This window comes from Streptococcus sp. AM28-20 (assembly GCF_003603595.1).
Lineage (GTDB): Bacteria > Bacillota > Bacilli > Lactobacillales > Streptococcaceae > Streptococcus > Streptococcus ilei.
The window spans coordinates 287219-344889 of the sequence record NZ_QTNK01000002.1 but is presented as its reverse complement, the minus strand read 5'-3'; the positions used below and the strand labels follow the sequence as shown (position 1 = coordinate 344889).

Below are 57671 nucleotides of genomic sequence, written 5' to 3'. Positions count from 1 at the left end.
GATTACCAAGGATTGCTTCCTACGACGTGAGATAAATTGGGCAGTTCACGATCTACCTCATCACCCGCAAGATAGTGGTTGGCAATTTTTTACAGGTTATGAGTCTCATGAAGACTTGGACGATCCGTCTAAGATTGCCATCATTAGCCTTGAAGCGGCCCTGGATATCGAACCCTTGTTGGAGACGGTCTTAGACAAGGATGGAGAAGCTTATGTCTACCAAGCGGAGAAGAACGCATTCGTAGAAGACTGTTAGACTAGCCTGTGGAGAAAAACAAGAGGGATATAGCCCTAAACTGATTAGAAAAGAGAAGATATGAGAATTGCAGATTATAGTGTGACCAAGGCAGTGCTGGAGCGTCACGGCTTTACCTTTAAAAAATCCTTCGGCCAAAACTTCTTGACCGATACCAACATCCTTCAAAAGATTGTGGACACCGCTGAGATTGATAAACAGGTCAATGTGATTGAAGTCGGTCCCGGAATCGGTGCTTTGACAGAGTTTTTGGCGGAAAATGCCGCAGAAGTGATGGCCTTTGAGATTGATGACCGCTTGGTTCCTATCTTAGCGGATACCTTGCGGGATTTTGACAATGTGACCGTTGTCAATCAAGACATCCTCAAGGTGGATCTCAACCAGTATATCGCTGAGTTTAAAAATCCAGAGCTTCCGATCAAGGTAGTGGCCAACCTTCCTTACTACATCACGACTCCGATCCTCATGCACTTGATCGAATCCAAAATCCCTTTCCAAGAATTTGTGGTTATGATGCAAAAAGAGGTAGCAGACCGCATCTCAGCTCAACCGAATACCAAGGCTTATGGATCTTTGTCCATTGCGGTCCAATACTATATGACGGCTAAGGTAGCCTTTATCGTGCCACGCACCGTCTTTGTGCCAGCACCAAACGTCGACTCTGCCATCCTCAAGATGGTCCGTCGCGAAAAAGCGGCAGTGGCAGTCAAGGATGAAGATTTCTTCTTCTCCGTCAGCAAAGCTAGCTTTGTCCACCGTCGCAAAACTCTTTGGAACAACTTGACTAGTCGCTTTGGCAAGACCGAAGACGTGAAGGCAAAATTGGAAGCCGGAATCGAAGCAGCCAGTTTGAAGCCATCTGTACGAGGAGAAGCTCTTAGTTTAGAAGACTTTGCCCGTCTAGCTGACGGTCTTCTAGAAGCAGGGATAAAATAATGGAAAAGACATGGGCTTCAAAGCTCATGTCTTTTTGAGTAATAAAAGGAAAGGACGGGATTTGAACCCGCGCGTGAAGAAGATCCACTTGCCGGATTTCGAGTCCGGTGCCGTACCAGACTGGGCCACCTTTCCAAGATGCGGAGAAAGGGATTTGAACCCTCACGCCCGAAGGGGCACATGCGCCTGAAGCATGCGTGTCTGCCGTTCCACCACCTCCGCATAGTTCTATTATACTCTTTTTGACAGAAATGCCAAGAAAAAATAGCATACTTTCTATCGAATGTATAGAGCTAACAGAAAAGAGAGTGGGACGACGAAATAGAATTCTAACGAATGACCGATTTCTGTCCCACTCTCTTCTTTCTTTTACTTATTCATAACTCACTTGAGGATAAAGTTCTTCTTGTTCTGCAGAGGTATCTTTGAGAAGAAAGATAGCCCATAAGAGAGCAAGAAGAAAGACGACTAAGCCAGGGATCCCGCCTTCAGGTCCAAACTCACCACCTGTGATAAAGGTCCGGTTTGAAGTCGTGAAGTACATAAGAGAGGATTCACTATCAAAGCCACTAACATGGAAGCCGTAGACATTGCCCATGATGAAGTTCCAGGCAAAGTGGAAACCACAAGGACCCCAGATATTTCCTCTCTTCAAGGCATAGACGGCTGTGAAGAGTCCGAAAACAAAGAGGTGGACCGTAGACAGCCAAGAAGCACCATTGTTATTCAAGTGGAAGTAAGAGAACATAGTGGAAGAAATGAGGATGGCAAGGTAGGCATTTTTGTGATAAGAAATAATTGGAATGAGCCAGCCACGAATATAGATTTCTTCGGCTGCCGTTTGGAAAATATAGCCAATTAGAACCAAGATCCAAGATACGAGGAAAGGAAGACTAAATTGAATACGATCGAAACGGACATCACCAGTGATAAAGAAGACGATTAAGACCGTGGTAATCATAATGGCGCCGACCAAGACACCCTTAGCGAATTCGGACAGGCCGTTTCCTTTGGTAAAGCCCATGGTCCGAATCGGTCGTTTTTCAATGAGTTTCACCCAGAGGAAGAAGGCAATGATGGTGTAGAGGAAGGACAAAAGGTCTAGAATATTCCACCAGTCAGGAATCCAACTTTGTTTGTTCAAAAAGAAGTTTGTGGAAGCTGTACTAATTGGAGACATGTATTGGGTGATGTAATAGAGAATAAAGGGAGCTAAAAACCAAGGGGTTAAAAACTTCCCTTTTTTTACATTGGAAACGAGAGGGTTACTCTTGGAAAGAAATGAAAAACTCATAAAGGACCTCCTTATAACTGGCAGGGATTAGTAAGAAAGTCAGAAATACCGCCACAAAAATAGGCTCCTTTCATTACTAATCAGGTAGCTTCGTCAATAAATGTATCAGTCTCCGTCACTTCCTTTCTGTCAAATAGTCTGCACTTCCCACAAGAGACATATATATATTATGTCCTTTCCCTCTATTATAAACCTATCTGAAAACGTTTACAACCCCTTATGTGCATCTTGCTCAAAAAAACTGAATGGACTTCTTTTTTCATACCTAAGTAAGCAAGCGCTATCGTATATTTTTTGATATAATGGTAGTATTAACTTTAAAGGAGTGCTAGTTGCAAGGAACGATTGTTAAAGCCTTGGCCGGTTTTTATTATGTGGAGTGTGAAGGGAAAATTTACCAAACACGCGCCCGAGGAAATTTCCGGAAAAAGGGACAAACTCCCTATGTTGGAGATAGGGTAGAATTTTCAGCTGAAGAAAATTCGGAAGGCTATATTTTAAAAATATTCCCTCGAAAGAATAGCTTAGTCCGTCCACCGATTGTTAATATTGATCAGGCTGTCGTTATCATGTCTGCCAAAGAGCCTGATTTTAATGTTAATTTATTGGATCGCTTTTTGGTCCTCTTGGAGCAAAAAGTCATTCATCCAATCGTCTATATTTCAAAAATGGACTTACTAGAAGATCCGGCTGTCATGCTTCCTTTTCAAGAAGTCTATCGCCAAATGGGGTATGACTTTGTCACTGATAAGGAAGAGCTCTTGCCTCTCTTGAAGGATCAGGTGACGGTCTTTATGGGCCAAACAGGTGTGGGGAAATCAACCCTCTTGAATACCTTGGCTCCAGAGTTGGAACTAGAGACAGGAGAGATCTCCGACAGTCTTGGACGAGGCCGCCATACGACGCGAGCCGTCAGCTTTTATGATCTCAATGGTGGCAAGATTGCGGATACCCCTGGCTTCTCCTCTTTAGATTATGAAGTCGACAATGCAGAAGATCTGAATCATGCTTTTCCAGACATCGCCAAGGTAAGCCAGGATTGCAAGTTCCGTACTTGTACCCATACACATGAACCATCTTGTGCCGTCAAACCTGCTGTCGAGGAAGGGATCATTGCTTCCTTCCGCTTTGAGAATTACTTACAGTTCTTGAGTGAGATCGAAAATAGACGAGAAACCTATAAAAAAGTATCGAAAAAATTACCCAAATAAGGAGACCTGAATAATATGAAAACAAACAAATTAGCCCCATCTATTTTGAGTGCGGATTATGCAAATTTTGAAAGTGAATTGAAGAAATTGGAAGCATCTGGTGCGGAGTACGCTCACATCGATGTGATGGACGGCCACTTTGTACCGAATATCAGCTTTGGTGCGGGTGTAGTTGCTAGTATGCGTCCTCACAGTAAGCTAGTTTTTGACTGTCACTTGATGGTGACCAATCCTGAGCAACATATCGAAGAGTTTGCGCGTGCCGGGGCAGATATCATTAGCATTCACGTAGAAACGACTCCACACATCCATGGGGCCCTTCAAAAAATTCGTTTGGCAGGGGTAAAACCAAGTGTGGTCATCAATCCAGGAACCCCTGTTGAAAGTATCCAACACATTTTGAACTTGGTGGATCAAGTACTTGTCATGACTGTCAATCCAGGATTTGGTGGGCAAGCCTTCCTGCCAGAAACCATGGATAAGATTCGTCAATTGGTTCAATTGCGTGAAGAGAAAGGCTTGGATTTCGATATTGAAGTGGATGGGGGAATTGACGACAAGACGATTCACGCTGCGAAAGAAGCAGGGGCAAACGTCTTTGTAGCAGGTTCCTATGTATTTAATGGAGATGTGAATGAACGAGTTCAAACCCTTCGAGCAGCCATCCAAGACTAAGGTTGCGATTGTAGCTGGAGGCCAAGTGGAAACCATTCCGTTAGACTTGGATGTTTATGTCGGAGTGGATGCAGGTTGCCTTTTCCTATTAGAGCAAGGGCTGGAACTATCTTTAGCAGTTGGAGATTTTGACTCTGTTGAGCCAGAAGAATTCCAGAGGATTCAATCTGCGGCTCACGAATTACGGACTTCGGTAGCAGAAAAAAATGATACTGACCTGGAATTGGCGATTAAGGAAGTAGTAGAACGTTGGCCTCAAGCGGAAATTCTAATCTTTGGAGCCTTTGGTGGTCGCATGGATCACCACTTGGCCAGCGTTTTTTTGCCCAGCGATCCAGAGATTGCACCCTTTATGTCGCAACTTTACTTGATGGACCAACAAAATTATCTCTGCTATCGTCCAGCAGGCCGCCATACCATTCTGCCTATAGCAGGCTATACCTATGTAGCTTTTATGCCAGTTGAGGGAGCTTCCATCCAAATTGAAGGAGCTAAGTATCCCTTAAATCAGACCAATTATTTTAAAAAGGCTATTTATGGTTCCAACGAGTTTAGCAATCAGCCGATCACCTTAAGCGTTGATAGAGGCTATGCTGTTATCATTTATAGCAAGGATGGGAAATAAGATGGAATTAATCCTTTTTGTATTAGGAGTGGGAAATCTTGTCTTGCTCTTCTTGCTCTACCAGCAACGGACAGCTGATAACAAACAGGTCCGTGACTTACTGGAGGACCAAGAAGATCATCTTTCGGATCAGCTGGATTACCGATTTGAGAGAGAGCGACAAGCTCAGCGAATCACTGGCCAGCAGATAGAGATGGCGATCAGTGACCGTCTTATGGAATTACGGACAGAAATGCATCAGCAAACGACTGCTTTACGAGCAGAACTTGCTGAGAATTTTACTAAAAACCGAGACAAAACGGACGAGCGGATGCAACAGATTCAAGCCTCCAATGATTTGCGGTTGGAGCAGATGCGTCAAACGGTCGAAGAAAAGTTGGAAAAAACCTTGCATAGTCGTCTCCAAACCTCTTTTGAGACTGTCTCCAAACAATTGGAGTCGGTTAATAAAGGCCTTGGGGAAATGCAGACGGTCGCTAGAGATGTGGGGAGTCTCAATAAGGTCCTCTCTAACACCAAAACCCGTGGGATTATGGGAGAACTTCAACTGGGCCAGATCATCGAAGATATCCTAACTCCTGCCCAATACGAGAGAGAGTTTGTAACAGTTCCCCATTCCAACGAACGCGTCGAGTATGCAATCAAGATGCCTGGTCAGGTAAGAGGGGAATACGTTTATCTGCCAATCGACTCTAAGTTTCCTCTGGAGGGGTATTACCGACTGGAAGAAGCTTATGAAAGTGGAGAGAAAGAGGAGATTGAACGGTGTCGCAAGCTCCTTCAGGCTAGTATTAAACAATTTGCCAAGGACATTCATCAAAAATACCTATATCCGCCTGCCACTACTAATTTTGGGATTCTCTTTTTACCGACGGAAGGCCTCTATTCAGAAGTGGTCCGCGACCCAGCCTTCTTTGATCGTCTCCGAAGAGAGGAACAGATCGTCGTCGCGGGGCCAAGTACTCTTTCAGCCTTGTTAAATTCCTTATCGGTTGGATTTAAGACTCTGAATATTCAACGCAGTGCAGATGATATTAGCAAGGTCCTTGCTTCAGTCAAGACAGAGTTCCAAAAATTTGGAGGCGTTTTAGAAAAGACCCAACGGCAGTTGAAACATGCTTCTGGAAACATCGATGAACTCTTAAACCGAAGAACAAATGCTATCGAGCGTACTCTTCGAAGTATAGAAACGTCAGAAAATCTAGATATGGCAAGCCTATTGAATTTAGAAGATGGAGAAGATGATGGTCAAAATTAATCAAATGAAAAAAGACGAATTGTTTGAAGGCTTCTACCTCATTAAGTCAGCAGATGTTCGTCAGACACGGGCTGGAAAGAACTATCTTGCCTTTGTCTTTCAAGATGAGACAGGCACGATTGAAGGAAAATTGTGGGATGCTCAGCCGCATAATGTGGAGCAGTTCCAAGCTGGTCGCGTAGTTCATATGAGCGGACGCCGGGAGGTCTACAACAATACGCCCCAGGTCAATCAATTGACCTTGCGTTTGCCTCAAAGCGGGGAACCGTCTAATCCAGCAGACTTTAAAGAAAAACCTCCGGTGAATCCAGTTGATTTGAAAGATTACCTGTCGGGGATGATTTTCAAGATAGAAAATCCAGTTTGGCAACGTGTGGTGAGGGCGCTCTACAACAAGTACGACAAGGAGTTTTACTCGTATCCTGCGGCCAAAACCAACCACCATGCTTTTGAAACTGGCTTGGCCTATCATACAGCAACCATGGTTCGATTGGCCGAGAGCATCTCTCAAGTTTACCCTCAATTAAATCAAAGTCTCCTCTATGCAGGGATCATGCTCCATGATCTTGCCAAGGTACTGGAGCTTTCAGGTCCTGAAAATACGGAATATACGGTCAGGGGGAATCTCATCGGACACATTGCTCTGATTGATGAAGAAATTACCAAGGTCTTACAAGAGCTGAAGATTGATGATCAAAAAGAAGATGTGATTGTGTTACGACATGTCATTTTAAGTCACCATGGTCTATTAGAGTATGGTAGTCCAGTTCGTCCGAAAATTATGGAAGCAGAGATCATTCATATGATTGATAATCTAGATGCTGAAATGATGATGATGACTTCAGCCTTGGCTTTAGTGGGTCCTGGTGAAATGACCAATAAAATTTTTGCCTTGGATAACCGCTCCTTCTATAAGCCAAATTTAAAAGATTCCTAATAAACTAGAGCAAAAAAGCCTTCTCTTAGTTTGTTAGTAAAAAAACGAGAAACGAATGTTGTAAGACTAACAATGTTCGTTTTTTGGTATAATATGGTATAATACAATAAAAAACTATGTGGAGAGATAATGAAGCTAAGAAGAAGTGAGCGGATGGTTGTGATCTCGAACTACTTGATTAATCATCCCTACGAATTGACAAGTTTAAATACATTTGCGGAGAAATATGAATCTGCCAAATCCTCTATTTCTGAGGACATTGTTATTATTAAACGGGCCTTTGAAGAAATGGAAATTGGACACATTGAAACTCTCACTGGGGCAGGTGGAGGGGTCATCTTTACACCATCGATTTCGGATGCAGATTCAAGAGAAATTGTCCAAAACTTGTGCAATCAATTGTCAGAAAGCAATCGGATTTTACCAGGTGGTTATATCTACCTTTCAGACTTGTTGAGCAATCCAAAAATCCTAAATAATATTGGGCGCATTATTGCCAAGGCTTTTCGAGATCAAAAAATCGATGCTGTTATGACGGTGGCAACCAAGGGAGTTCCATTAGCAAACGCGGTAGCCAATGTCTTAAATGTTCCCTTTGTCATTGTGCGACGAGATCTAAAAATTACAGAAGGATCAACGGTCAGTGTGAACTATGTATCAGGTTCCAGTGGCGATCGGATTGAGAAAATGTTTTTGTCCAAACGCAGTTTGAAAGCAGGCAGCCGTGTCTTGATTGTCGATGACTTCCTTAAAGGGGGGGGAACTATCAGTGGGATGGTTAGCCTCTTAGCTGAGTTTGAATCAGAGTTAGCAGGAGTCGCTATTTTTGCGGACAATGCTTCGGCTAGAAGTAAAGATTTATTTGATCACAAGTCACTTCTACGTGTAACCAACATTGATGTAGCAGAAAATAAAATTGATGTAGAAATCGGAAATATTTTCGATAAGGATTAAGTCTGGAGAGGGAGATAGGAAAATGAAAACAATTTTAGACCGTTTTGATCGTAGCCCCCTATGGCTTCGATTGGCAACGATATTCATCTTGACAGGAGTTCTTGTCGGTGGGCTTTATACGGTTCGAAAAAATTCTGCAGACCAAGTTACAGTGGTGAAACAAGAAGCCAAAAAGACAGGTTCTCTTCCTATTAAAAAGAAAGACCCTAAAAAAGCAAAAGAAGAAGAGGAAGCGAAAATCGCTGAAGATGCAGAAAAGGCAGTCGCTCATTTTGAAACGACTGCAACCCAAGAAACCTTAACAGCTGCCCGAGAAGCCGTGGAAAAAGTGAAGGACGAAACAAAGAAACAGGCCTTCCAAGCTCGAATTCAGTACATTGTAGACTACTATGGAATGCAAACCAACCAGAATACTCAATCAACTGATACGAATCAAGCTAGTCAAACAGGGCAACCTCAACAAGTGGTTCCGGCAGAAGTTCCTCAATATCAGTCCAATGAAGTTCCTCAAGTTTCGAATGCTACAATTCCAGCTGTAACGCAACAATATGAACAATAATTTAGCACGGTTTTAAGAAGAAGCAATCGTGCAAAAAAGAGAAAAAAATCTTGACAGTGAAAGTACCGCTATGTTACAATAATAGACGGTACTTTTTACTTTTGGTCTCTCAAGAGTGTACAGGGACGTGCTGACAAATGTTGCAAAAGTACACACAGATGATAGCTGTCACCAAGTGTATCATCACCAAAAATAAAAAAACACAGGAGAATGTAGATGCCTACAATTAACCAATTGGTTCGCAAACCGCGTAAATCAAAAGTAGAAAAATCTAAATCACCAGCTTTGAACGTTGGTTACAACAGTCATAAAAAAGTTCAAACAAACGTTTCTTCACCACAAAAACGTGGTGTAGCAACTCGTGTTGGAACTATGACACCTAAAAAACCTAACTCTGCCCTTCGTAAATTTGCTCGTGTACGTTTGAGCAACTTGATCGAAGTTACTGCCTACATCCCAGGTATCGGACACAACTTGCAAGAGCACAGCGTGGTGCTTCTTCGTGGTGGACGTGTAAAAGACCTTCCAGGGGTACGTTACCATATCGTCCGTGGTGCACTTGATACTGCAGGTGTTAACGATCGTAAACAAGGCCGTTCTAAATACGGTACTAAACGTCCGAAAAAAGCATAAGGAAAGGGGATAAAGAGAAATGAGTCGTAAAAATAGAGCTCCAAAACGTGACGTATTGCCAGATCCGCTTTACAATTCACAACTAGTTACTCGTCTTATCAACCGCGTTATGCTTGATGGTAAACGTGGTACAGCAGCTTCAATCGTTTACGGTGCTTTTGAGCAAATCAAAGAAGCTACTGGAAATGACGCACTTGAAGTATTTGAAACAGCTATGGAAAACATCATGCCTGTACTTGAAGTACGTGCACGTCGTGTTGGTGGATCAAACTACCAAGTCCCAGTTGAAGTTCGTCCAGAACGTCGTACAACACTTGGACTTCGTTGGTTGGTAACAATCGCTCGTCAACGTGGTGAGCACACAATGGTTGACCGCCTTGCTAAAGAAATCTTGGATGCTGCAAACAACACTGGTGCAGCTGTTAAGAAACGTGAAGACACTCACCGTATGGCTGAAGCTAACCGTGCCTTCGCACACTTCCGCTGGTAAGATTAAGATACTAAGGGCGTTAAAAAAGCGACTGAAAATTAGGAAGCTTGACGAAGAATCAAAGATTCTAGGAAAGCTTATCTATTTTCCGAGCTTTTAGCCCGGGTTCAATTGAGCTCGGTCCGCTCTTTAGTTCAATTCAACTTATTTGTAAGTTGAAACCAACACATACATGAGAACACTGAGAACGGGTAGGTCCTGCCTATCCGTTTTTGTTAAATCATGTTATAATAGTATAGAAATAAAAAATATAGGAGAAACAAACCTCATGGCACGCGAATTTTCACTTGAAAAAACTCGTAATATCGGTATCATGGCTCACGTCGATGCTGGTAAGACAACTACAACTGAGCGTATCCTTTACTACACTGGTAAGATTCACAAAATTGGTGAAACTCACGAAGGTGCGTCACAAATGGACTGGATGGAGCAAGAGCAAGAACGTGGTATCACTATCACTTCTGCGGCTACAACAGCTCAATGGAAAGACACTCGTGTAAACATCATCGACACACCAGGACACGTGGACTTCACGATCGAAGTTCAACGTTCACTCCGCGTTTTGGACGGTGCTGTAACCGTTCTTGACTCACAATCAGGTGTTGAGCCTCAAACAGAAACTGTTTGGCGCCAAGCAACTGAATACAGAGTTCCTCGTATCGTATTTGCGAACAAGATGGATAAAATCGGTGCTGACTTCCTTTACTCAGTAAGCACTCTCCACGATCGTCTTCAAGCAAATGCTCACCCAATCCAATTGCCAATCGGTTCAGAAGATGACTTCCGTGGAATCATCGACTTGATCAAGATGAAAGCTGAAATCTACACCAACGACCTTGGTACAGATATTCTTGAAGAAGATATCCCAGCTGAATACCTTGAACAAGCTCAAGAATACCGCGAAAAATTGGTCGAAGCAGTTGCTGAAACTGACGAAGACTTGATGATGAAATACCTTGAAGGTGAAGAAATCACTAACGAAGAATTGAAAGCTGGTATCCGTAAAGCGACTATCAATGTTGAATTCTTCCCAGTATTGTGTGGTTCAGCCTTCAAGAACAAAGGGGTTCAATTGATGTTGGATGCGGTCCTTGACTACCTTCCAAGCCCACTTGATATCCCAGCGATCAAAGGTATCGACCCAGATACAGACGAACAAGTAGAACGTCCAGCATCTGACGAAGAGCCATTTGCAGCGCTTGCCTTCAAGATCATGACTGACCCATTCGTAGGTCGTTTGACGTTCTTCCGTGTTTACTCAGGTGTCTTGAACTCTGGTTCATACGTATTGAACACTACTAAAGGTAAACGTGAACGTATCGGACGTATCCTTCAAATGCATGCCAACACTCGTATGGAAATCGAAACAGTTTACTCTGGAGATATCGCAGCTGCTGTTGGTTTGAAAGATACAACAACTGGTGACTCATTGACAGATGAAAAAGCAAAAGTTATCCTTGAGTCAATCGAAGTTCCAGAACCAGTTATCCAATTGATGGTTGAGCCTAAATCTAAAGCAGACCAAGACAAGATGGGTATTGCCCTTCAAAAATTGGCTGAAGAAGATCCAACATTCCGCGTTGAAACAAACCCTGAAACTGGTGAAACAGTTATCTCTGGTATGGGTGAGTTGCACTTGGATGTCCTTGTTGACCGTATGAAACGTGAATTCAAGGTTGAAGCAAACGTTGGTGCTCCTCAAGTATCTTACCGTGAAACATTCCGCGCTTCTACACAAGCACGTGGATTCTTCAAACGTCAATCTGGTGGTAAAGGTCAGTTTGGTGATGTTTGGATCGAATTTACTCCAAACGAAGAAGGAAAAGGATTCGAGTTCGAAAATGCAATCGTCGGTGGTGTGGTTCCACGTGAATTCATCCCTGCAGTAGAAAAAGGACTTCAAGAATCTATGGCGAACGGTGTTCTTGCTGGCTACCCAATGGTTGACGTGAAAGCGAAGCTTTACGATGGTTCATACCACGATGTCGACTCATCTGAAACTGCCTTCAAGATCGCTGCATCTCTTGCTCTTAAAGAAGCAGCTAAATCAGCACAACCAGCTATCCTTGAACCAATGATGCTTGTAACCATCACAGTTCCTGAAGAAAACCTTGGGGATGTTATGGGTCACGTAACTGCTCGTCGTGGACGTGTAGACGGTATGGAAGCACACGGTGCAAGCCAAATCGTTCGTGCTTATGTACCACTTGCTGAAATGTTCGGTTACGCTACTGTCCTTCGTTCTGCAACTCAAGGACGTGGTACCTTCATGATGGTATTTGACCACTACGAAGATGTACCGAAATCAGTACAAGAAGAAATCATTAAAAAAGCTAAAGGTGAAGCATAATTTTGCCGTCTAGCTAAAAGCTTTCCTCTTAGGAGGAAGGCTTTTTTGATTCGAAAGAGTTCAACCCCTCTTCCTCATAAGAGATAGTGAAAATGAATATGAAAGTTTGTGTAATATTTCTAATCCTACTGAAATCAGTTGCATTTTAGGGGAAGAAAGTATATAATAATATTGTTGAAAGATGATTTGTAACCTATCAAGTTACTCTTTTCACATAAAAATTTTTTGATTTTCATAAGGAGGAAATCACGAATGGTAGTTAAAGTTGGTATTAACGGTTTCGGTCGTATCGGTCGTCTTGCTTTCCGTCGTATCCAAAACGTAGAAGGTGTTGAAGTTACTCGCATCAACGACCTTACAGATCCAGTTATGCTTGCACACTTGTTGAAATATGACACAACTCAAGGTCGTTTCGACGGTACTGTGGAAGTTAAAGAAGGTGGATTCGAAGTTAACGGTAAATTCGTTAAAGTTTCTGCTGAACGTGATCCAGAACAAATCGACTGGGCTAACGACGGTGTAGAAATCGTTCTTGAAGCAACTGGTTTCTTTGCTAAGAAAGAAGCTGCTGAAAAACACTTGCACCCAGGTGGAGCTAAGAAAGTTGTTATCACTGCTCCTGGTGGAAACGACGTTAAAACAGTTGTATTTAACACTAACCACGACATTCTTGATGGTACTGAAACAGTTATCTCAGGTGCTTCATGTACTACAAACTGCTTGGCTCCAATGGCTAAAGCTCTTCAAGATAACTTTGGTGTTGTAGAAGGATTGATGACTACTATCCACGCTTACACTGGTGACCAAATGATCCTTGACGGACCACACCGTGGTGGTGACCTTCGTCGTGCTCGCGCTGGTGCAGCTAACATCGTTCCTAACTCAACTGGTGCTGCTAAAGCTATCGGTCTTGTAATCCCAGAATTGAACGGTAAATTGGACGGATCTGCACAACGCGTTCCAACTCCAACTGGATCAGTTACTGAATTGGTTGCAGTTCTTGAAAAGAACGTTACTGTTGATGAAGTGAACGCAGCTATGAAAGCAGCAGCTAACGAATCATACGGTTACACAGAAGATCCAATCGTATCTTCAGATATCGTAGGTATGGCTTACGGTTCATTGTTTGACGCAACTCAAACTAAAGTTCTTGACGTTGATGGTAAACAATTGGTTAAAGTTGTTTCATGGTATGACAACGAAATGTCTTACACTGCACAACTTGTACGTACTCTTGAATACTTCGCAAAAATTGCTAAATAATTCATGTGTATGATGAGAGGAGGGTGACCTCCTCTTTTTTTGTACTTTTTTTAGTTCCTCCTCACCTTATTATAGGATTTGCTAAAATGGATTGACAGACCTCTCTTTAAAGGGGTAAACTAAATCTGAGTGAAGATTTCCAATTAAACAAAAATGTAAGCGATTGCACATGAGCGAAGGAGAAGTGTTTTAGGAGATTGGAAATTAGTAAAATAAGATGGAGGTCATGATGAAAGGTCATCAATTTGAAAAACAACAACGTTTTAGTATCCGAAAATTCAGTGTAGGAGTTTGTTCTGCACTGATTGGATTGGCATTTTTAGGAACGGGGGCTGTCTCAGCGGATGAGACGCATGCTGCGAATGAACAACCCTTAGAAGCCACTTCAGCAACTGCAGAAGATGTAAATCATTTAATCAGAGAAGCTGGTGTCTACACTGCAGATGCTGTCTTGCCAACTACAGAATCAGCGAAACCAGTTGAGGAAGCCACTTCAGCAACTCCCGAAGTTAGCCCGACGACCACAGATAGTCCAGCGGTTTCAGCGACAGAACAGCCAAAAGCAAGCACAGAAAAAGTAGAAGATTTACCAACTAATGAAGAAAAACAATTAAGACCGAAAGAGGTCAAATTTGATACATGGGACGATTTGTTGAAATGGGAACCTGGTAAACGAGTAGATGATGATTTGAACCGAGCAAGTGTCCCCCTCGCTAGCCGTTTTCAAGGGAAGCAAATCAACGAGCAAGCAAACCCTGATGCAAAGATTCAGGCTCTGTCTAACATGAACTCAAAGGCTAAGGATCATGCTTCCGTCGGTGGGGAAGAGTTTAAGGCCTATGCTTTTGACTATTGGCAGTATTTGGATTCCATGGTCTTCTGGGAAGGTCTGGTACCATCAGCGGATGTGATTGATGCTGCTCACCGAAATGGGGTGCCCATCTATGGAACACTCTTTTATAACTGGTCTAGTAGCATCAAGGATCAAGAGCATTTTGCAGAAACCTTGAAAGAAGATAGTGAAGGCTCTAAAACCTTCCCGATCGCACGGAAATTAGTTGATCTAGCTAAGTATTATGGTTTCGATGGCTACTTTATTAACCAAGAAACGACAGGGAACCTAGTAGAACCTTTAGGACCAAAATTAAGAGATTTTCTTCTTTACACCAAGGAGTATGCGAAGAGTATTAACTACCCTATCAAGTACTCTTGGTATGATGCCATGACCTATGAATATGGTCGTTACCATGAAAATGCACTGGGTGAATACAACTACAATTTCATGCAACCTGAAAATGGGGAAAATCCAGTTGATACCTTCTTTGCCAACTTTAACTGGGGCAAATCAGAAGTTGATTATTCTATCAGCACAGCCAAATGGATTCAGCGCAATCCGTATGATGTTTTAGCAGGACTCGAACTTCAAAAAGGGGGCTCTTATAAGACCAATGTGGACTGGAATGCGATTTTAGATGAACATGGCAAGTTGCGTCTATCCCTGGGGCTTTATGCACCTGACACCATTACGGGTCTAGGAAAGACAGGAGAGGGGTATCATACCCATGAAGATCTATTCTGGACAGGTTTCCAAGGTGATCCAACCAAAGGAAAACCAGCAGATCAATCTTGGTACGGGATGTCCAATCTAGTCGTGGATAAAACTCCGATCACAAATGCTGATTTTAATACTTCATTCAATACTGGTCACGGAAAATATTGGTTTGTAGATGGAAAAATTTCCAAAGATGGCGAGTGGAATTACCGATCCGTCTCTGGCTACCTTCCAACATGGCGTTGGTGGGTAGAACATAGTGAAGACAGCACGCCATTGAAAGGGCGCTATGACTTTGATCAAGCCTATAATGGAGGAAACTCTCTAACCTTTGAAGGCGATTTGAAAGCTAATAGCAGTCAAAATGTCATGCTCTATTCGACCAAGATCCCTGTGACAGAAACAACAAAATTAAGTGTCTCTCACAAGGGTGGGGTTGGTGCGGCTGCTTGGGTAGCTGTTGCTACAAAAGAAGATTACTCGGAATACGTATGGAAGGAATTGACGCCAAACGCAGATTGGTCCACTCAAACCTTCGATTTGGGAGACCTAGCTGGCAAGACCATTTATGCCGTTAAGATGTTCTTTGACCATGATACAGATGTCAAAGACTACAAGTTCAATCTCGGTCAATTGTCTATTACGTCGAACCAAGAAAAACCAGCTGCTCCTTCTGAAGTAACCGTGAAAGGCAAACGCCTGCAAAATGCGCAAGAAGCAGAAGCAGTCCTAAACTTTAAAGGAGTTGCGGATACAGATTATTATGAAGTCTATGAGAAAGATGGCGATAACTGGCGTCTCTTAACAGGGTCTTCTGCGACAACTGTCTATCTTCCAAAAATTAGTCGTTCAGCAAGTGCTGAAGGGACCACTCAAGAACTCAAGGTTGTTGCTGTTGGGAAGAACGGTCAACGTTCAGATGCGGGAACTGTAGCCTTTGATTGGGGTATGACAGTGTCGGATACCAGCCTACCAAAAGCATTGGCGCCAAACGTAGTGATTGGGGCGAAAGTCATCGGTTCAAGTTTCCCAGATGCAGATGGTAGTGAAGGTATCGAGGGGATGTTGAATGGTACCATTACGAGTCTTTCAGATAAATGGTCGTCGGCTCAATTGAGTGGAACTGTCGATATTCGCTTGACACAACCAAGGACCATTGTTCGTTGGGTTATGGACCATGCAGGTGCGGGTGGTGAATCTGTCGATGATGGCAAGATGAATACCCGTGACTTCGATCTTTACTACAAGGACGAAGCCGGCGAGTGGAAATTGGCCAAGGAAGTCCGTGGTAACAAAGCCCATGTGTCAGATATTACACTCGATCAACCGATTAAGGCCCAAGATTGGCGTCTCCATGTCATTACAGCCGATAATGGGACTCCATGGCAAGCTATTCGAATCTATAACTGGAAAATGTATGAAAGTTTAGATACCGAAACAGTCAATATCCCGATGAAGGATGCTGCAGCGCAAAACCTAGGCAATCATTTTGTCCAGGTTGGCTTTAAGGATGTACCTGCGAATACAACGATTTCACTTTATGCCGATAAAGAAGCGACTAGCCCAATTGCGACTATGACAGCCGATCAAGCTGGAAATCTGATCTTTAAACCGCTCGCTTTTGAATCGACTCCGTCTCTTCTTTACTATCGTGCACAAGCACCAGGAAAAGAGATCAGTAATGTTCTAGCGATTGAAGTTCCAAAAAATGATAAAGAAATTAGTGGAGTTCAATTAGAAGAGGGCTTAGCTAAGAAGGTCTACAGAAAAGGAGATGCTCTCTCCTTGAAAGGAGCGACTCTTCGCGTTCATTATCAAGATGGACAAGCAGATCAACTGGTCAACCTCACCAACTCAGGTGTAGAGATTCATGGATTTGACAGTAACAAGCTTGGAGAACAACACCTAGAAGTTTCTTATCTTGGTCAGAAATTGGATAAGACTCTCACTGTTTTTGTGGTCAGTGCAGAGGAAGCAGGTGAAAAAGCCGTTGCTGGTCTAGAATTGACTGACAAACCAAAAGTCGAATATATTGTCGGAGAAGCATTTGAAAAAGAAGGCGGACGCTTTACAGTCGTCTTTGAAGATGAAACGACTGAAACGCACGCCTTGACCGATGAAGGTGTTGAAGTAACTGGCTTTGATGCGAGCAAGGAAGGTCGTCAAACTATCACCGTCCATTACAAGGGAGCTAGCACAAGCTTTGATGTCCTCGTGAATCCAAAACCAGCTCTCAATGATGAATACCTCAAGCAAAAATTGGCTGAAGCTGAAGCTGCAAAAGCCAAAGTAGACTTTACTTTTGCCACTCCTGAAGTCAAAGAAGCCTTGTTGGCTGGAATAGCTGCTTCTGAAAAAGTCTTGAAAGAGCATGATACCAGCACACAAAATCAAGTCAATGAGCAGTTGAACCAATTGACCGCTCTCTTGAAAGCCTTGGATGGACAAGCCAATCTAACAAAAGAAAAAGAAACTCTCTCTGCTCTGACAGAGGAAGCGACCACTCTATTAGCAAGCAAGCCAAATCATCCTTCTGGTGATGCTTTGAAGGCACTGGTTGAGAAAAATAAAGAACTCCTAGCCTCTTCAGAACTCACTCCTGAAGCGCTCGCAACCGCAAAAACAGGTCTAGAAACCTTGATTGCGCTCTTGAAAGAAGATAAGCCGGCTGTCTTTGTAGACCCTGCAACTGGAGTTGAAGTTCAGTTCTCTAATTTGGAACCTACTGTTGTTAAGGGGTTGAAAGTCGCGAAAGTTGAAGCAAATCAGGCAGAAAAAGAAGAGCTGAAGGGACGAGAAGCGGCTATCTTTGATATCGAAGGAGTCGATGCAAGTGGTCAAGATGTGGATACCCATCATCCATCACTTGTGAAAATACCTGTGGATAAGGATAAAGAAGTGGAGCAAGTCCTCTTCTTCCCAGAAGGTCAAGCACCTCAATCTTTAGCCTTTGAGCGTGTAGGAGATGTAGTCATCTTCACAGCTCCACACTTTACTCACTATGCGATTGTCTACAAAACTCAAAAGATAGAGGCACCGGATCAGCCAATCCAGCCAGATCAACCTGTGACACCGGACCAACCGATCCAGCCAGAGAAACCTGCGACACCAGATCAACCGATTCAGCCGGAGAATCCAACAAAACCAGACCAACCGGATAACAATCAAACATCACCAGAACAATTGAATCCGACGAAACCAACTGATCCATTGAATCAAAAGGAAAATGGACCAGATCTTCTGGATCAACGAGTTCAACAAGTTTTGAGTCGTTACTTAACACCGTCTAAAGAAGATTCTTCTCAACAAGATCCAACCAGCAAAGAAACTGACAAGGAATTGCCAACAACTGCAAGTTTAGAGGCTTCTTTTGCAGCAGAAGCTGTACTCTTAGCGGCACTTGGAGGCTTCCTCTTGGCCGGTAAGAAGAAAGAAGAGTAAGGTTTTCTAGAGGCTTAAAAAAGTTAAAATCAATCATAAACCTCCTTTGTGAAAAACAAGGGAGGTTTCATGATGTAGATTCTGAATCAGGAGTATCAATCCAGATAGGCTATTATGAAGTAGAAATCCACTATTTTTCTACCTCTTTTACATCTTTTGTGATATAATTATCATGTATAAAAAATAGAAGGAGTCATATCCAATGGCAAAATTGACTGTTAAAGACGTTGACTTGAAAGGGAAAAAAGTTCTCGTTCGTGTTGACTTCAACGTTCCTGTAAAGGATGGCGTGATCACAAATGACAACCGTATCACTGCCGCTCTTCCAACAATCAAGTACATTCTTGAGCAAGGCGGACGTGCAATCCTCTTCTCTCACCTTGGACGTGTAAAAGAAGAAGCTGATAAAGAAGGTAAATCACTTGCTCCTGTAGCGGCTGACTTGGCTGCTAAATTGGGTCAAGACGTTGCTTTCCTACCAGGTGTTACTCGTGGTGTTGAATTGGAAGCTGCGATTAACGCTCTTGAAGACGGACAAGTTCTTTTGGTTGAAAACACTCGTTTTGAAGATGTTGATGGCAAGAAAGAATCTAAAAACGATCCTGAACTTGGTAAATACTGGGCATCACTTGGAGATGGTATCTTCGTAAACGATGCATTCGGTACAGCTCACCGTGCGCACGCATCTAACGTTGGTATCTCAGCAAACGTTGAAAAAGCTGTTGCTGGATTCCTTCTTGAAAACGAAATTACCTACATCCAAGAAGCAGTTGAAGCTCCAGAACGTCCATTCGTGGCTATCCTTGGTGGTTCAAAAGTTTCAGACAAGATCGGTGTTATCGAAAACTTGCTTGAAAAAGCTGATAAAGTTCTTATCGGTGGTGGGATGACTTACACATTCTACAAAGCTCAAGGTATCGAAATCGGTAACTCACTTGTAGAAGAAGACAAATTGGATGTCGCTAAAGCTCTTCTTGAAAAAGCAAACGGCAAATTGATCTTGCCAGTTGACTCAAAAGAAGCGAACGCATTTGCTGACTACACTGAAGTGAAAGACACTGAAGGTGAAGCAGTTGACCCAGGCTTCCTTGGTTTGGATATCGGTCCTAAATCTATCGCTAAATTTGACGAAGCTTTGACTGGTGCGAAAACAGTTGTATGGAACGGACCTATGGGTGTATTTGAAAACCCTGACTTCCAAGCTGGTACAATCGGTGTCATGGACGCTATCGTTAAACAACCAGGCGTTAAATCAATCATCGGTGGTGGTGACTCAGCTGCCGCAGCGATCAACCTTGGTCGTGCAGACAAGTTCTCATGGATCTCTACTGGTGGTGGAGCTTCAATGGAACTCCTTGAAGGTAAAGTTCTTCCAGGACTTGCAGCTTTGACTGAAAAATAAGACGGTTCCTCATACACCATAGAAGAAGCACTGAAAGGTGCTTTTTCTATTGGACGAGAGTAGAAGGGAACCAGATATTCCTCATTTCCCTGCTTGAACCTTTCTGGAAATATGTTAGAATAAAAGAGATAGAAAGATAGGGGACAATGGATTACTTTAAACGACATAAATTTGACCGTTCCAAATTTCGATTGGGAATGCGGACCTTCAAAACAGGGATAGCCGTTTTTCTGGTTCTATTGATTTTTGGTATCTTTGGTTGGAGAGGACTGCAAATTGGGGCTCTGACAGCTGTTTTTAGCTTGAGAGAAGATTTTGATAAGAGTGTTTACTTCGGAGCTTCGCGTGTGATGGGCAACAGCATCGGTGGTTTTTATGCTCTGCTATTCTTTATGATCAAGATCCTCTTCCACGATGCCTATTGGGTCACCCTGATTTTTGTACCGATTGCGACCATGTTAACCATTATGACCAATGTCGCCATGAACAATAAAGCCGGAATTATCGGAGGCGTATCAGCTATGCTGATTATTACTCTCTCGATTCCTACAGGTGAAACTTTCCTATATGTTTTTGCCCGCATTTTTGAAACCTTTATCGGTGTCTTTGTAGCGATTTTAGTTAATTCAGATGTGGATCGCATTCGAGACTTTATAAAAGAAAAAAGAAAACCCATGTGAGATTATATGACATTTTAATCTTGACATCGGTTTTTTTTGCGTTATAATAGAAGGGAAAGGAGGTCGGATATGAAAGAAAAGGAATTAAGACGAACGTTAGCGGTCTTTCCGATTGGTAGTGTTATGAAATTGACAGATTTAACAGCTCGTCAGATTCGCTATTACGAAGATCAGCAACTCATTACTCCGGATCGTACAGAGGGCAATCGTCGGATGTTTTCTCTCAACGATATGGATCGCCTGTTGGAGATTAAGGATTACTTATCTGAAGGCCTTAATATTGCAGGAATCAAAAAACGGATTGCTGAGAAAGAAGCTAAACGCCAAGCTGCCAAGGTAGTTAGCGAGAAGGAAGTTCGCAAGGCCCTTCATCGCGATATTCTTCAGCAAAGTCGCTTTCATACGACCTCATCGCCATATGGTCAGTTACGCTGATCATTCTTTTTACTTATTGCTTTATTCATAAGGAGACACACATGTCAATTACTGTTGAAGATATTCGTCGCGAAGTCAAAGAAAAAAATGTAACCTTTATTCGGTTGATGTTCTCGGATATCTTAGGAACCATGAAAAACGTTGAAATTCCAGCGACAGATGAACAGTTGGAAAAAGTTTTATCAAACAAGGCTATGTTTGATGGATCTTCTATCGAAGGGTTTGTTCGGATTAATGAGTCTGATATGTATCTCTATCCTGACTTGGACTCTTGGACTGTTTTCCCTTGGGGAGATGAGAACGGTAGTGTCGCAGGCTTGATTTGTGATGTCTATACAACAGAAGGGGAACCATTTGCAGGAGATCCACGTGGAAACCTCAAACGTGCTCTTCGTCACATGGAAGAAGTTGGCTTCAAATCGTTCAACCTTGGACCAGAGCCAGAGTTCTTCCTCTTTAAACTGGATGAAAATGGAGACCCAACTCTTGAAGTGAATGACAAGGGTGGCTATTTTGATTTGGCACCTACAGACCTTGCGGATAACACTCGTCGTGAGATCGTCAATGTCTTAACCCAAATGGGATTTGAGGTAGAAGCCAGTCACCACGAAGTGGCTGTAGGTCAGCATGAAATTGACTTTAAGTACGATGAAGTTCTTCGCGCCTGTGACAAGATTCAAATCTTTAAACTCGTTGTAAAAACCATTGCTCGTAAACATGGTTTGTATGCAACCTTTATGGCTAAACCAAAATTTGGTATCGCTGGTTCTGGTATGCATTGCAATATGTCCTTGTTTGATGCCGAAGGGAACAACGCCTTCTTTGATCCAAATGATCCAAAAGGAATGCAGTTGTCAGAAACAGCTTATCATTTCCTTGGTGGTTTGATCAAGCACGCTTACAACTACACAGCCATCATGAACCCGACTGTCAACTCCTACAAACGTTTGGTACCAGGTTTTGAAGCTCCTGTATACATCGCTTGGGCTGGACGCAACCGCTCCCCATTGGTGCGTGTACCTGCTTCACGCGGTATGGGAACTCGTTTGGAATTGCGTTCCGTAGATCCGATGGCTAACCCATACATCGCTATGGCTGTTCTTTTAGAAGTTGGTTTGCATGGGATTGAGAACAAGATTGAAGCGCCAGCACCAATCGAAGAGAATATCTATATCATGACAGCTGAAGAGCGTAAAGAAGCTGGAATTACGGATCTTCCATCTACTCTTCACAATGCTTTGAAAGCCTTGACGGAAGATGAAGTAGTTAAGAATGCTCTCGGTGAACACATCTACACGAGCTTCTTAGAAGCCAAACGCATCGAGTGGGCAAGCTATGCAACCTTCGTTTCACAATGGGAAATTGATAACTACTTGGACTTGTACTAATCAAATCCATACAAAAAATGAGCTAGGTTTGATTACCTAGCTCATTTTTCATAGATAGAAAATGAGAGTGGGACAGAAGTCGGTCATTCGTTAGAATTCGATTTCATCGTCCCACCTCCGCACAGTTGAGTAGGGCTGTAAAAGCTGATGAAATCAGCGTAGTAGAGCCCACTCAACCACTGCGTCTTGCTCGACAATCCAAAGACAATTGAGAGGCTAGGACTTTTGTCCCAGCCTCATTCTTTTTACTTAATTTTCTTCATCTGGTGTCAAAATCATCGGGATGATGATGGGTTCACGTTCCGTACTTTCGTAAAGGAAAGGACGGAGGGCATTGACAATAGCACCGTGTACGGTTTGAATGTTGGCATCTTTGTTCTTCAAGGCGATTCGGATAGCATTGAAGAGGATACGTTGACTTTCACGGATCAGGTCACCAGACTCTCTCATATAGATGAAACCACGACTGAGAATATCTGGTCCAGCTAAAATCATTTTTGACTTGAAGTCAACTGTCGCAACAGCTAGGACAACACCGTCTTCTGATAAATCTTTGCGGTCACGAAGGACAGCAGCTCCGATTTCTCCGATGCGATTTCCGTCGACATAGATATCTTGAGCATTGAAACTTCCTGCGATACGAGCCGAGTTGGCTGTTAAGGCAAGGACATCACCGTTGCTCATGATGAAGATGTTATCCTTTTCTACTCCTGTATCACGCGCAAGTCCAGCATGAATCTTCTGCATGCGGTACTCACCGTGAACAGGCATGAAGTATTTCGGTTTGATCAAGCGCAACATGAGCTTTTGTTCTTGTTGACCACCGTGTCCAGAGGTATGGATATTGTTAATCTTACCGTGGATGACATCGACTCCTGCTTCAGAGATGATGTTGATCAGGCGGTTGACGCTCGTTGTGTTGCCAGGAATTGGACTAGATGAGAAGATAACGGTATCACCCGGTTGCAATTGCACTTGGCGGTGGGTTCCATTAGCGATACGAGACAGTGCTGCCATCGGCTCCCCTTGGCTCCCTGTACACATAATGAGGATTTCGTTTGCCGGGTAGTCTTTGATTTCACTTGGTTCAATAATTGTTCCAGGTGGTACCTTGATATAGCCCAGCTCAATTCCGTTGACAATGGCTTTTTCCATCGAGCGTCCAAAGACAACAATCTTACGGCCAGTTTTAACAGCGGCATCTGCAGCCTGTTGGAGACGGAAGATGTTTGAGGCAAAGGAAGCAAAGATGATGCGTCCATGAATGCCTTCAATTATCTTCATAATGGATTGGCCAACGACTTTTTCAGAGTTGGTAAAGGTTGGGACTTCCGCGTTGGTTGAGTCAGAAAGCAGACAGAGGACACCTTCCTCTCCAAGTGCGGCCATCCGGTGAAGATCGGCCGGCTCACCAACTGGAGTAAAGTCAAATTTAAAGTCTCCTGTGCAGACAATTTTTCCTTGAGGCGTGTGGAGAACGATCCCCAAAGGTTCTGGAATAGAGTGGGTCGTACGGAAGAAGGTCGCTTTAATATGCTTAAAGGTCAACTCCGTATTTTGGTTGATTTCATAGAGTTTAGCACCACGAAGGAGGCCATGCTCTTCCAATTTTCCACGAATAAGGGCTAGGGCCAAAGGTCCAGCATAGATAGGCACATTGGCTTGCTTCAAGAGGAAGGGAATTCCTCCGATATGGTCTTCGTGTCCGTGAGTAATCAAGACCCCTTTGACACGGTCGATATTTTCAACGATATAGGAATAGTCAGGAATAACGTAATCAATCCCTAACAAATCATCTTCAGGGAACTTGATCCCAGCATCTACAATGATGATTTCGTCTTGGTATTCAATCCCATAGGTATTTTTACCAATTTCCCCGAGACCTCCAATGGCGAAAACACCAACTTCTTCAGGTTTTAAGGTATATGCCATGGATTAGAACTCCGTAATTTCAAATGCGCCAGACTCTTTTTCATATTCTAGATGTTGGTCTGACAAGAGGGTGATAAATTCGATGTTGTAAGGTGTATTTTCCTCAACAAGGCGACGAGCTTCAATGCGTCCTTCTAACTCATTCTTAGCATCAATATCGAGATAGAGGGCATGAGTCGTTTCACGACGAGGGTTGCGTTCTTTTGTTTCTTGGTAGAAAACTTTGTAAATCATTTCGTTTCGGTTCCTTTCATTTGTTCGGACTGTAGCAGAAAAGAAACAGCTAGTAACTAGCTGAGACACCTATTCTTGCTTTATATTGTCCTGATTCGATATAATTATTATTCATTATACCATAAATAGCCTCTAAGGAAAAGATGCAAGCAGGGTCTGAAATCAGAAGGAAGCGCTTTTTTAGAAGGAATAGAGAGCAGGTGATTTGACAGTCTGGGGGTGCTTCCTCTACCGTTTGGCGTCTATTTGTAGTATAATATGAGACAGACAACGAGGAGAAAATATGAAAGTATTAGCATTCGACACCTCCAGCAAGGCCCTATCTGTTGCCCTTTTGGAGGATGAAAACCGATTAGCGGAGTTGACGCTTACGATCAAGAAAAACCATAGCATTACCTTGATGCCCACTATTGAATTTTTGATGGCGAGCATTGATTGGAAGCCAACTGATTTGGATCGTATTGTAGTAGCAGAGGGACCAGGATCCTATACTGGTTTGCGGATCGCGGTAGCAACGGCTAAAACTCTAGCTCAAACACTAAAGATTGATTTGGTAGGAGTATCTAGTTTACTAGCCTTGGTACCAGAAGAGATAGAAGGTCTGGCCATTCCAGTAATGGATGCCCGTCGCAACCATGTCTATGCGGGCTTTTACCAAGAGGATCAGCTGGTCTATCCGGAGGCTCACCTCTCTTTTGAAGCGGTATTAGAAAGAGCAAAGGGAGCTGAAAAGGTGACCTTCCTTGGGGAAGTGAAAGCCTTTCGTGATCAGATACAAGAAGCCTTGCCACATGCTCAGATGCTAGAAACCCTACCGGATGCGGTACGGATCGGTCGACTAGGACTTACAAAAGAAGCTGTCTCCGTTCATGGTTTTGTGCCCAACTACCTCAAGCGGGTAGAAGCTGAGGAAAACTGGCTCAAGGACCATCAAGAGTCTGGTCAGTCTTACATCAAACGCCTATGATTCGAATTGAGAAGGAAGCGGGGCGATTAGACGTGGCCCCTCAGTTGGTAGAAATCTTAGATGATGTCTATGGACAAAGTCCTTGGACCTTGGAGCAAATCCTAGCGGATCTTGGACAAGCTCAAAATTGGTATGCCTTCGCCTATCATGGGGAAGAATTAGTCGGTTTCTTGGCCATACAGGAAAACCTATACGAGTTAGAAGTCATCCAAATTGCTGTTCGAAAAAAGTGGCAAGGTCAAGGGATTGCTCGTCAGTTGTTCGAAACCATCCCCTGGGAGAAAGAGGTCTTTTTAGAAGTGAGAGAAGGAAATACTCCAGCTCGAACTCTCTATCAGAAACAAGGATTTAAAGAAATTGGTTGCCGGAAAGGGTATTATCATGCACCTACCGAAGACGCCATTATGATGAAAAGGGAAGCAAATGAAGGATAGATATATTTTGGCATTTGAAACATCCTGTGATGAGACTAGTGTCGCCGTTTTAAAGAACGACACAGAGCTCTTATCCAATGTCATTGCCAGTCAAATTGAAAGTCATAAACGCTTCGGGGGAGTGGTTCCAGAAGTCGCCAGTCGGCATCATGTCGAAGTCATTACGGCCTGTATCGAGGAAGCGCTAGAAGAAGCGGGAATTACAGAAGAAGAAGTCACAGCGGTTGCTGTGACCTATGGCCCAGGTCTTGTTGGAGCCCTTTTGGTCGGCCTTGCTGCGGCCAAGGCCTTTGCTTGGGCGCATGGAATTCCTTTGATTCCTGTGAACCACATGGCCGGTCACTTAATGGCGGCTCAGAGTGTCGAGCCTTTGGAGTTCCCCTTGCTAGCTCTATTGGTTAGTGGTGGACACACCGAGTTGGTCTATGTATCGGAGGCAGGTGATTATAAGATTGTTGGAGAAACCCGTGATGATGCGGTTGGTGAGGCCTATGATAAGGTCGGACGCGTCATGGGCTTGACCTATCCAGCCGGTCGTGAGATTGATGAATTGGCCCACCAAGGTCAGGATGTCTACGATTTCCCCCGTGCCATGATCAAGGAAGACAATCTGGAATTCTCCTTCTCAGGGCTCAAGTCTGCCTTTATCAATCTTCACCACAATGCTGAACAAAAAGGCGAGAGCCTGTCCAAGGAAGACCTATCGGCTTCCTTCCAAGCAGCGGTGATGGATATCTTGATGGCCAAGACTAAGAAGGCTTTGGAAAAATATCCGGTCAAGACTCTAGTCGTCGCTGGTGGAGTCGCAGCCAACCAAGGTTTACGAGAACGTTTAGCAAGAGAAATCACGGATGTCAAGGTCATTATTCCGCCTTTACGCCTTTGTGGGGACAATGCTGGGATGATTGCCTATGCCAGTGTCAGCGAATGGAATAAGGGGAATTTTGCTAGCTTAGACTTAAATGCCAAACCAAGTCTCGCTTTTGACTCGATAGAAGAGAATTTAGAATAGTTAAAAAACGAACAGAAAGGACGGGACTACGATTCCCGTCTCTTTTTTTGTTATAATAGTTAGAATCATAAAATGGAAAGGAAGAAGGAGTGGAGAAGAATTTTCAGCAGGGGGTTAGGGATGCCCTTCCGACAGCCTTAGGTTATATCAGTATTGGCTTAGCCTGTGGCGTTGTAGCATCGCCCTATCTCTCCCCTTTAGAAATGGGGCTGATGAGTTTTTTGGTATACGCAGGGGCTTCTCAGTTTGCCATGATTTCTTTAATTGCCGTTCATTCGTCCATCATGAATATTGCCTTAACCGTCTTTTTCATCAATTTACGCAATATGCTCATGAGTCTGCATACTTCTCCTGATTTTAAGGAGGCTAGCCTGGTCCATAATATTGGCATTGGTAGTTTGTTGACAGATGAAAGTTACGGGGTTTATTTGAGTGAAAAATTGAAAAATGACCGGATGACTGTTTCCTGGATGCATGGCAATAACGTGGTCGGTTATCTAGCCTGGGGCTCATCAACTATTTTGGGGACAGCCTTGGGTTCACTCTTGCCCAATCCTAGTGCCTTTGGCCTGGACTTTGCCTTAGTTGCTATGTTTATTGGGATTTTTGCAGGTCAGTTTCAAGGGATGCGCTTGACGGAAAAGCTGCCAACCATGCTTCTTGTTTTAGCTGCTGTGGCCCTTAGCTTTTTCCTTTTAACCTTCTTTTTGAGCCAATCGTTGGCGGTCTTAGTAGCTACCTTAATAGGTTGTTTAGTGGGGGTGATTTGCGATGCGCGTGAATAGTTGGGTTTTCTTGGTTATTTTGATTTCAGCAGTGGTCACCTGGATTCCACGTATTTTACCCTTTGTGCTAGTCAAATACCGGGGTCTACCAGATCCAGTCCTGCGTTTTCTAAAGTACCTTCCCATTGCCATTATTTTTGCCTTGATCCTTTCAAGTTTAGTGGATGGGAAGGTGGGCCAGCTTCCTCAGGTTCGGTGGTTGGATCTGCTAGCAGCCATCCCAACCATGCTGGTAGCCTTTCGCTACAAAAACCTAATGGGCACTGTTCTATTTGGAATTATCTTGGTCGCTCTCTTACGATTGCTTGTTGCCTGAATCTCCTGAATTTTTAGATAGATTTCTTTTTATTACGGATATTACAAAAATATTTCAAAAAATACTTGACATTGTGTCTTGTTGTAATATAATAGTGTCTATCAAATGAAGTGAGGGATCATGATGATGAAAAAATGGACAAGTTTAGCAGTTTTAGGATTAACTTCTGCAAGCCTACTCGTAGCCTGTGGCTCAAAAAAAGAGGAGAACAACTCTTCTGCCAAAGAAGCACAAACGACGGTGAAGTCTAGTCAGAAAAAAGCAAAGGCAGCTTCTGGAAAGAAAGAGACAAAAGCTACTGAAGCTGCTTCACAAGAAGGGGCACAAGCTGCTTCACAAGATGCAGCAAACTCAGGTCAAACCGATACAGGATCTGGTTCTGCAAGCGCTAATAAGGCTACAGATTCGTCTCAAATGGTTCCAGAAGAGCTAGTAGGGACTTGGACAGGAACAACTGAAATTGCCAAAGATGTCCAAATGACAGTGGCTGCGGACGGAACAGTTACTACGACAGCGAACTTTTATCAAGCTGATTTGAATCCTGTTCGTACTGCAACGACGAAAGCAAAGGCAGTCCAAGCTTCTGGTAATATCTACTACTGGGAAACAGACGAACCTGGAGCTTTTGATGCTCTTCTTCCTGGTATTGCTGGACTTGGGGGAGCCAATATGAAGGTAAAAGCCGGTTTCATTTTGGAAGAGGGCCATTATACACCGATTGTATTTGTAACAGGACTTAATGAAGACTTTGATTATAGCAAATACAATGATTTCCGTGTTTCCCTTACAAAATAAAAAAAATCCACGAATCCCTATGGACTCGTGGATTTTGTTTTAGATAAATTGTGTAATAAAGACAATGAGGATGACGATTGGAATCACAAAGCGAAGCAAGAAAATCCAAGTTTTGAAGAGGAAGCGTTTGGCTTTCTCTTCACCAACCTTGAGTTCTTCTTGGGCTAGGACTTGGTCAAAGATATAACCTGTAAATAAAGACAGGCAGAGAGCGCCAAAAGGCATGAGGAGGTTGGAAACCAAAAAGTCCATGCAATCAAAGAAGGATTTTCCAAAGAGGGTCCATTTAGAGAGGATACCATAGGATAGGGCTGATGGAATCCCAAAGATAAAGGTCAGAAAGCCAATAATTTGACTCCATTTGGACCGCTTTTTGTTGTTTTGGTTGGTGACATTCCCGACATTAATCTCTAACATGACGACGGATGAGGTAATGGTCGCAAAGAGAAAGAGGAGCAGGAAGAGCAGGTAGAAGAGGGTTCCAAAAGGCATCTTGTCAAAGACTTGTGGAAGGACTACAAAGAGGAGTCCAGGTCCACTAGTAGAAGGGATTTGAAAGGCTGACATAGCTGGGAAGATCGCCAAGCCCGCCATGATGGAAACAGCAATATTCATGAAGACGACGGAAATGCCGGATTGGACCAGATCAGTGTCCTTGTTCAAATAGGAAGCATAGGTCAACATGGCCGTTACCCCTAGAGAGAGGGCGAAGAAAGATTGACCTAAGGCATAGAGCAGACCTTGACTGGTCATCTTGGAGAAATCTGGCTTGAGGAAATAGCTGACTCCCTCCCAAGCGCCATTTAGGGTTAAGGAACGACCAATCATGACCAAGAAAATGATGAAGAGAAGGGGCATCATGAATTTTGAGGCCTTTTCAATGCCTTGCTCCACCCCCTTGGAAACAATCAAGACATTGAGGAGGATGAAGATTGCTTGCGCTCCAAGAGCTAACCAGGGATTTGAAATAATGTCCCCGAAAAGCTGGGTGTAGTCTCCAACTGTCAAGACTTGAAATAATTCTCCCAAGGCAACTCCTAAATAAATCAGGATCCAACCACCGATGACACTGTAAAAGGAGAGAAGAATGAAGAGAGCAAAGGCTCCAATCCAGCCAATTCCATCGTAGAGGCGACGGCCACCGAGTTTTCCAAAGGTTTTAATGGCAGAGACACCAGCTGCACGTCCTAGAGTAAATTCAGCCAGTAAGAGGGGAAAGCCGATGAGTAGAGTCGCTATCAAAAAAACGAGGAGGAAACTTCCGCCTCCGTTAGCAGCGGTCATATAGGGAAACTTCCAAACAGCCCCAAGCCCAATTGCAGAACCTGCAGAGGCTAGGATGAAGCCAAGTTTCGAGCCCCATTGTGATTTTTCAGACATCTTTAAAACTCCGATCTATTTTTAAATAAGAAAAGGCTACTTGAGTTGTCAAATAGCCTTCATTCAATTGCTCTTTTGAGTTTTTTCTTTGATTGATAGACTTGATTATCCTATCATGATTTTTAAAGACTGTCAAGAAAGCGGTTTTCATGTTTTCATAGTTTTCTCAAAAAGTTAAAAAATTTTCTTAAAAATGCTTGACTCTGACCTAAGGGGAGGGTTTATACTATCAATGTAATACTCTTCGAAAATCAAATTCAAACCACGTTAGCGTCGCCTTACCGTACTCAAGTACAGCCTGCGGCTAGCTTCCTAGTTTGCTCTTTGATTTTCATTGAGTATAAGGAGGAAATCATGTACCAAATAAAAGAAGCTGCGCAGCTTTCAGGTGTCTCTGTCAAGACCCTGCACCACTATGACAAGATAGGACTCTTGGTTCCCTTAAAGTCGGAAAACGGCTATCGAACTTACAGTCAAGAGGATTTAGAACGCCTTCAGGTCATTCTTTACTACAAATATCTAGGCTTTTCTTTAGAAACAATAGCAGAGCTGTTAAAGGAAGAAAGAATAGATTTATTGCCCCATTTGACTAGGCAGTTGGACTATCTAACTCGAGAAAGGCAACATCTGGATACCTTGATTTCCACCTTGCAAAAAACCATTCAAGAACAAAAAGGAGAAAGAAAAATGACCATTGAGGAAAAATTCACTGGATTTAGCTATCAAGATCATCAAAAATATCACCAAGAAGCGGTAGAGAAGTATGGACAAGAAGTCATGGATCAAGCCCTCGAACGCCAAAAAGGTTGCGAAGATGAGTCTACGGCTGCCTTTAACCAAGTCTTTCAAACTTTGGCACAGAATCTTCAAGCTGGTTTACCTGCAACAGCAATTGAAAACCAAGAGCAAGCAGCCAAGCTTTTGCAAGCCATTCGTACTTATGGATTTGACTGCTCTATTGAAGTCTTCGGATATATCGGTAAAGGATACGTCTATAACCCTGAGTTCAAGGAAAATATTGATAAATTTGGACCTGGAACAGCCCAGTACACATCAGATGTGATTGTCCACTATGTTGAAAAACAGAGCAAATAAAATAATCGGCGGAGGACTCTCCGCCGATTATTTGCTATTTTAAATCATAAAGCCAGTCGTCACCGTCTTTATAGTAGAAGAATTCACTGATATCATCTTCCAAAAAAACACGAAGCATATCAGACATATCATTGGTTGCAAGTTTTAGACGAGATAGATTTTCAAACTCTTCCCACCAGACCTTTCCTTCGTCTGAAGACTGGAGCTCACCAGTAAAGTGTTCGGTCTTGTAAAAAAGGACGACATAACGGTAATCCTCATCATCGTACCAGTCCTTGATGCCACAGAGTTGGGTTTTAGAAATGGTTAGACCCGTTTCTTCTCTCACTTCACGAATGACAGCATCGACAAAGGATTCGCCACGTTCAACATGTCCGCCAGGAAAAGTAATGCCAGGCCAGTCAGGACTAACTCGATTTTGAACCAGAACCTTGTCCCCATTTTTAATCATACACATGTTAACAAATTCGACTGATTCTCTTCTGTTCATTTTTTACAACCTTTGATATTTAATCATAATGCAGACTTCCTGCCACCCAACCGGTGCAGAGGGCAGAAGTGATGTTAAAGCCACCTGTGTGGGCGTTGATGTCCAGGACTTCACCCGCAAAGTGGAGGCCAGGAACAAGTTTGCTCTCCAGTGTTTTAGGATTGATTTCCTTGAGACTGACACCTCCTTTGGTAACAAAGGATTTAGCCAAGGACATCTTGCCTGTTACAGGGATTGGGAGTTCCTTTACCTTAGTTAGTACCGCATCCACCTCTTTGGGGGAGAGTTGTTTCACCTTCTCGGGAAGATCTTGAGCAAAGAATTCTGCCAGGCGTTCAGGGAGCATGGTTTTCAAAGCATTTTTCAAGGATTTTTCACGGTTTTCTTCAAGAAATGATAGCAAATCACTTTCAGAAAGTTGTGGCAAGACATCTAGGGAGAGGATTTCACCACCCTTGACAAAGCTAGACATGCGTAGTGCAGCAGGGCCTGACAAGCCAAAATGAGTAAAGAGCAGGTCATGGGTGATGACATGCTTGCCATAGCTGAGAGTCACATCGTCCAGTGAAATACCCTGCAAGGCCTTATGCGGAAAATCCGTCAATAAAGGACTCTCGGCAGCTTCAAGCTCGGTAATAGTGTGTTTGAAGTGGCGAGCAATCTCATGGCCGAAACCGGTAGAGCCCGTCGAAGGGTAGGACTTTCCACCAGTGGTGACAATGAGTTTATCACAAGTAAAGGTCTGGTCTGCTGATTTCAGGACAAACTGGTCGTCTATCTTTTTAACCGAAATAATCTCTGTTTGAGTAGCAATTTGTCCACCAAGTTCAATGATTTTCTTTTCCAAAGCCTCGATTATGGTTCGCGATTTGTCGCTGGCTGGAAAAACGCGACCATGGTCTTCGACCTTTAGTTTGACGCCATTTTCCGTAAAAAAATTGATGATATCATGGTTATCAAACTGGGAGAAGACACTGTAAAGGAAGCGTCCGTTTCCTGGAATGCCTGCAAGGAGATCGTCCAAGCTTCCATTGTTGGTCACATTGCATCGTCCTCCACCAGTCCCAGCTAATTTTTTTCCGAGTTTCCGATTTTTTTCAATGAGAAGGGTTTTCTGACCATAAAAGCTACTAGAGATAGTAGCCATCATACCAGCAGGGCCTCCTCCGATGACAATGGTATCGTAGTGGTTCATAAGATCTCCTTTTTCTCATCTCATTTCATTTCCAGTTCATTGTAACATAAAAAATGGACCCTGTCCCCAGGCTCCACTTTTTATGAGTTAATCGTCTTCGTTTGGATTTTGACGGAGGTGGATGGAATAACGCTTAGGTGGGTAAATTCCGATTTCAGGACCCCAGCGTGGGAAGAGCTGATTGGTTTTCTTCCCAGCAGCGTACTTGGCTTCTGCAGCCATTTCCCAGAGCTCTTCGTAGAGATCACCTAGCAAAAAGTCAAGCTCTTGATAATAGAGGTCTGGCTTTCCGTAGTCACTAAGGCTTAGTTCCATCAAACCATATACTTGTAGTTTGTGGTCCATGAGTCTGCGTCCGTCCACCTTGTTAGAGTGAACGATAATGCGTCCGAAAGGATCATTTCTCCGGATGCGTTCGAGCTCTTTGTAGGCGTTGATTCCAGAATTTCCTTGACAGGAGAAGAAGTAGATGTTTTTCAAGTCATAGTCAATATAGGAGATATTTCCATTATAGACCAGCTTGACTGGTAGATTACGAACCCGTTTTTTCTCCAGATAGTTGTTAATATGTTCGACCAACATCTTAGAGGGATAATTGTATTCAATGACATAGATCATAGTTTCTTTCCTTTGCTGTTCAATAAATAACTGAGCTGTATTTCAGTTACGATTAGTATACAAGCTTTTGCAGTAGGATAGGGTGAAAAATCTATTTGGTTCATTTTTGAAGCTATTCGGTTCAATTTGGAGGAACAAAGGAGAAAAAATCGCTAAAGGAATACGAAGAAAATGGTGAAGCGGGAGCTAGGAGGGGATTTATTGAAAATGCAGAGAAAATTTACCGAAATTTTTCATTTGTGCTATAATCAAGGGGAAGTAACGTCGTGGAAAGAAGGGTATCATGAGTTTAGAACAGTTAGAGCGGAAATCGCTCCAAGAAATCAATCAATCCGTCAAGGTACCTAAGGGAACTTCTTTTTGGAAGACCTTATTGTTGTTTTCAGGTCCGGGGAGTCTAGTAGCAGTGGGCTATATGGATCCTGGGAACTGGATTACCAGCGTTGTTGGCGGGGCTCACTATCGTTACTTGCTATTATCGGTGGTTCTCTTATCCTCCTTGATTGCCATGCAATTGCAACAGATGGCTGGGAAACTAGGTATTGTCCATCGGAAAGATTTGGCCCAGACAACGGCGACTCATTTACCTAAGTGGCTCCGCTATATTCTCTGGATGGTGATTGAATTAGCTTTGATGGCGACAGATTTAGCAGAAGTCATTGGTTCGGGGATTGCGCTCCATTTGCTGTTCGGATGGCCCTTGCTTTTTTCTATTTTGGTCACCATCCTGGATGTCTTCCTCCTCCTTGGACTCATGCACTTGGGTTTTCGCAAGATTGAGGCCATTGTCTCCACCTTGATTTTTACCATTCTGGGGATTTTTATCTATCTTGTGGTCTTATCAAAACCAGATATAGGTGGAATTTTTGCGGGGTTTATTCCCCAAAAGGAAATCGTAGGCATTGGTCTTCCTAAAGGATCACAAGCTTTGACGCTAGCTCTGGGGATTATTGGTGCAACCGTCATGCCTCATAATCTCTATTTACATTCTTCCATTTCACAAACACGCAAGGTCGATTATGAGGATCCTGCAGATGTTCGTCGGGCTGTGCGGTTCATGACCTGGGACTCCAATATTGAATTGACCCTGGCTTTTGTTGTCAACTCTCTCTTGCTGATTCTCGGAGCGGCCCTCTTTTTTGGACACGCAGAAGAAATTGGAGCTTTCTCCAGTATGTATGATGCCTTGCAAAACAATGCCATTGCAGGAGCTATTGCGAGTCCTTTTCTGTCCACTCTGTTTGCCGTTGCTTTGTTAGCAAGTGGTCAGAATTCAACCATTACAGGCACTCTGACGGGACAAATTGTCATGGAAGGTTTTCTTAAATTCCGGCTTCCTCAATGGCTTGTCCGCCTCTTTACTAGGATGTTGGCCCTCACTCCTGTCCTGATTGTCGCCTTTCTATTTGGGGATCAGGAAAGTGTTCTAGATGATTTGTTGGTCTATTCTCAGGTCTTCTTGTCTCTGGCTTTACCATTTTCAATTTTCCCCTTGGTTTACTTTACCTCCAATAAAAAAATCATGGGAGAATTTGTCAATGCAAAATGGAATACCTACTTAGCTTACGGAGTAGCTACTCTTCTGACTCTTTTTAACGTCCAACTCATTGTCACAACGCTGTTTAAATAAAAAATCAGCTTTGTCGGACGGAGAAAACATGCTATAATAGAAGAAAACTGCTCATCTTACTAGAAAATGGGCAGAAATGGGCAGTAACCATTAAACAAAAGGGCTTAAACCCTTGATACGAAAGGAATCTAGAAAACATTATGATGAATATGCAAAATATGATGAAGCAAGCACAAAAGCTTCAGAAACAAATGGAACAAAGTCAGGCAGAATTGGCTGCTTCTCAATTTGTTGGCAAATCCGCTCAGGATTTGGTGGTTGCAACTCTGACAGGTGATAAGAAGGTGGTATCCATCGAATTTAACCCAGCAGTTGTGGACCCCGAAGATACAGAAACTCTTGCTGATATGACCGTTCAAGCTATCAATGCAGCCATCGAAGAAATTGATGCAGCAACCAAGAAAAAATTGGGAGCTTTTGCTGGTAAATTACCATTCTAAGCATACAGAAAAAGAGAGTGGGACAGAAATCGGTCATTCGTTAGAATTCGATTTCGTCGTCCCACTCAACCACTGCGTCTTGCTCGACAATCCAAAGACAATTGAGAGGCTAGGACTTTTGTCCCAGCCTCTTTTTAGTCGTTAAAAAAATTGGAGAGGTCTAATCCACCAAAAGGAGAGGTAGAAAAGGATTCTTGCTCGGTTAGGAGTTGCCGTGCTCGATCTGATTCGAGAAAGGCTTCATAAACAAGGGCGGTCATTCGTGCATCTTCTAGACTATCATGCGATTTTCCAGCCACTCCTAAAAACTGAGCAACTGTATGAAGCTGCAAGTTCTTAATCCCATGGAGGTCAGAAGGTCGGCGTTTAGAAGCTTCTTCAAAGACATCAACAGCATATTGGACCGTGAACTCTAGCCCATTTTCCGCTAGGATAGGGAGGTCACTCTTGATGGCATTGTATCCAATGAGGGGACTGTCTGCAACAAAGTCTCGAAACTCCGCGAGAACTTGCTCGAGTGGGGGAGCTTGGAGGATTTTATCAGATGTAATCCCGGTAAGGCCATTGATAAAACTTTTTAGTGGTTTATCCGTATAGGCATAGGAATCGTAGTGGGCAACTTCTTGGCCATCTACAAAGCGGACAGCAGAAACTTGGATAATGTGGTACTTTCCTTCGAATTGATTAAATTCTAAATCAAAGGAGACATATTGGCTTAATTCTTTCAAGGGAACTCCTTCATCTTATGCTTGCTTTTTGATTTTCTATTTGTTGAGGAGAGGCAAAGGCATAGAAAAAACTGACCGAAGTCAGTTTTTAGCGACCAAAGACGCGTCTCCAGAAGCCTTTGTTTTTCTGTTCAAGAACCTTCTCATTGGCTTGATCCAGTTCCAATTTCAATGTTTCTCGGTCATTCATAGCCTGGAGAGTTAGCTGTTGCTGTTGGTCAAGTTGTTTATCTTTTTCAGCGATCTGAACATCTTTGACACGCAACTGCTCATCCTTTTTAGCTAATTGCTCATCTTTAGATTTTAGCTGGTCGTCTTTTGCTTTTAGTTGTTCGTAGAGACGGACGATTTCAGAATTCTTCTCGTCGACTAGAATTTCCATCAGTTCCCGTTGCTTGACATCATCACTGACGGGCTCGTCTTCAAAGATAGTCTTTTTGTAGATCTCTTCTAGCTTAATCAAGCCACTTCGGGTTACGACGGTAACTCCCTTATCATTTTTTTCTGTATCTTCAGGATCTAGGGCCTTGACACGGTTGTTGACCGCTTGGCGACTAACTCCTAGAATTTCAGCAATTTCGCTGACTGTTTTTTCGATAGCCATAATATCCTCTAAACTCTTTTTCTATGAAATACTCTCTTAGATATTATCATAAGTAGGCAAGGCTGTCAAATCAAGCAAGGGAAGGGGCGACAAGGAAAAAGCATGAAATTCCTTAATCCATCTCAGGAAGGGTTAAGCTGGAGTTGGCCAGATCAATGGTGAGTTGGTAGTCCGTTTGGTCGCGGACAGTGATCTCGAAGTCGGTTGTGTAAAGGACGAGGCGAAGAGTAGTGCCTTTCTCCAGTTTGTAGATGGTTGGTTGGAGTTCAAAGTCGAATTCCATCCATTCTCCAGGGGTTACAGGTTCGACTTGTAAGAGATCATGACGGTTTTGAAGGTTGAGATAGCCCTTTGTAATCACCCGTTGACCGGCTTCCTTAAATGGCAACTCGGTCAAATTGTCTAGCATATGGTAGCGACCGTTATCAAGGGTGCGGACGGATAGGACAGCTGGATAGGGTTGGAGATATTTCTTGCTTCCTAGCTCCATGAGTTGGGCTGAGAGCAAGCCTTTGTTTGTGCTAGATTGGAGCCGCAGGTGAAGGCGAGCTTTTCCGTTGAGGTGTAAGTCTTCTGCGATCGGAAGATCGATGGTCACCTGTTGGGCCTTATCTTGGTAAAGATCAGTTAGGAAGGTTGGATAGGCTTTGCCATAGCGCTCATAATCTTCTGTCGCATAGCGGTTTTGGATGACTCTCTCACCATCTCCCAGTGGGAAGGTCCGCTGGGCTGTTTGATTGCCAAAGTCTTCCAAGGAAGTCCAACTTTGTTCCCCTGTATTGTCCTGCCAGATGACGGTTGGCAATTCATAGCTCGAATCATGGCCCAGTAATTTTTTAGAAAGGAGGGCATTCATACTCTCACGGAAGTCAATAGACTGCCAGTTGTTGAGGTAGACATGGGCCCCATTGTGGTAGAAGAGGTGTTTCTTGATGTTGGCTGGAAGGGCTTGGAACATTTGGTAAACATGGAGGGGCTTCACGTTCCAGTCTTGGGAACCATGGGTGAAGACGACCTCTGCCTTGACTTTGTCTGCCTGAAGGAGATAGTTGCGGTCGTGCCAGAATTGGTTGTAGTCTCCTGTCTTGCGATCTATTTGCTCCTTAAGCCGTTCCAAATCCGCTAGATGGGCTGCGTGGTGGCGGAGATAATCTCCAGCCCGAAGGGCGCGTGAATAGGTCAACTCAGCAAGCGAATCAAAATCCTCTCCAGGATAGCCCCCAGGACTCGTCACGAGTCCGTTTTCGCGATAGTAGTTGTACCAAGAAGAGATACCGGCTTCTGCGATGATAACTTCTAGGCCATCGACACCGGTGGTAGCCAGTCCATTGGACATGGTCCCTAGGTAGGACAAGCCCGTCGTAGCAACCTTGCCGTTAGACCAATCGGCCTTGACTTGGCGTTGGCGACTGTGGTCTGTAAAGGCCCGGCAACGGCCGTTGAGCCAGTCGATGACATTTTTATAGGCCTCGATTTGGCGGTAATCTCCATTGGTCATCAAGCCTTGGGAATCCTTGGTTCCAAGACCGGAGACGTAGAGATTGGCAAAACCACGAGCGAGAAGGTAGTCATTGAGGGTATAACTGGAGTTGATATGAGTGAGGGTTTCTTCAGCCTCAGAGACTAGTTGAGCTGAAGCGACAGGATCCGCCAATTCTAATTGAGGTTCTTCTACTTTAATGCTATGAGGTTCTTTGACCTCGAGGTCCACATTCATATTATAGAGCGCTTTGTCGCTAGCCTTGTCATTGGTTCCTTGGTGATAAGGGCTGGCGGTCATGACGGCTGGAATTTTTCCTTCATAGCGAGGGCGAATAATATTGACCTTGACCAAATCTGGAAGACCATCCTGATCGCTATCAATCCGACTTTCCACATAGACCACTTCACGAATCACATCATGGCAGTTAAAGGTAGCTAGACTTTTTCCGTTGAAAAAGTGGTAACGATTGTCTTCAGGAATCAAGCCATCGCTGACCAACTGTTCGATGAGTAAATTCCCTTTGACTGTTCGAGTATTGAGGAGGTGATAGAGGTTCTCAACCAAGTTTCCATACTCAATCGGAATTTGGACTTCTTTTAAGAAGCTGTCCGTATTTTCAAAGTCAATAAAATAGCGGAAACCGAGCAATTGGAGGGCCACTGTGTAGAAAATATTTGGAGACCATTCGCGGTCAGATTGGAAATAGCTCAGGAGATCTGTTTCAGCATCCGCCACTAGGTTAGAGAGAGGATAATCTGTATTTTTGTAGGTGAAATAAACCTTGCGAACAAACCATTCAAACAGTTCTTTCTCTGTAAGATGAAGGGGAAGGTCAAACCCGATTTCTTTCAGTTCCTTTAGAATGTCTGCTTGGTCGACTGGTAGATAGCTATATTGATTGAATTTCATAGGATGCTCCTTTTATCAGCTTCACTGTTTCTTTACTTCTTATATTATACGTGATAAAATAGTATTTGTCTAAAGACCTTTGATCTCTGAAGGAGGGTGTCATGGTGAGAAAATTATCTGTTGAAGAAGTTGCAAGAAGACGGACTTTATTGTTTGGGGTTCTTGCCGTCATTTTTGGGATCCTCATTTTTCGAAACGGTGTTGGTTTCACAAAATTTTCCTTGGATCTATTAGCCATTTACTTTTTAGTTGATGGACTAGGAAGCTTTCTTCTTCGCTTTTTGTTACGTAGCAAGTCTATTTCCTATAGCCACTCTATTTGGTTTATTTTTCTTTCACTTGCGTTGATCTGGTTGAATCGACTGAGTAGTCTGCCCGTAAACTTAGTTGTGATTTGTTTAGGGGCATATCAGTTGGGGAGTGCCATTGTCTATGGGATCACATTTTGGCTTTATAAGGCCAATCGGGTAAAAGGAGGCTGGCTCTATTTATGGGATGCGCTTTTAAACGGTGGGATTGGTCTAGCAACTGTCTTGGAACCTGGTTCAGATGGGCACTTCCAATTTATCCTCTTGGGGGCTTATCTGGTCTTGTTGGGGATTTCTAATATTCGAGATGGTATTTTATTTGACAAAGACCAACAAGGCCAAGAGTTAAAACGTCGCTTTCGTATTAGCCTACCGGTTATCTTTGCAGCCTTTATCCCTGCTAAGGAGTTAAAACGGTTTAACCAGTTTCTTCAAAAAGGGAGCTCGGCGGGACACACAGGCCCTTATCGATTGGTGAAAAAAGAAGAAGAGGCAAGGGAATTAGAAATTTTGGTTCATACTTCTGACAGCAACTTATTTGGAGCGATTGGGCATGTAGATATTTGTTATCAGGGGAAGGTCATTTCTTACGGAAGTTACGATCCCTTTTCAGAGCGTCTATTTGGGACGATTGGGGATGGCGTACTGTTTAAAGTGGATAAGGAACCATACATCGAACTATGTAAAAAAGAGAGTCAAAAGACGCTGTTTGGCTACAGCCTATCCCTTACCGAAGAAGAGAATCAGGCAGTAGAGAAGCGTCTAGCTGAAATTGATCAGTTGTTAGAACCTTGGGATCCACCTAGTAGGTTACTGGAAGACGGTCAGCCGACCTACGCTTACAAATTGAAATATGATTTAGGGGCTGAGCTATATAAATTTACTTCTTCGCGTTTTAAATCTTACTTTGTTCTGTCTACGAATTGCTGCCTGTTAGCAGATTCCATTGTGGGACAGGCGGGAACGGCTGTATTAGATGTGCGTGGAGTGATTGCACCAGGGACCTATCAGGATTACTTAGAATACGAATTTGAAGCTCCAAACGGGCGGGTCCATACACGAACAGTATATTAAGTAAAGAAAGACAGATTCAAAATTTTGAGAAATCTGTCTTTTTTGCACAAGATTTCTTGTAAAAAAAAAGAAAATCTTTTAAAATATAAAAGACTTGGAGGAATTATGTGCATAAATAAGATTAGTAGTATTTCACCCGTATTAAAAACAAACAATCGAAATGTCAATCAAGAATTTTTTGAAAAGGTCTTAGGAATGAAAACCCTGTTGGAAGATGGGGCTTTATTATCCCTTGGAGATCAATCGAAGACAGACCGCCTCTATTTAGAGGAATCCCCTAGTATGAGAACCCGTAAGGTTGAGGGACCAAAACGCTTGGCTTGCTTAAAGATTCGCGTGACCAACCCGCAAGAAATTGAGTGGCTTCTGGCTCGTGGTCATCAAGTTGATCGCCTCTTCAGAGGGGAAAATGGCTATGCCTTTGAAGCTCTTTCGCCAGAAGGAGATCGTATCTTGCTCCATGCGGAAGAGCAAGTGGACAGTTTAACTGAAATTGAGGAAGTTCCAGATTTTCAAGCGAATGAAGAGTTTACAACCTTGACGGAGTTTTTCGTAGAAAAGATAGTTCTTCGTGTACCTAATGTAGAGACTTCTACAGCTTTCTATCAACAACTACCTGGCTTAGAAGAGTATTTAGACTTAGAAGCATCAGATGGTCCGGACCTCACACTAGCTAATGGACAGACTTGGGACCTTTGTCAGGTCAAGGTCATTCTAGAGCCATTTGTAGCAAGTGAAGTGGCCTCTTGCTTTGGAGATCAGGTGACTTTTGTACCAAAAAGGCAACAATTTGTCTTGGTTGAGGATCCAAGCAAGATTGAATGGTGGTTCGAAGCCTAAGCAAGTCTTTGGCTGATTGAAATGAGTGAAGAAAAATGGAAAAAATCATCCAAAAAATTCAAGAGCAAATAGGAGCAGGCATCTACCCAGGTGCCTCTCTTGCGCTCTATCAGAAAGGAAGCTGGCAGGAGTATTACTTGGGACTAGCTGATCCAGACAAGCAAGAGCCAGTTATTCCTGGCTTGACCTATGATTTGGCCAGTGTGAGTAAGGTCGTCGGAGTTGGAACGGTTCTTGCTTTTCTGGTCCGACAAGGGCAAATTGATATCGATCGTCCCTTAGCTTCTCACTATCCGGATATGGAGCAGGCAGAGGTGACCATCCGTCAGCTTTTAACCCATACTTCTGGGCTGGATCCTTTCATCCCTAGACGAGATGACTTGGATGCTGAGGGCTTAAAAGAAGCCCTGCACCGTTTGAAGCTCAAGGACAATCGCCAGTTCCACTATACAGATGTCAATTTTCTTTTGTTGGGCTTTCTTCTGGAGAAGTGGTATGGTCAGGATTTGGCCCAGATTTTTCAGGAGCAAGTCTTTGCACCTTGGCAAATGAAGGAGACTACTTTTGGCCCGGTTTCTCAAGCGGTGCCAACCCTTCGTGGCGTTCCAGCTGGTGTCGTCCATGATCCGAAAGCGCGTGTGCTGGGAGTCCATGCTGGAAGTGCAGGCCTGTTCTCGACTATTAGAGATATGGAAATTTTCCTGGAGCATTATTTACAGGATCCTTTTGCAGAGATTCTATCGCAGAACTATGCCTTAGAAGAAGGGAAGACGCGCTCTCTGGCCTGGAATCTGGAAGGAGACTGGTTGGACCATACAGGTTATACAGGAACCTTCCTTCTCTATAACCGCAAGCTTCAATTGGCGGCTATTTTTCTATCCAATCGGACCTATGAAAAAGATGAGCGGGCTCAATGGATACTAGATCGAAATCAACTGATGGAGCTCATCAAAACAGAAATGGAAGTGGCCAGTAAAAATCCTTCCTAAGACGGAGAAAGAAGCGTGGTTTAGCCATCGCTTTTTTTCTTTTTTTATATTAAAATGGTAGGAGAGAGGATTGTATCAAGCAATCTATAGCAGAAAGAATGAAGATAACTGAGAGACGTATGACTAGATTGATAGGTGTCGGACAGGCACATAGCAAGATTATTTTAATAGGAGAGCATGCAGTTGTTTATGGCTATCCAGCCATTGCCTTGCCTCTCCTTCACATTCAGGTCACCTGTCAGATTGTACCTGCGGATCGTCCGTGGGTCCTTTTTGAGAATGATAGCTTATCTATGGCTGTTTACGCTTCCTTAGAGTATTTGGGGATTGAGGAGGCGGCCATCGCTTGCCGAATTGACTCCATGATTCCGTCCCAGCGGGGGATGGGGTCTTCGGCTGCTGTCAGTATTGCAGCAATTCGAGCAGTCTTTGATTACTTCAAGCGGGATTTGAGTCAAGAGACTTTGGAAATCTTGGTCAATCGAGCGGAAATGATTGCCCATATGAATCCTAGTGGGCTGGATGCCAAGACCTGTCTAAGTGATCAGCCGATTAAATTCATTCGAAATGTCGGTTTTAGTGAATTAGAGGTTGATTTGGGTGCCAAGCTGGTTATTGCAGATACAGGTATCCGTGGCCATACCAAAGAAGCCATTCAGAAGGTCAAGGATTTGGGTACAGAGGCCCTGGCAAGTTTCCATGAAATTGGACTTCTAACTGAGCAAGCAGAAAAAGCTCTTGCCCAAAAAGATGCTCCCACCTTGGGACGTATCTTAACAGACTGTCATCATTATTTGCAGGCAGTAGGAGTGAGTTGTCCAGAAGCGGATCAACTGGTGGAACTAGCCTTAGCGAGTGGAGCCTTGGGAGCCAAAATGAGCGGTGGCGGGCTCGGTGGCTGTATCATTGCCCTTGCTGCAGACCAAGAACAAGCAGAAATGATCGCAAAAGAACTAAGAAATAAAGGAGTGGAGGAGTTATGGATCGAAAGCCTGTAAGTGTGAAATCGTATGCCAATATCGCCATTATTAAGTATTGGGGTAAGGAAAACAGTGAAGCGATGGTACCATCAACTAGTTCCATTTCCTTGACCTTGGAAAATATGTATACGGAGACTCGCCTCAGCCCTTTGGGACCTGAAGCCAAGGCTCATGCCTTCTATATTGATGGGGTCTTCCAGAATGAAGCGGAGCAGGCCAAGATTGGAGCAGTCATCGACCGCTTTAAACCAGAAGGGGAGACAGGCTTTGTTCGGGTTGATACCAGCAACAATATGCCGACAGCTGCAGGACTTTCTTCTAGTTCTAGTGGTTTGTCTGCATTGGTAAAAGCCTGCAATCGCTATTACCAACTGGGCATGACTCAGGCAGAACAAGCTCAAGCGGCTAAGTTTGCTTCCGGCTCGTCATCTCGTTCCTTCTTTGGGCCTTTGGCTGCTTGGGACAAGGATACTGGAGCAATCTACCAAGTAGAAACGGATCTCAAACTGGCCATGATCATGCTGGTGTTAAACGACCAGCAAAAGATTCTTTCCAGTCGGGAAGGAATGAAACGGTGCACAGAAACCTCTGCCAATTTCCAAGAATGGATTAGCCAGTCAGCCCAAGATTACCAAGATATGCTGGGTTATCTGAAGGACAATGATTTTGAAAAAGTAGGAGAATTGACCGAACGGAATGCTCTTCTCATGCATTCTACAACCAAGACTGCAAGTCCACCCTTCTCCTATTTGACGGATAAGAGCTATGAGGCCATGGAGTTCGTGCGCTCTCTTCGTGAAGAAGGGAAACGATGCTACTTCACCATGGATGCAGGCCCCAATGTGAAAGTTCTCTGTCTAGAAGAGGATCTGGAGCAGTTGGTTCCACTTTTTGAAAAAGACTACCGTATCATTGTTTCCAAGACCAAGGATTTGACCCATGAAGAATAAGAAAGAAGTTCGAGCAGGTGGGAAGCTTTATATTGTTGGGGAATATTCTGTATTAACTCCTGGACAAACAGCGGTTATTCAGTTTATCCCTATTTACATGCAGGCAGAAATCCAACCAGCCCCTATGTATCGGATTCAGTCGGATATGTTTCCCTACGCGGTTGACTTGACTCCGCAGGCAGACTATGCATTGATCCAAGAGACCGTGCATCTGATGAACGCCTATCTCCAGTCACAAGGAGTAACACCTGTTCCTTTTGATTTACGTATTTGGGGGAAATTTGAGCGAGAGGGTAAGAAATTCGGGATTGGTTCTAGTGGAAGTGTCGTCTTGTTGACTCTCAAAGCCATGGCAGCTTTTTATGACTTTCCTTTGTCAGCAGACTTGCTCTTTCGCTTGGCCTGTTTGGTGTTGATTCGGCGTGGAGACAATGGCTCTATGGGAGACCTAGCCTGTATTGCCTATGAAGGCTTGGTTAGCTACCGATCCTTTGACCGACGTGCACTAGCTGAACAATTACAAAATCAGGATTTGAACCAGGTCTTAGCCCTTGATTGGGGCTATGAAATTCGGCCCCTTGCCCCTCAGTTGGCCTACACTCTTTTAGTGGGTTGGACCCAAGAACCTGCTATTTCAAGAGACTTGATTAACCAGGTTCGTTCTGCGATTGGCCCAGTCTTTTTAGAGGGGACGGAGCAGGCTGTGCAAGACCTCTTAGTTGCCTTTCAAGAAGCAGACCGAGACTTAGCCTGGTCCTCTATCCGTCGAGCTAGTGACTTACTTCTATCTCTGAGTGGGTTGATTTATACCAAAAAACTAGCCCAATTAAAGAGGGCAGAAGAGGGACTAGAGGTCATCGCAAAATCCAGTGGTGCTGGAGGAGGAGATTGTGGGATTGCCCTCGCATTTGAGGAGGCTGATGCCCAAGAGATCGTCAGACGCTGGCAAGAAGCAGGGATTGATTTATTATATTCAGAAAGGATGGGAGAGTATGACAACCAACCGAAAGGATGAACATATTCGCTTGGCCTTGGAGCAGACTCCAGGTTACAATAGCTTTGATGAGGTTGAGTTGATTCATTCCTCTTTACCAAGTATTGATTTAGATCAGGTCGATTTGACGACTCATTTTGCGGGTCGTGATTGGGAATACCCTTTTTATATCAATGCCATGACAGGTGGTAGTGCCAAGGGGGGAGAAATCAATCGAAAGTTGGCCCAGGTGGCAGAAGCCTGTGGCATTCTCTTTGTGACGGGTTCCTATAGTGCAGCCCTAAAGGATCCCCAAGATGAGTCTTATCGAGTCAAGGACCTTTACCCGGACCTTCTCTTTGCGACCAATATCGGGATCGACAAACCGCTTGAGCTAGGTTTGCGGACCATTGAGGAGACCCAGCCTCTTTTTCTCCAGCTCCATGTTAACCTCATGCAGGAGCTTCTCATGCCCGAAGGTGAACGAAGTTTTAGAAATTGGCAAGAGCATTTAGCAGACTATGCAAAGCAACTTCCGGTGCCCTTGGTGCTTAAAGAAGTCGGTTTTGGTATGGATGCCAGAACTATCCAAAAAGCCATTGAGCTAGGTATTGGAACCGTTGATATCTCTGGTAGAGGTGGCACCAGTTTCGCCTATATTGAAAACCGTCGGGGAGGCAATCGTTCCTATCTCAATGACTGGGGACAAACAACTGTCCAAGCCCTACTTGGGACTCAACCACTGATGAATCAGGTTGAGATTCTTGCCTCTGGTGGCGTTCGTCATCCCTTGGATATGATCAAGGCGCTTGTTTTAGGAGCCAAGGGGGTCGGTCTTTCTCGAACCATCTTAGAATTGGTAGAGACGAAGTCCGTTGAAGAGGTCATCGCCCAAGTCAATGGTTGGAAAGAGGATTTACGCCTGATTATGTGTGCTCTTTCTTGTCAGACAATTGCCGATTTAAGAAAGGTTCCCTATCTTCTCTATGGCCGTGTAAAAGAAGGGCACGAACAAATCTCTTCCATCCGTGATTAACTTCAAGAAACTAGCAAAAATCCCTCCGTTTACACGGAAGGATTTTTTAGTTATTTTGACGAATTTTCTCTAAAACAGCTTGAGCTTTTTCTAGGTTAAAGGGTCTATCCTCTAGCAGGGCTTGCACCACGGGAGCTACCTCTGACGGAGTAGCGCCAGCAAGCAGGGCGAGTGACTTAGCCTGAAGTTTCATATGCCCATGTTGAATGCCGGTGCTGACCAAGGCCTTAAGCGCAGCAAAGTTTTGCGCCAGGCCAACGGATACAATAATCCGTGCAAGAGTCTGGGCATCGGGATTTCCAAGTAGTTCATGAGCCACCTGAACACTTGGATTGAGTCCGATGGAGCCTCCCTTGGTAGCGATGGGCATAGGAAGGGTCAGCTGACCTTCTAGGACTTGCTGTTCTGGATGATGGATCCAACTAGATAGTCCTTGAGCTTGTCCTGTGAGGCTAGCATAGGTATGGCCACCTGCTTCAATCGCGCGCCAGTCATTCCCAGTTGCTAAGACGACAGCATCGATGCCATTGAAAATGCCCTTGTTGTGAGTGGCTGCTCGATAAGGATCAACAGCCGCTAATTGACTGGCCAGAGCCATTTTCTGAGCGATTTCGGCAGCTTCCTTGGGATCGCGACTGAGAAAACGGTAGTCTATCTTACACCTGGCAGTGACGAGAGCATCTGTCGCTAGGTTGGACAAAATAGCCATTAAGCCTTGACCCCCGGATAAGTCTTCTAAAGGGTCGACCAGGGCTTCTAGCATAGTATTGAGCATGTTAGCCCCCATGGCCTCTTTGGGATCAACGGACAGGTAGCAAATGAGAAAATCACCTTTCTCCTCAATCCAGAGGTCTCGTGCCCCTCCTCCCCGTTTAACGATGGAAGGATAGGCTTGATTGGCCAGCTGGAGAAGGTCTTCTTTAGCTCCTGTAATCGCCTGAATGGCCTTTTCTTTATTGCTCACATCATAGAGAGCTACTTGCCCAATCATTTGGCGCTTGTGAACCTGGGTCTGAAAACCGCCTGAACGCTTGATTAGGCCTGCAGCGTATGAGGAAGCGGCAATGACAGAAGGTTCTTCCGTCACCATTGGAACCTGGACTTCCTTCCCATCTATCTGGAAGCCGGGAGTCAGACCAAAGGGTAAGGCCAAGGTGCCGAGGACATTTTCGACCATTTCATTGGCAAGAGAAAGGGGCAATGTTTCATTGTCCCTTAATGTTTGTAGCCCTTCTTCTGAGAGAAGTCCAGCCTGAGCCAATTTTTCGATACGCTCTGCTGGACTTGCTTTTGAAAAACCAGTTAATTTAACCATGGTGTTCTACCTTTACATAGGTTCGTTGGTGTTCGTTGATTTCTGATAAGGCATAGGTTTGATTTTGGTAACCTTGGAAGGTTTGATTGCCTTCAGCATCTAATTCTGCTTCTTCGAAGAAGATTTTTTCATATTCAGCAATGGTAAGAGCTTTTCGCTGGTCCAACTCTGCCAAACGGTTTGGATGGAGCATTTGCTCAAATCCTTCAACCAAGTGAGCGCTAAAAATCTCAGCAACTGCGCCACTTCCGTATCCATAGAGGGCAATCCGGTCGCCAGCAACCAGTTGAGGTTGATTCTCTAAGAGAGAAAGCAAACCTAGGAAGAGGGAACCCGTATAGATATTCCCGACCTTTTGGCTGTAGAGAATCGATTGTTCAAAATTGTATTGCAATTGGGCTTGTTTTTCAGGAGAAAGACTCTTGTCAAGAATCTTTTTTAAGCCCTTAAGGGCCAGCTTCGGATAAGGCAGGTGGAAGCAGACCGCAGCAAAATCATCCAAGGTCAAACCAGTCCGTTTTTGATATTCTGTCCAAGTTGTTTTCAAGCAATCCAAGTACTGTTGAGTTGAATAGATCCCATTGACAAAGGGGGTGCTTGAGTAGTTGGGACGCCAGAAATCCATAACATCACGGGTTTGAGCTACATTGTCATCGTTGAATGCTAGAATACGTGGGTTCTGCGTCACCAACATAGCGACAGATCCAGCTCCTTGCGTCGGCTCTCCAGGGGTGTCAATTCCATATTTTGCAATATCACTGGCAATGACCAAGACCTTGCTTTGTGGGAATTTTTCAACATGAAGTTTAGCATAGTCCAAAGCGGCCGTTGCAGCGTAGCAGGCTTCCTTCATCTCAAAGCTCCGGGCATAGGGTTGGATACCCAGAAGTCCGTGAATGAAAACAGCAGCAGCCTTACTCTGGTCAATTCCTGACTCAGTCGCCAAGATGACCATATCGATTTCTTCTTTTTCTTCTTCGGTTAAAATACTATGGCTGGCACTTGCTCCAAGTGTGACGATATCCTCTGTAATAGGGGCAATACTCAGTTCTTTCAATAAAAGCCCTTTACTGAGTTTTTCTGGATCTGTATTTCGAGCAGCCGCAAGCTCACTTAAGCGCAAGACATACTGGCTGGTCGCAAATCCAATCTTATCAATACCGATTGTCATAAATAACCTCTTTTAATTTGATATCTACTAGTATATTTCGTTACTATTTTACCATATTTGAGAGCAAAACTCCCTTGAAAAAGGCAGAACAGAATGGAAATCATTCTTAGGACCGAGTTGGACAAGGGGATTGTTTGAAAAAGAGAGGAGGAAAATCAAAAAGAGGCTGGGACAAAAGTCCTAGCCTCTCAATTGTCTTTGGATTGTCGAGCAAGACGCAGTGCTTGAGTGGGCTCTACCACGCTGATTTCATCAGCTTTAACAGCTCTACTCAACTGTGCGGAGGTGGGACGACAAAATCGAATTTTAACGAATGACCGATTTCTGTCCCACTCTCTTTCAACTGTTAGGCTTGCTTATCCTTCTTTGGGTTGCTCATGATTCGTATGAAGAGTTCTTTGCATTTATCTCTTAGAACTTTTTCGTAGAAGACGAGTATAGCGATGTCTGCAATCAGAAAGATTAAGGTCAGATAGAACAAGTCAAATGAATTGCGTGCATAGTTAGTCGCTTCTAGATAGGAGGAAATCGCTCCAAGAATCACCCAAGGAAGATACTTGACATACTTTTGTACCATCATGCAACACCTCGCATCCTTTAAAGAATTTGTTTTTTCACCATTATTGTACTCCTTTTAAGCGAAAATACAAGCGATTACATAGATACTATTTGAAAAACCAATGCTAGTTGGCATTGGTCATTTTTCTTTTTTGATGGCGTTGGTAAGAATGGTAGAGTTTCAAGACGACAGACCCACTAGCCATCCCGATGGAGATGACCAAGGCCAGAATAACAACCAGGGTTACACTGGTCACTGCTTGTTGATATTGCCCACTGACAAAGAAGGAAGTCGTTCGATAGGAAATATATCCGGGAACCAAGGGGGCAAGAATAGCCAGCATAAAGACAACAACTGGTGTCTTTAGAACGATACTTAAAATCTGACTAATACAGGAGCCAACAATCGCTGCGATAAAAGTCGCGATGATGACATTGGTAGGTCCTTTCAGAATATAGTAAAGTAACCAAATGGCCATGCCTAGAATGCCTCCTGGGATGAGCATAGAACGTTGCACGTTAAGGACGATTAAAAAGGTGATGATGGCAATCAAACTAGCCACCGCTTGGATTAAAAAGTCTGTTAGGTTCATTAATTTATTTCATAAGGACTAGGGCGACGGTCGTTCCGGCACCAAGGGCAAGAGTAATGAGGAGAGTCTCAAAGAGTTTACTCATTCCAGAATTGAGGTGGTTGTTCATCAGATCTCGCACCGCATTGGTCATGGCGATTCCAGGAACGAAGGGCATGACACAGCCAGCAATGATGAGATCGGTATTGGAAGGAAAACCACTATAACGCGCCCAAATATGGGCTAAAAAGCCAAAGACAAAGGCTGCCGCAAAGGCTGTCGCAAAAGGAATACGAACATATTTCTCAACCACTATAGAAAACGCAAAGGCAAAGACGGTCGCAATACCTGCTCCAATCGCATCATAAAAATTCCCGCCAAACATAATGGAGAAAAAAGGAGCACTAAGAGTTGCCGCGATGGTTAATTGGAGATTGGTATAAGGGACTGCCTTCTGCTTCAATTGGATCAAGGCTTGATAGGCTTGTTCTAGATTGATGTGGCCAGAGACTAATTGGCGAGAAATCTGATTGACATCACAGACCTTCTCGATATTATAATTGGTTCGCAGGATCCGCTTCATCCGTGTGATATTGGCATTTTCGATTGAAAAGAAAATAGCGACTGGCATCGCTAAGGCATTGCAATCATCGATTCCTTGAGAATGAGCAATCCGGATCATGGTATCCTCCACCCGATGGATTTCAGAGCCACTCTCTAAAAGGAGGGTTCCTGCCAACATGAGGACGTCAATCACGCGGTCCATATCTTTAGACGCTTCCATTGTTCTTCCTGTTCTGTTAATAGATTGCTTCCATTATATCAAAAATTCGCTGATTTGTACTAGAGTTGCCACAGATTTAGTCAAGATAGGACAAGAAAAAACCAGCCGTTTCCGACTGGTTTGAAAGATCTATTTGAATCTTAGCTCAATGCATCATCCATTGAAAGAACTTCGTGGAAGACACGTTGTGTCAATTCAGTTTTTTGTTCTGGAGTAAGGTATTTCGTGTTTACACAGTATCCAGAGATACGTACGATAACATCTTCACCACTCATGATTTTTTCGTAAACATCGTTCAAGTCCATAACGTTCAAGTTAACGTGTTGTCCACCGTTTTCAAAGTAACCATCAAGGATTGTTACTAAGTTATCAACTTGTTCGTCACGAGTTTTACCAAGAGCACGAGGTGATACTTGAGTTGTCAATGAGATACCGTCAGCTGCATAACCAAAGTCAAGGCTAGCAAGTGAGTTTAAGTTTTGCAACCAACCACCTTTCGCTTTGTTAGATGGGTTAGCACCTGGCGAGAAGAATTCCAATTTAGACAAGTTCACAGAACCATCTTCGTTGAGGTATACCCCTTTGTGGACTGGAGAGTTACCAGTTTGTTTAGAGTAAGCAACGTTAGAAGTGATAGTAAGAAGTGAAACTGTCGCTTCAGCGTTCTTGTAAAGTTTGTGGCTGCGAAGACGAGTAGTGTAAGCTTCGATCAACCATTCTGCCAATTCGTTAGAACGTGGGTCATCTTCACCCCAACGTGGGTATTCACCGATTGTTTCGTAATCGTAGATGTAGCCATTTTCGTCACGGATTGGTTTAACTGTAGCGTACTTGATAGCTGACAATGTATCAACAGTGTTAGCAAATCCACAGATACCGAATCCCATGTTAGCGCGTTGGTGAGTTGGCAAGAAGGCCATTTGAACTGCTTCGTAGTTGTACTTATCAGTCATGTAGTGGATGATGTTCAAAGCATCTACATAAGTGTCAGTCAACCAGTCAAGTGATTTTTCGAAGTTTGCTTTAACTGATTCGAATTCAAGAACTTCGTCGCGGATTGGTTCGATGTCAAATACTTTGTAGTCTTTATGAACATCGTCGTAACCACCGTTCAAACCAGTAAGAAGAGCTTTAAGAACGTTTACACGAGCACCGAAGTACTGGATGTTGTGACGTTGTTCTTCGTTTTCTGGGTCAAGTGGAGATACACAACATGAGATACAGCTCATTTCACCGTATCCGTCTTTAGCCATTGTTGTAACACCTTCGTATTGGATAGAAGAGTGTTTGTGGCTCATGTGCATACAGTAGCGACGGAAGCTATATGGCAATTTATCAGTCCAAAGAACGGTCAAGTTTGGTTCTGGAGAGTTACCGATGTTGTCCAAAGTGTTCAAGAAACGGAAGTCCATCTTAGTAACACGGTGACGTCCGTCGTTACCCATACCAGCCATTGAAGTTGTGATGAAGGTTGGGTCACCTGAGTACAATTGGTCGTAAGCTTTTGTACGAGCAAATTTAACAGTACGCAATTTCATAACGAAATCGTCAACGAATTCTTGGATTTCAGACTCAGTGTAAGTACCACGAGCCAAGTCACGTTCAGCGTAGATATCCAAAACGATTGGCACACGTCCAAGAGAAGTAGCAGCACCGTTGATCACACGGCAGACAGCCATGAAGGCGATGTTTGTCCATTGGATCGCTTCTTTTGTATCGAAGGCAGGACGACGTACGTCTACACCATAAAGGTCACCCAATTTAACAACTTCTTGAAGTGCTTGGTATTGAAGGTTTACTTCTTCACGAAGACGGATTGATTCTTCATCGATTTCAGTAATGGCATTCCAATCGTTTGCTTTTTCAGCCATCAAGTAGTCAGCTCCGTAAAGGGCCAAACGAGCATAAACCCCGATGATACGTCCGCGTGAGTATGCATCTGGAAGACCAGTTACAGTATGAGCGTGACGTGCACGACGGATGTTTGTAGTATAAGCACGGAAGATACCATCGTTAACTGTTGTTACATATTTAGTGAAGATTTCATGCACAGCTGGATCTGGCTCATATCCATTTTCTTTCAAAGTAGTTTCCGCCATACGGATACCACCACGTGGCATGAAGTTCAATTTGAACAATTCATCATTTTGGATACCGAAGATCACTTCATTTTCTTTGTCGATGTATCCAGCTGCGATATCAGCGATAGAAGTTGGACGTGTATCGTATGGGAAACGAGTTTCTTCGTAGTGAGCTTTAGTTTCTTCAACAATCTTTTTGATGTGAAGAGAACGTTCAGTTGGTCCAGCTAGGAAGCTTTCATCTCCATCATATGGAGTGTAGTTAGCTTGAACGAAGCGAGAGACACTGGCTCTTTCTTTCCAGTCTTCCCCTTGGAAGCCTTCCCAGGCTTTGTCAAAAATGTCTTGTGCTTCAACAACTGTTTTAACAACCATGTTTAAATCCTCTTTTGTCTTTCTAGCAACAAATCTGTTGCACTTACAATAGTAGTATACCACATAGAAATCGGTTTCACAAAGGGAATAACAAAAAGATAATGTATTCTTTTATAATACAGAGCAGGAGTTTTGAATAAACTGTATTATATTTTTGCCTTGAGAAAAGTGGGAATTAGTAGGAAAAAATCGTTAATAGAGATATAATGAAAAAGGAGGTTGCCTATGCTCATATTTCCTTTGGTAAATGATACGAGCCGTAAGATTATTCATATGGATATGGATGCCTTTTTTGCGTCCGTTGAAGAACGCGATAATCCCCAATTAAAGGGAAAGCCGGTCATCATCGGACATGATCCCCGTTTGTCTGGCGGACGAGGCGTGGTATCGACCTGCAATTATGAGGCTAGAAAATATGGCGTCCATTCGGCGATGAGTTCCAAAGAAGCCTATGAACGGTGTCCTCAGGCCGTTTTCATCCCTGGCAACTACGAGAAGTATCAAGCAGTTGGTCTCCAAGTCAGAGAAATTTTCAAACGCTATACTGATCTAATTGAGCCCATGAGCATCGACGAAGCCTATTTGGATGTGACCAATAATAAGCTTGGTATTCAGTCTGCTGTAAAGGTAGCTCGTTTAATGCAGCATGACATTTGGAACGAATTGCACTTAACCGCTTCTGCCGGAGTTTCTTACAATAAGTTTCTAGCAAAAATTGCCAGTGATTACCAGAAGCCTCGGGGCCTGACTGTCATCTTACCCGAGCAGGCTCAAGAGTTTTTGAGTCAGCTGGACGTAGCTAAGTTTCATGGCGTGGGGAAAAGGACGGTAGAGCGACTACATGATTTGGGAATTTATACGGGAGCAGATCTCTTAGAAGTTCCAGAAATGACTCTAATCGATCACTTTGGTCGCTTTGGTTTTGACCTCTATCGAAAGGCCAGGGGGATCCATAACAGTCCTGTCAAGAGCAATCGCATTCGCAAGTCTATTGGAAAAGAACGCACCTATCGAAAATTGCTGGTGGCAGAAGATGATGTGCTAAAAGAACTAGCCAACCTATCTGAAAAGGTGGCGAACAGTTTGACCAAGCATCAGAAAATTGGTAAGACCTTGGTTCTCAAGATTCGTTATGCAGATTTTACAACCTTGACTAAAAGACGAAGTTTAGAAGAAGCAACCAGAGATCCAGAAGTCATTCAAAGAGTGGCCCAGGAGCTCTATCAGAGTCTGGAGGCCAACCCATCAGGTATTCGCCTCTTAGGATTGACCCTCACTAATTTTTCTTCTGAGTCTCAGGAATCGTTTGAAGGATCTTTAATAGAAGAAACCCCGTAGGTATACTTGCCCTACGGGGAATTTTTAACTAGTTTTTGAAGAAATGTTGAATCTCTTCCTCTGTGAGTCCGATCATGGGATCAATGCTTAAGTAATTGTCTTCTGTTAATCGGTAGCCTTGTTGAGAAGGTTGGGAATCAGATGAGTCAGAGTGGTTTTCAACTGAGACGAGCTTGCTCTGGGGCTCTGTTTTTTTAGCGGGCTCTTCCAGATGGACAGGGCTCTGTGAGGAAGAGTCTGTACGCTGAGGAGGCACATCAGAAAAGCGTTCAATCAGATAGGTTTTGCGAGCAGTACCAGTATTCTGTGTCGCAAAGTCAAATGCAGTGTATTCTCCTAGGAGAATGAGCTTGCTTTTGGAACGGGTGATGGCCGTGTAGATCAGATTGCGTTGGAGCATGCGCCGACTCTGATTGGTCAAGGGAAGGATGACCACAGGGAATTCGCTTCCCTGTGATTTGTGGATGCTCATAGCATAAGCCAGGCGAATCTTGTACCATTCATTGCGGGGGTAGACCAATTCATTGCCGTCGAATTGGATGGTGAGTTCATCTTGCTTGGATTCGGTATACTTAGCTGGCAAGAGGTCGGTGATGTAGCCAATATCTCCGTTAAAGACATTGCTTTCGGCATCATTGACCAGGTGGATGACCTTGTCACCATTTCGATACTGGCAGTCCAGTGCTTGAAAGAATAGAGCATCCGTTTCTAATGGATTGAGAAGCTCTTGCATGAGGCTGTTTATTTGATCAATACCTGCGGAACCGCGATACATAGGAGCAAGGACTTGGATGTCCCGGGCCGGGATGCCGTTGCGAAGGGCAGCGCTGGTGATTTTTTCAATCATGGGAGCGACGAGCTCGCTCGGCGCTTCAAAGTAGGAACGATCAGGCTTTTTCTCCATGAAGTCAGGAGGCAGGTGACCTTTGCGAATCTGACTGGCCAAAGTGACGATGGTCGAGTCCTCGCTTTGACGGAAGACGTGTTCCAGTTTGACTTGAGGGATGCTTGGGATCTGTAGGAGATCAGACAAGACTTGTCCAGGACTCACAGAAGGAAGTTGATCGGCATCACCAACAATTAAGAGTTTAGTATTGGAGGAGATATTGCTGAGAAGCTGATTGGCTAACCAAGTATCCACCATAGAAAATTCATCGACAATGATGAAGTCAGCATCAAGATAATCGTCCAGGTGACTCGTGTCGTCGTCTCCCGTCATTCCCAAATGGCGATGGATGGTTGCACTAGGAAGAGCAGTTAGTTCACTCATCCGGCGGGCTGCTCGACCGGTTGGAGCCGCTAAGAGAATTGGTAATTGAGATTTCTTCCGAAGGTCCAATTGGTGCAGGCGAGCGTAGGTTCCGATAATCCCATTGATAACGGTTGTCTTTCCTGTTCCTGGTCCACCTGTTAGTACAAAGACTTTCTGCTGGATCGCTTCCTGGATGGCCTTCTGTTGTATGGGATCGTAGTGGATAGCAAGCTCTTTTTCAATCTGTTTGATCGTTTCCTCGATTTTTTCTAGCTCGAAAGATTCTTGCTTTCCTTTTTCTAGTAGGCGACCGATATGGCTTCGGATCCCTTCTTCTGCAAAGAAGAGGCTGTTGTTGAAAATCTTAGTGTCAATGTTTTGCACCTTGTCTTCTTCGATGAGGCCGGCCAATTCTTGGGCAATGCTGGCTGGATCTAGCTCGACGGGCCGGGATGCTTCTAAGAGTTGGATGGTGGCCTGGAGCAATTCTTTGGCTTCAACGTAGGTGTCCCCTGTTTCTAATGAGAGGGTCAAAAGACTATGGACAAGCCCAGCTCGGAAACGTTCAGGTGCATCACTGGCAATCCCTAATTCTTCTGCTAGTTGGTCGGCAATCTTAAAGCCCATTCCTTGAATATCTTCGACCAGTTGATAGGGAGCCGATTCGACGATTTGCAAGGTTTCTTCCTTGTAGAAATCTTGGATTTGGAAGGCTAGTTTATTGGGGATGCCATAGTTAGCAAGTTGGGCAAGGACCCGTTCCGTACCATAATTGAGCTGTAGTTTTTCGACAAAGGCCTCGCGATTCTTTTTAGAAAGTCCGGAGATAGAGGCCAGCTTTTCAGGTGCTTGAAGGATTTTATCAATGGTATCCTCACCATAGAGATCCACGATCTTTTGGGCGGTTTTGAGTCCAATTCCTTTAAAATGGTCACTAGAAAAGTATTTAACCAAGCCTTTGCTAGTGGGTTTGGCTCGTTCATAGCGAGTCATTTGCAACTGTTGGCCATATTTCGGATGATGGACCAGTTCTCCCCAGAAGGTATAATCTTCTCCTTCGACGATATCCGCCATTGTTCCAGTGACGATAATTTCAAAGTCATCATAGTCCTCTGCATCTGTATCATTGATATCCAACAATAAGATACGGAAAAAACTACTTTGATTTTCAAAAATGACCCGCTCAATGGTTCCTGAGAAATAGTATTCCATGCAGAGTTTCCTTTTAAGTAGTAATCAGAGAGAGGTTATCTCTCAAAAAGATATTGAAAGAGGCTGGGACAAAATCCTAGCCTCTCAATTGTCTTTGGATTGTCGAGCAAGACGCAGTGGTTGATTGGGCTCTACTACGCTGATTTCATCAGCTTTTACAGCCCTACTCAACTGTGCGGAGGTGGGACGACGAAATCGAATTCTAACGAATGACCGATTTCTGTCCCACTCTCATCATGGGTTAATAAGTCTGGAATGGAAGGAGTGGCCAGAGGCGAAGAACGGCTTCTCCTTTGATTTGATCCTTCTTGAAAGCCCCAACCTGTCGGCTATCTTTTGAAACGATGCGATCATCACCAAGGAGTAGATACTCGTCATCCAAGAGCTTTTTCGTGAAGGTCGCACTTCCGTCTTTATCAACGGTGAAAGCTTCGGCTATCTGTGCCATTTGGCGGAAGAGCTCTCCATTTTCTTCGA

53 protein-coding genes and 2 tRNA genes (2 of these 55 running past the window's edge) are annotated in these 57671 nt (G+C 43.8%); 35 read left to right on the top strand and 20 right to left on the bottom strand.

What is annotated here, in order from left to right; translation table 11 throughout:
* On the top strand, positions 1–256 hold the end of the coding sequence (locus DW738_RS06795) for a DUF2185 domain-containing protein (protein ID WP_023024518.1). 371 nt of this gene lie to the left of the window's left edge; only the last 256 of its 627 coding nucleotides appear in the window; the start codon falls outside the window, past its left edge; it ends in the stop codon at positions 254–256.
* Between the two features lie 60 nt (positions 257–316).
* Positions 317–1192, top strand: coding sequence for a 16S rRNA (adenine(1518)-N(6)/adenine(1519)-N(6))-dimethyltransferase RsmA (gene rsmA / locus DW738_RS06790; RefSeq protein ID WP_023024516.1), 876 nt, complete (start codon positions 317–319; stop codon positions 1190–1192).
* Positions 1193–1238: 46 nt separating this feature from the next.
* Here rsmA and DW738_RS06785 read toward each other — a convergent pair.
* From DW738_RS06785 to DW738_RS06775, 3 genes are all read right to left on the bottom strand, one after another.
* Positions 1239–1327, bottom strand: a tRNA-Ser gene (locus DW738_RS06785).
* Between the two features lie 4 nt (positions 1328–1331).
* Positions 1332–1414 (bottom strand) — tRNA-Leu (locus DW738_RS06780).
* A gap of 151 nt (positions 1415–1565) precedes the next feature.
* The gene (locus tag DW738_RS06775; RefSeq protein ID WP_123160647.1) at positions 1566–2486 is read right to left on the bottom strand and encodes a type II CAAX endopeptidase family protein; all 921 of its coding nucleotides are present in this window, start codon (positions 2484–2486) and stop codon (positions 1566–1568) included.
* Positions 2487–2818: 332 nt separating this feature from the next.
* On the opposite strand from DW738_RS06775, the gene rsgA reads away from it, so the two are divergent.
* From rsgA to glnA, 16 genes are all read left to right on the top strand, one after another.
* The gene (rsgA, locus tag DW738_RS10360; RefSeq protein ID WP_123159593.1) at positions 2819–3697 is read left to right on the top strand and encodes a ribosome small subunit-dependent GTPase A; all 879 of its coding nucleotides are present in this window, start codon (positions 2819–2821) and stop codon (positions 3695–3697) included.
* A gap of 15 nt (positions 3698–3712) precedes the next feature.
* On the top strand, positions 3713–4372 hold the full coding sequence (gene rpe / locus DW738_RS10355; RefSeq protein ID WP_042361263.1) for a ribulose-phosphate 3-epimerase: 660 nt from the start codon (positions 3713–3715) through the stop codon (positions 4370–4372).
* The gene (locus tag DW738_RS06760) at positions 4332–4997 is read left to right on the top strand and encodes a thiamine diphosphokinase (protein ID WP_123160646.1); all 666 of its coding nucleotides are present in this window, start codon (positions 4332–4334) and stop codon (positions 4995–4997) included. Before rpe ends, DW738_RS06760 begins: the two co-directional genes overlap by 41 nt.
* A gap of 1 nt (position 4998) precedes the next feature.
* Positions 4999–6255, top strand: a complete 1257-nt coding sequence (rmuC, locus tag DW738_RS06755) for a DNA recombination protein RmuC (protein ID WP_123160645.1) — start codon at positions 4999–5001, stop codon at positions 6253–6255.
* A complete protein-coding gene (locus DW738_RS06750; RefSeq protein ID WP_023024504.1) occupies positions 6242–7192 on the top strand; it encodes a 3'-5' exoribonuclease YhaM family protein in 951 nt (316 codons plus the stop codon). The genes rmuC and DW738_RS06750 overlap by 14 nt, the downstream gene beginning before the upstream one ends.
* A 129-nt stretch (positions 7193–7321) precedes the next feature.
* A complete protein-coding gene (gene purR, locus DW738_RS06745) occupies positions 7322–8146 on the top strand; it encodes a pur operon repressor (protein ID WP_042507484.1) in 825 nt (274 codons plus the stop codon).
* A 22-nt stretch (positions 8147–8168) separates the two neighbouring features.
* Positions 8169–8705 carry a hypothetical protein gene (locus DW738_RS06740; protein ID WP_023024500.1) on the top strand — a complete coding sequence of 179 codons (537 nt, stop codon included), beginning with the start codon at positions 8169–8171 and terminating at the stop codon, positions 8703–8705.
* Positions 8706–8921: 216 nt separating this feature from the next.
* On the top strand, positions 8922–9338 hold the full coding sequence (gene rpsL, locus DW738_RS06730) for a 30S ribosomal protein S12 (protein WP_001142333.1): 417 nt from the start codon (positions 8922–8924) through the stop codon (positions 9336–9338).
* 19 nt (positions 9339–9357) lie between these two features.
* On the top strand, positions 9358–9828 hold the full coding sequence (gene rpsG, locus DW738_RS06725) for a 30S ribosomal protein S7 (protein ID WP_003003105.1): 471 nt from the start codon (positions 9358–9360) through the stop codon (positions 9826–9828).
* A 268-nt stretch (positions 9829–10096) separates the two neighbouring features.
* Positions 10097–12178: an elongation factor G gene (gene fusA, locus DW738_RS06720; RefSeq protein ID WP_023024498.1), complete on the top strand. Its 2082-nt coding sequence runs from the start codon at positions 10097–10099 to the stop codon at positions 12176–12178.
* A gap of 252 nt (positions 12179–12430) precedes the next feature.
* Entirely contained in the window at positions 12431–13441 is a 1011-nt protein-coding gene (gene gap, locus DW738_RS06715; protein WP_006595530.1) for a type I glyceraldehyde-3-phosphate dehydrogenase, read from the top strand.
* 229 nt (positions 13442–13670) lie between these two features.
* Positions 13671–18434: a bacterial Ig-like domain-containing protein gene (locus DW738_RS06710; protein WP_123160644.1), complete on the top strand. Its 4764-nt coding sequence runs from the start codon at positions 13671–13673 to the stop codon at positions 18432–18434.
* Between the two features lie 202 nt (positions 18435–18636).
* Positions 18637–19836, top strand: coding sequence for a phosphoglycerate kinase (locus DW738_RS06705; protein WP_023024494.1), 1200 nt, complete (start codon positions 18637–18639; stop codon positions 19834–19836).
* A gap of 146 nt (positions 19837–19982) precedes the next feature.
* The gene (locus DW738_RS06700) at positions 19983–20516 is read left to right on the top strand and encodes an aromatic acid exporter family protein (protein ID WP_123159590.1); all 534 of its coding nucleotides are present in this window, start codon (positions 19983–19985) and stop codon (positions 20514–20516) included.
* Positions 20517–20585: 69 nt separating this feature from the next.
* Entirely contained in the window at positions 20586–20951 is a 366-nt protein-coding gene (locus DW738_RS06695; RefSeq protein WP_023024490.1) for a MerR family transcriptional regulator, read from the top strand.
* Positions 20952–20992: 41 nt separating this feature from the next.
* Complete coding sequence (glnA, locus tag DW738_RS06690) at positions 20993–22339, top strand: type I glutamate--ammonia ligase (protein ID WP_023024488.1); 1347 nt, start codon at positions 20993–20995, stop codon at positions 22337–22339.
* A 249-nt stretch (positions 22340–22588) separates the two neighbouring features.
* On the opposite strand, the gene DW738_RS06685 is transcribed toward glnA, so the two are convergent.
* Positions 22589–24271 carry a ribonuclease J gene (locus tag DW738_RS06685; protein ID WP_123160643.1) on the bottom strand — a complete coding sequence of 561 codons (1683 nt, stop codon included), beginning with the start codon at positions 24269–24271 and terminating at the stop codon, positions 22589–22591.
* 3 nt (positions 24272–24274) lie between these two features.
* Positions 24275–24505, bottom strand: coding sequence for a DNA-dependent RNA polymerase subunit epsilon (locus DW738_RS06680; protein ID WP_123160642.1), 231 nt, complete (start codon positions 24503–24505; stop codon positions 24275–24277).
* Between the two features lie 283 nt (positions 24506–24788).
* On the opposite strand from DW738_RS06680, the gene tsaB reads away from it, so the two are divergent.
* The 6 genes from tsaB (at position 24789) to DW738_RS06650 (ending at position 28814) form a co-directional block, all read left to right on the top strand.
* Entirely contained in the window at positions 24789–25472 is a 684-nt protein-coding gene (gene tsaB, locus DW738_RS06675) for a tRNA (adenosine(37)-N6)-threonylcarbamoyltransferase complex dimerization subunit type 1 TsaB (RefSeq protein WP_123160641.1), read from the top strand.
* On the top strand, positions 25469–25906 hold the full coding sequence (gene rimI / locus DW738_RS06670; RefSeq protein WP_123160640.1) for a ribosomal protein S18-alanine N-acetyltransferase: 438 nt from the start codon (positions 25469–25471) through the stop codon (positions 25904–25906). Before tsaB ends, rimI begins: the two co-directional genes overlap by 4 nt.
* Entirely contained in the window at positions 25896–26918 is a 1023-nt protein-coding gene (tsaD, locus tag DW738_RS06665; RefSeq protein WP_123160639.1) for a tRNA (adenosine(37)-N6)-threonylcarbamoyltransferase complex transferase subunit TsaD, read from the top strand. The genes rimI and tsaD overlap by 11 nt, the downstream gene beginning before the upstream one ends.
* An 89-nt stretch (positions 26919–27007) precedes the next feature.
* Positions 27008–27703 (top strand): AzlC family ABC transporter permease, encoded by a 696-nt coding sequence (locus DW738_RS06660; protein ID WP_123160638.1) that lies wholly within the window; start codon positions 27008–27010, stop codon positions 27701–27703.
* The gene (locus DW738_RS06655) at positions 27690–28019 is read left to right on the top strand and encodes an AzlD domain-containing protein (RefSeq protein WP_123160637.1); all 330 of its coding nucleotides are present in this window, start codon (positions 27690–27692) and stop codon (positions 28017–28019) included. The genes DW738_RS06660 and DW738_RS06655 overlap by 14 nt, the downstream gene beginning before the upstream one ends.
* A gap of 120 nt (positions 28020–28139) precedes the next feature.
* A complete protein-coding gene (locus DW738_RS06650) occupies positions 28140–28814 on the top strand; it encodes a hypothetical protein (RefSeq protein WP_120701555.1) in 675 nt (224 codons plus the stop codon).
* A 39-nt stretch (positions 28815–28853) separates the two neighbouring features.
* Here the strand turns inward: DW738_RS06650 and DW738_RS06645 are convergent, their stop codons facing one another.
* Positions 28854–30194 (bottom strand): sodium-dependent transporter, encoded by a 1341-nt coding sequence (locus DW738_RS06645; protein WP_123160636.1) that lies wholly within the window; start codon positions 30192–30194, stop codon positions 28854–28856.
* Between the two features lie 354 nt (positions 30195–30548).
* Between DW738_RS06645 and DW738_RS06630 the strand changes: the two genes are divergently transcribed.
* Positions 30549–31289, top strand: a complete 741-nt coding sequence (locus DW738_RS06630; protein WP_123160634.1) for a MerR family transcriptional regulator — start codon at positions 30549–30551, stop codon at positions 31287–31289.
* A 34-nt stretch (positions 31290–31323) separates the two neighbouring features.
* On the opposite strand, the gene DW738_RS06625 is transcribed toward DW738_RS06630, so the two are convergent.
* The 3 genes from DW738_RS06625 to DW738_RS06615 all read right to left on the bottom strand — a co-directional run bounded on the left by DW738_RS06625 (position 31324) and on the right by DW738_RS06615 (position 33592).
* Positions 31324–31779 (bottom strand): 8-oxo-dGTP diphosphatase, encoded by a 456-nt coding sequence (locus tag DW738_RS06625; protein WP_023027290.1) that lies wholly within the window; start codon positions 31777–31779, stop codon positions 31324–31326.
* Positions 31780–31798: 19 nt separating this feature from the next.
* Entirely contained in the window at positions 31799–32974 is a 1176-nt protein-coding gene (locus tag DW738_RS06620; protein ID WP_123160633.1) for an NAD(P)/FAD-dependent oxidoreductase, read from the bottom strand.
* 87 nt (positions 32975–33061) lie between these two features.
* Complete coding sequence (locus DW738_RS06615; protein WP_023024466.1) at positions 33062–33592, bottom strand: hypothetical protein; 531 nt, start codon at positions 33590–33592, stop codon at positions 33062–33064.
* Positions 33593–33875: 283 nt separating this feature from the next.
* Here DW738_RS06615 and DW738_RS06610 point away from each other — a divergent pair, with 283 nt between their 5' ends.
* Positions 33876–35222 carry an Nramp family divalent metal transporter gene (locus DW738_RS06610; RefSeq protein ID WP_123160632.1) on the top strand — a complete coding sequence of 449 codons (1347 nt, stop codon included), beginning with the start codon at positions 33876–33878 and terminating at the stop codon, positions 35220–35222.
* Between the two features lie 140 nt (positions 35223–35362).
* Entirely contained in the window at positions 35363–35662 is a 300-nt protein-coding gene (locus tag DW738_RS06605) for a YbaB/EbfC family nucleoid-associated protein (protein ID WP_023024462.1), read from the top strand.
* 134 nt (positions 35663–35796) lie between these two features.
* On the opposite strand, the gene DW738_RS06600 is transcribed toward DW738_RS06605, so the two are convergent.
* From DW738_RS06600 to DW738_RS06590, 3 genes are all read right to left on the bottom strand, one after another.
* The gene (locus DW738_RS06600) at positions 35797–36390 is read right to left on the bottom strand and encodes a 3'-5' exonuclease (protein ID WP_123160631.1); all 594 of its coding nucleotides are present in this window, start codon (positions 36388–36390) and stop codon (positions 35797–35799) included.
* 88 nt (positions 36391–36478) lie between these two features.
* Positions 36479–36994, bottom strand: coding sequence for a DUF536 domain-containing protein (locus DW738_RS06595; RefSeq protein ID WP_023024460.1), 516 nt, complete (start codon positions 36992–36994; stop codon positions 36479–36481).
* Positions 36995–37106: 112 nt separating this feature from the next.
* The gene (locus DW738_RS06590; protein WP_123160630.1) at positions 37107–39386 is read right to left on the bottom strand and encodes a Xaa-Pro dipeptidyl-peptidase; all 2280 of its coding nucleotides are present in this window, start codon (positions 39384–39386) and stop codon (positions 37107–37109) included.
* A 101-nt stretch (positions 39387–39487) separates the two neighbouring features.
* Here DW738_RS06590 and DW738_RS06585 point away from each other — a divergent pair, with 101 nt between their 5' ends.
* The 7 genes from DW738_RS06585 (at position 39488) to fni (ending at position 46536) form a co-directional block, all read left to right on the top strand.
* Positions 39488–40768 (top strand): DUF308 domain-containing protein, encoded by a 1281-nt coding sequence (locus tag DW738_RS06585; RefSeq protein ID WP_023024458.1) that lies wholly within the window; start codon positions 39488–39490, stop codon positions 40766–40768.
* Between the two features lie 105 nt (positions 40769–40873).
* On the top strand, positions 40874–41608 hold the full coding sequence (locus tag DW738_RS06580; RefSeq protein ID WP_023024457.1) for a CppA N-terminal domain-containing protein: 735 nt from the start codon (positions 40874–40876) through the stop codon (positions 41606–41608).
* A gap of 35 nt (positions 41609–41643) precedes the next feature.
* The gene (locus tag DW738_RS06575) at positions 41644–42597 is read left to right on the top strand and encodes a serine hydrolase domain-containing protein (RefSeq protein ID WP_023024456.1); all 954 of its coding nucleotides are present in this window, start codon (positions 41644–41646) and stop codon (positions 42595–42597) included.
* A gap of 119 nt (positions 42598–42716) precedes the next feature.
* The gene (gene mvk, locus DW738_RS06570; RefSeq protein ID WP_123160761.1) at positions 42717–43595 is read left to right on the top strand and encodes a mevalonate kinase; all 879 of its coding nucleotides are present in this window, start codon (positions 42717–42719) and stop codon (positions 43593–43595) included.
* Entirely contained in the window at positions 43577–44527 is a 951-nt protein-coding gene (mvaD, locus tag DW738_RS06565; RefSeq protein ID WP_023024453.1) for a diphosphomevalonate decarboxylase, read from the top strand. Before mvk ends, mvaD begins: the two co-directional genes overlap by 19 nt.
* Entirely contained in the window at positions 44517–45542 is a 1026-nt protein-coding gene (locus tag DW738_RS06560; RefSeq protein WP_023024451.1) for a phosphomevalonate kinase, read from the top strand. The genes mvaD and DW738_RS06560 overlap by 11 nt, the downstream gene beginning before the upstream one ends.
* Positions 45520–46536, top strand: a complete 1017-nt coding sequence (fni, locus tag DW738_RS06555; protein WP_123160629.1) for a type 2 isopentenyl-diphosphate Delta-isomerase — start codon at positions 45520–45522, stop codon at positions 46534–46536. Before DW738_RS06560 ends, fni begins: the two co-directional genes overlap by 23 nt.
* Before the next feature lie 46 nt (positions 46537–46582).
* On the opposite strand, the gene DW738_RS06550 is transcribed toward fni, so the two are convergent.
* From DW738_RS06550 to pflB, 6 genes are all read right to left on the bottom strand, one after another.
* Positions 46583–47851: a hydroxymethylglutaryl-CoA reductase, degradative gene (locus DW738_RS06550; protein ID WP_123160628.1), complete on the bottom strand. Its 1269-nt coding sequence runs from the start codon at positions 47849–47851 to the stop codon at positions 46583–46585.
* Entirely contained in the window at positions 47844–49022 is a 1179-nt protein-coding gene (locus tag DW738_RS06545) for a hydroxymethylglutaryl-CoA synthase (RefSeq protein ID WP_123160627.1), read from the bottom strand. The genes DW738_RS06550 and DW738_RS06545 overlap by 8 nt, the downstream gene beginning before the upstream one ends.
* 346 nt (positions 49023–49368) lie before the next feature.
* Positions 49369–49599, bottom strand: a complete 231-nt coding sequence (locus tag DW738_RS06535) for a hypothetical protein (RefSeq protein WP_042507528.1) — start codon at positions 49597–49599, stop codon at positions 49369–49371.
* A 106-nt stretch (positions 49600–49705) separates the two neighbouring features.
* The gene (locus tag DW738_RS06530; RefSeq protein ID WP_123159577.1) at positions 49706–50173 is read right to left on the bottom strand and encodes a threonine/serine exporter family protein; all 468 of its coding nucleotides are present in this window, start codon (positions 50171–50173) and stop codon (positions 49706–49708) included.
* Positions 50174–50177: 4 nt separating this feature from the next.
* Entirely contained in the window at positions 50178–50936 is a 759-nt protein-coding gene (locus DW738_RS06525) for a threonine/serine exporter family protein (protein ID WP_123160626.1), read from the bottom strand.
* 140 nt (positions 50937–51076) lie between these two features.
* Positions 51077–53392, bottom strand: a complete 2316-nt coding sequence (pflB, locus tag DW738_RS06520; protein WP_123160625.1) for a formate C-acetyltransferase — start codon at positions 53390–53392, stop codon at positions 51077–51079.
* Positions 53393–53617: 225 nt separating this feature from the next.
* Here pflB and dinB point away from each other — a divergent pair, with 225 nt between their 5' ends.
* Complete coding sequence (gene dinB / locus DW738_RS06515) at positions 53618–54730, top strand: DNA polymerase IV (protein ID WP_023024436.1); 1113 nt, start codon at positions 53618–53620, stop codon at positions 54728–54730.
* A 28-nt stretch (positions 54731–54758) separates the two neighbouring features.
* Here the strand turns inward: dinB and DW738_RS06510 are convergent, their stop codons facing one another.
* The gene (locus tag DW738_RS06510) at positions 54759–57194 is read right to left on the bottom strand and encodes an ATP-dependent RecD-like DNA helicase (RefSeq protein WP_123160624.1); all 2436 of its coding nucleotides are present in this window, start codon (positions 57192–57194) and stop codon (positions 54759–54761) included.
* Positions 57195–57435: 241 nt separating this feature from the next.
* Positions 57436–57671: the 3' end of a signal peptidase I gene (gene lepB / locus DW738_RS06500; RefSeq protein WP_123160623.1), read on the bottom strand. The gene runs 403 nt beyond the window's last position; 236 of the gene's 639 nt are visible here — the last part of the coding sequence; its start codon lies beyond the right edge, outside the window; it ends in the stop codon at positions 57436–57438.

Excerpts from the sequence above, each read along its gene's own strand:
- rsmA (WP_023024516.1), top strand. The coding sequence starts at position 317 with ATGAGAATTGCAGATTATAGTGTGACCAAGGCAGTGCTGGAGCGTCAC.
- DW738_RS06775 (WP_123160647.1), bottom strand. The coding sequence starts at position 2,486 with ATGAGTTTTTCATTTCTTTCCAAGAGTAACCCTCTCGTTTCCAATGTA.
- rpe (WP_042361263.1), top strand. The coding sequence starts at position 3,713 with ATGAAAACAAACAAATTAGCCCCATCTATTTTGAGTGCGGATTATGCA.
- DW738_RS06760 (WP_123160646.1), top strand. The coding sequence starts at position 4,332 with ATGAACGAGTTCAAACCCTTCGAGCAGCCATCCAAGACTAAGGTTGCG.
- rmuC (WP_123160645.1), top strand. The coding sequence starts at position 4,999 with ATGGAATTAATCCTTTTTGTATTAGGAGTGGGAAATCTTGTCTTGCTC.
- DW738_RS06750 (WP_023024504.1), top strand. The coding sequence starts at position 6,242 with ATGGTCAAAATTAATCAAATGAAAAAAGACGAATTGTTTGAAGGCTTC.
- purR (WP_042507484.1), top strand. The coding sequence starts at position 7,322 with ATGAAGCTAAGAAGAAGTGAGCGGATGGTTGTGATCTCGAACTACTTG.
- DW738_RS06740 (WP_023024500.1), top strand. The coding sequence starts at position 8,169 with ATGAAAACAATTTTAGACCGTTTTGATCGTAGCCCCCTATGGCTTCGA.
- rpsL (WP_001142333.1), top strand. The coding sequence starts at position 8,922 with ATGCCTACAATTAACCAATTGGTTCGCAAACCGCGTAAATCAAAAGTA.
- rpsG (WP_003003105.1), top strand. The coding sequence starts at position 9,358 with ATGAGTCGTAAAAATAGAGCTCCAAAACGTGACGTATTGCCAGATCCG.
- fusA (WP_023024498.1), top strand. The coding sequence starts at position 10,097 with ATGGCACGCGAATTTTCACTTGAAAAAACTCGTAATATCGGTATCATG.
- gap (WP_006595530.1), top strand. The coding sequence starts at position 12,431 with ATGGTAGTTAAAGTTGGTATTAACGGTTTCGGTCGTATCGGTCGTCTT.
- DW738_RS06710 (WP_123160644.1), top strand. The coding sequence starts at position 13,671 with ATGAAAGGTCATCAATTTGAAAAACAACAACGTTTTAGTATCCGAAAA.
- DW738_RS06705 (WP_023024494.1), top strand. The coding sequence starts at position 18,637 with ATGGCAAAATTGACTGTTAAAGACGTTGACTTGAAAGGGAAAAAAGTT.
- DW738_RS06700 (WP_123159590.1), top strand. The coding sequence starts at position 19,983 with ATGGATTACTTTAAACGACATAAATTTGACCGTTCCAAATTTCGATTG.
- DW738_RS06695 (WP_023024490.1), top strand. The coding sequence starts at position 20,586 with ATGAAAGAAAAGGAATTAAGACGAACGTTAGCGGTCTTTCCGATTGGT.
- glnA (WP_023024488.1), top strand. The coding sequence starts at position 20,993 with ATGTCAATTACTGTTGAAGATATTCGTCGCGAAGTCAAAGAAAAAAAT.
- DW738_RS06685 (WP_123160643.1), bottom strand. The coding sequence starts at position 24,271 with ATGGCATATACCTTAAAACCTGAAGAAGTTGGTGTTTTCGCCATTGGA.
- DW738_RS06680 (WP_123160642.1), bottom strand. The coding sequence starts at position 24,505 with ATGATTTACAAAGTTTTCTACCAAGAAACAAAAGAACGCAACCCTCGT.
- tsaB (WP_123160641.1), top strand. The coding sequence starts at position 24,789 with ATGAAAGTATTAGCATTCGACACCTCCAGCAAGGCCCTATCTGTTGCC.
- rimI (WP_123160640.1), top strand. The coding sequence starts at position 25,469 with ATGATTCGAATTGAGAAGGAAGCGGGGCGATTAGACGTGGCCCCTCAG.
- tsaD (WP_123160639.1), top strand. The coding sequence starts at position 25,896 with ATGAAGGATAGATATATTTTGGCATTTGAAACATCCTGTGATGAGACT.
- DW738_RS06655 (WP_123160637.1), top strand. The coding sequence starts at position 27,690 with ATGCGCGTGAATAGTTGGGTTTTCTTGGTTATTTTGATTTCAGCAGTG.
- DW738_RS06650 (WP_120701555.1), top strand. The coding sequence starts at position 28,140 with ATGATGATGAAAAAATGGACAAGTTTAGCAGTTTTAGGATTAACTTCT.
- DW738_RS06645 (WP_123160636.1), bottom strand. The coding sequence starts at position 30,194 with ATGTCTGAAAAATCACAATGGGGCTCGAAACTTGGCTTCATCCTAGCC.
- DW738_RS06630 (WP_123160634.1), top strand. The coding sequence starts at position 30,549 with ATGTACCAAATAAAAGAAGCTGCGCAGCTTTCAGGTGTCTCTGTCAAG.
- DW738_RS06625 (WP_023027290.1), bottom strand. The coding sequence starts at position 31,779 with ATGAACAGAAGAGAATCAGTCGAATTTGTTAACATGTGTATGATTAAA.
- DW738_RS06620 (WP_123160633.1), bottom strand. The coding sequence starts at position 32,974 with ATGAACCACTACGATACCATTGTCATCGGAGGAGGCCCTGCTGGTATG.
- DW738_RS06615 (WP_023024466.1), bottom strand. The coding sequence starts at position 33,592 with ATGATCTATGTCATTGAATACAATTATCCCTCTAAGATGTTGGTCGAA.
- DW738_RS06610 (WP_123160632.1), top strand. The coding sequence starts at position 33,876 with ATGAGTTTAGAACAGTTAGAGCGGAAATCGCTCCAAGAAATCAATCAA.
- DW738_RS06605 (WP_023024462.1), top strand. The coding sequence starts at position 35,363 with ATGATGAATATGCAAAATATGATGAAGCAAGCACAAAAGCTTCAGAAA.
- DW738_RS06595 (WP_023024460.1), bottom strand. The coding sequence starts at position 36,994 with ATGGCTATCGAAAAAACAGTCAGCGAAATTGCTGAAATTCTAGGAGTT.
- DW738_RS06590 (WP_123160630.1), bottom strand. The coding sequence starts at position 39,386 with ATGAAATTCAATCAATATAGCTATCTACCAGTCGACCAAGCAGACATT.
- DW738_RS06585 (WP_023024458.1), top strand. The coding sequence starts at position 39,488 with ATGGTGAGAAAATTATCTGTTGAAGAAGTTGCAAGAAGACGGACTTTA.
- DW738_RS06580 (WP_023024457.1), top strand. The coding sequence starts at position 40,874 with ATGTGCATAAATAAGATTAGTAGTATTTCACCCGTATTAAAAACAAAC.
- DW738_RS06575 (WP_023024456.1), top strand. The coding sequence starts at position 41,644 with ATGGAAAAAATCATCCAAAAAATTCAAGAGCAAATAGGAGCAGGCATC.
- mvk (WP_123160761.1), top strand. The coding sequence starts at position 42,717 with ATGACTAGATTGATAGGTGTCGGACAGGCACATAGCAAGATTATTTTA.
- mvaD (WP_023024453.1), top strand. The coding sequence starts at position 43,577 with ATGGATCGAAAGCCTGTAAGTGTGAAATCGTATGCCAATATCGCCATT.
- DW738_RS06560 (WP_023024451.1), top strand. The coding sequence starts at position 44,517 with ATGAAGAATAAGAAAGAAGTTCGAGCAGGTGGGAAGCTTTATATTGTT.
- fni (WP_123160629.1), top strand. The coding sequence starts at position 45,520 with ATGACAACCAACCGAAAGGATGAACATATTCGCTTGGCCTTGGAGCAG.
- DW738_RS06550 (WP_123160628.1), bottom strand. The coding sequence starts at position 47,851 with ATGGTTAAATTAACTGGTTTTTCAAAAGCAAGTCCAGCAGAGCGTATC.
- DW738_RS06545 (WP_123160627.1), bottom strand. The coding sequence starts at position 49,022 with ATGACAATCGGTATTGATAAGATTGGATTTGCGACCAGCCAGTATGTC.
- DW738_RS06535 (WP_042507528.1), bottom strand. The coding sequence starts at position 49,599 with ATGGTACAAAAGTATGTCAAGTATCTTCCTTGGGTGATTCTTGGAGCG.
- DW738_RS06530 (WP_123159577.1), bottom strand. The coding sequence starts at position 50,173 with ATGAACCTAACAGACTTTTTAATCCAAGCGGTGGCTAGTTTGATTGCC.
- DW738_RS06525 (WP_123160626.1), bottom strand. The coding sequence starts at position 50,936 with ATGGAAGCGTCTAAAGATATGGACCGCGTGATTGACGTCCTCATGTTG.
- pflB (WP_123160625.1), bottom strand. The coding sequence starts at position 53,392 with ATGGTTGTTAAAACAGTTGTTGAAGCACAAGACATTTTTGACAAAGCC.
- dinB (WP_023024436.1), top strand. The coding sequence starts at position 53,618 with ATGCTCATATTTCCTTTGGTAAATGATACGAGCCGTAAGATTATTCAT.
- DW738_RS06510 (WP_123160624.1), bottom strand. The coding sequence starts at position 57,194 with ATGGAATACTATTTCTCAGGAACCATTGAGCGGGTCATTTTTGAAAAT.